General features: G+C 64.8%; 54 protein-coding genes (2 of these 54 cut by a window edge). 20 read left to right on the top strand and 34 right to left on the bottom strand.

Annotated elements, in window-relative coordinates:
* Positions 1-426 carry the beginning of a UTP--glucose-1-phosphate uridylyltransferase GalU gene (gene galU, locus XI03_RS25455; RefSeq protein WP_271593636.1) on the bottom strand. The gene continues 450 nt to the left of window position 1, outside the view, so 426 of the gene's 876 nt are visible here — the first part of the coding sequence; its start codon is at positions 424-426; the stop codon falls past the left edge of the window.
* Between the two features lie 215 nt (positions 427-641).
* On the opposite strand from galU, the gene XI03_RS25460 reads away from it, so the two are divergent.
* Positions 642-2,027 carry a lytic murein transglycosylase gene (locus tag XI03_RS25460; RefSeq protein ID WP_271593669.1) on the top strand — a complete coding sequence of 462 codons (1,386 nt, stop codon included), beginning with the start codon at positions 642-644 and terminating at the stop codon, positions 2,025-2,027.
* Between the two features lie 171 nt (positions 2,028-2,198).
* The gene (locus tag XI03_RS25465) at positions 2,199-3,911 is read left to right on the top strand and encodes an SGNH/GDSL hydrolase family protein (protein ID WP_271593637.1); all 1,713 of its coding nucleotides are present in this window, start codon (positions 2,199-2,201) and stop codon (positions 3,909-3,911) included.
* 249 nt (positions 3,912-4,160) lie between these two features.
* On the opposite strand, the gene XI03_RS25470 is transcribed toward XI03_RS25465, so the two are convergent.
* Both XI03_RS25470 and XI03_RS25475 read right to left on the bottom strand, forming a co-directional pair.
* The gene (locus XI03_RS25470; RefSeq protein WP_028142049.1) at positions 4,161-4,529 is read right to left on the bottom strand and encodes a CsbD family protein; all 369 of its coding nucleotides are present in this window, start codon (positions 4,527-4,529) and stop codon (positions 4,161-4,163) included.
* Positions 4,530-4,725: 196 nt separating this feature from the next.
* Positions 4,726-5,463, bottom strand: coding sequence for an SDR family NAD(P)-dependent oxidoreductase (locus XI03_RS25475; protein ID WP_271593638.1), 738 nt, complete (start codon positions 5,461-5,463; stop codon positions 4,726-4,728).
* Positions 5,464-5,560: 97 nt separating this feature from the next.
* On the opposite strand from XI03_RS25475, the gene XI03_RS25480 reads away from it, so the two are divergent.
* Positions 5,561-6,340, top strand: coding sequence for an SDR family NAD(P)-dependent oxidoreductase (locus XI03_RS25480; RefSeq protein ID WP_028142051.1), 780 nt, complete (start codon positions 5,561-5,563; stop codon positions 6,338-6,340).
* Between the two features lie 97 nt (positions 6,341-6,437).
* Entirely contained in the window at positions 6,438-7,325 is an 888-nt protein-coding gene (locus XI03_RS25485; RefSeq protein ID WP_038971369.1) for a TauD/TfdA dioxygenase family protein, read from the top strand.
* 247 nt (positions 7,326-7,572) lie between these two features.
* Here the strand turns inward: XI03_RS25485 and XI03_RS25490 are convergent, their stop codons facing one another.
* Positions 7,573-8,217 (bottom strand): YqgE/AlgH family protein, encoded by a 645-nt coding sequence (locus tag XI03_RS25490; protein ID WP_028142053.1) that lies wholly within the window; start codon positions 8,215-8,217, stop codon positions 7,573-7,575.
* A 142-nt stretch (positions 8,218-8,359) separates the two neighbouring features.
* Between XI03_RS25490 and XI03_RS25495 the strand changes: the two genes are divergently transcribed.
* The 3 genes from XI03_RS25495 to XI03_RS25505 all read left to right on the top strand — a co-directional run bounded on the left by XI03_RS25495 (position 8,360) and on the right by XI03_RS25505 (position 11,888).
* Entirely contained in the window at positions 8,360-9,199 is an 840-nt protein-coding gene (locus XI03_RS25495) for a protein-disulfide reductase DsbD domain-containing protein (RefSeq protein WP_271593639.1), read from the top strand.
* Positions 9,200-9,499: 300 nt separating this feature from the next.
* On the top strand, positions 9,500-10,867 hold the full coding sequence (locus XI03_RS25500) for a flippase (protein WP_442869739.1): 1,368 nt from the start codon (positions 9,500-9,502) through the stop codon (positions 10,865-10,867).
* Positions 10,868-11,063: 196 nt separating this feature from the next.
* Positions 11,064-11,888, top strand: a complete 825-nt coding sequence (locus XI03_RS25505) for a sulfite exporter TauE/SafE family protein (RefSeq protein WP_028142056.1) — start codon at positions 11,064-11,066, stop codon at positions 11,886-11,888.
* A gap of 155 nt (positions 11,889-12,043) precedes the next feature.
* Here XI03_RS25505 and XI03_RS25510 read toward each other — a convergent pair whose 3' ends face one another.
* The 12 genes from XI03_RS25510 to cysG form a co-directional block, all read right to left on the bottom strand.
* Positions 12,044-12,832 carry a 3-hydroxybutyrate dehydrogenase gene (locus XI03_RS25510; RefSeq protein WP_028142057.1) on the bottom strand — a complete coding sequence of 263 codons (789 nt, stop codon included), beginning with the start codon at positions 12,830-12,832 and terminating at the stop codon, positions 12,044-12,046.
* A 1-nt stretch (position 12,833) separates the two neighbouring features.
* Positions 12,834-14,009 (bottom strand): patatin-like phospholipase family protein, encoded by a 1,176-nt coding sequence (locus tag XI03_RS25515; RefSeq protein ID WP_271593640.1) that lies wholly within the window; start codon positions 14,007-14,009, stop codon positions 12,834-12,836.
* A 77-nt stretch (positions 14,010-14,086) separates the two neighbouring features.
* Positions 14,087-14,590, bottom strand: coding sequence for a CAP domain-containing protein (locus tag XI03_RS25520; RefSeq protein ID WP_018318739.1), 504 nt, complete (start codon positions 14,588-14,590; stop codon positions 14,087-14,089).
* Positions 14,591-14,785: 195 nt separating this feature from the next.
* A complete protein-coding gene (locus tag XI03_RS25525; protein WP_028142060.1) occupies positions 14,786-15,820 on the bottom strand; it encodes a sulfate/molybdate ABC transporter ATP-binding protein in 1,035 nt (344 codons plus the stop codon).
* A complete protein-coding gene (cysW, locus tag XI03_RS25530; RefSeq protein ID WP_038950062.1) occupies positions 15,810-16,733 on the bottom strand; it encodes a sulfate ABC transporter permease subunit CysW in 924 nt (307 codons plus the stop codon). The genes XI03_RS25525 and cysW overlap by 11 nt, the downstream gene beginning before the upstream one ends.
* Positions 16,734-16,743: 10 nt before the next feature.
* Positions 16,744-17,580 (bottom strand): sulfate ABC transporter permease subunit CysT, encoded by an 837-nt coding sequence (cysT, locus tag XI03_RS25535; RefSeq protein WP_081494297.1) that lies wholly within the window; start codon positions 17,578-17,580, stop codon positions 16,744-16,746.
* Between the two features lie 37 nt (positions 17,581-17,617).
* Positions 17,618-18,631, bottom strand: a complete 1,014-nt coding sequence (locus tag XI03_RS25540; RefSeq protein WP_085968055.1) for a sulfate ABC transporter substrate-binding protein — start codon at positions 18,629-18,631, stop codon at positions 17,618-17,620.
* A gap of 108 nt (positions 18,632-18,739) precedes the next feature.
* Positions 18,740-19,471, bottom strand: coding sequence for a phosphoadenylyl-sulfate reductase (locus XI03_RS25545; RefSeq protein WP_271593641.1), 732 nt, complete (start codon positions 19,469-19,471; stop codon positions 18,740-18,742).
* Entirely contained in the window at positions 19,468-19,983 is a 516-nt protein-coding gene (locus XI03_RS25550; protein ID WP_095424685.1) for a DUF934 domain-containing protein, read from the bottom strand. The genes XI03_RS25545 and XI03_RS25550 overlap by 4 nt, the downstream gene beginning before the upstream one ends.
* Positions 19,970-21,625, bottom strand: coding sequence for a nitrite/sulfite reductase (locus XI03_RS25555; RefSeq protein WP_271593642.1), 1,656 nt, complete (start codon positions 21,623-21,625; stop codon positions 19,970-19,972). Before XI03_RS25555 ends, XI03_RS25550 begins: the two co-directional genes overlap by 14 nt.
* 11 nt (positions 21,626-21,636) lie before the next feature.
* The gene (locus tag XI03_RS25560; RefSeq protein WP_271593643.1) at positions 21,637-21,954 is read right to left on the bottom strand and encodes a DUF2849 domain-containing protein; all 318 of its coding nucleotides are present in this window, start codon (positions 21,952-21,954) and stop codon (positions 21,637-21,639) included.
* Positions 21,951-23,375 (bottom strand): siroheme synthase CysG, encoded by a 1,425-nt coding sequence (gene cysG / locus XI03_RS25565; RefSeq protein WP_271593644.1) that lies wholly within the window; start codon positions 23,373-23,375, stop codon positions 21,951-21,953. The genes XI03_RS25560 and cysG overlap by 4 nt, the downstream gene beginning before the upstream one ends.
* A 245-nt stretch (positions 23,376-23,620) precedes the next feature.
* On the opposite strand from cysG, the gene cysD reads away from it, so the two are divergent.
* The 4 genes from cysD to XI03_RS25585 all read left to right on the top strand — a co-directional run bounded on the left by cysD (position 23,621) and on the right by XI03_RS25585 (position 29,254).
* Entirely contained in the window at positions 23,621-24,415 is a 795-nt protein-coding gene (cysD, locus tag XI03_RS25570; RefSeq protein ID WP_038950054.1) for a sulfate adenylyltransferase subunit CysD, read from the top strand.
* Between the two features lie 19 nt (positions 24,416-24,434).
* Complete coding sequence (gene cysC / locus XI03_RS25575; RefSeq protein WP_028142070.1) at positions 24,435-26,351, top strand: adenylyl-sulfate kinase; 1,917 nt, start codon at positions 24,435-24,437, stop codon at positions 26,349-26,351.
* A 394-nt stretch (positions 26,352-26,745) separates the two neighbouring features.
* Positions 26,746-28,911, top strand: a complete 2,166-nt coding sequence (locus tag XI03_RS25580) for a malate synthase G (protein ID WP_028142071.1) — start codon at positions 26,746-26,748, stop codon at positions 28,909-28,911.
* 142 nt (positions 28,912-29,053) lie between these two features.
* The gene (locus XI03_RS25585) at positions 29,054-29,254 is read left to right on the top strand and encodes a CsbD family protein (RefSeq protein ID WP_008546815.1); all 201 of its coding nucleotides are present in this window, start codon (positions 29,054-29,056) and stop codon (positions 29,252-29,254) included.
* 170 nt (positions 29,255-29,424) lie between these two features.
* Here XI03_RS25585 and XI03_RS25590 read toward each other — a convergent pair whose 3' ends face one another.
* Positions 29,425-29,580, bottom strand: coding sequence for a Thivi_2564 family membrane protein (locus tag XI03_RS25590; RefSeq protein ID WP_007599832.1), 156 nt, complete (start codon positions 29,578-29,580; stop codon positions 29,425-29,427).
* Positions 29,581-29,851: 271 nt separating this feature from the next.
* On the opposite strand from XI03_RS25590, the gene XI03_RS25595 reads away from it, so the two are divergent.
* Both XI03_RS25595 and XI03_RS25600 read left to right on the top strand, forming a co-directional pair.
* Positions 29,852-31,945 (top strand): methyl-accepting chemotaxis protein, encoded by a 2,094-nt coding sequence (locus XI03_RS25595; protein ID WP_038971357.1) that lies wholly within the window; start codon positions 29,852-29,854, stop codon positions 31,943-31,945.
* Positions 31,946-32,143: 198 nt separating this feature from the next.
* Positions 32,144-34,237, top strand: coding sequence for a methyl-accepting chemotaxis protein (locus XI03_RS25600; protein ID WP_271593645.1), 2,094 nt, complete (start codon positions 32,144-32,146; stop codon positions 34,235-34,237).
* Positions 34,238-34,454: 217 nt separating this feature from the next.
* On the opposite strand, the gene XI03_RS25605 is transcribed toward XI03_RS25600, so the two are convergent.
* Entirely contained in the window at positions 34,455-35,102 is a 648-nt protein-coding gene (locus XI03_RS25605; protein ID WP_028142074.1) for a DUF2865 domain-containing protein, read from the bottom strand.
* A 17-nt stretch (positions 35,103-35,119) separates the two neighbouring features.
* On the bottom strand, positions 35,120-35,899 hold the full coding sequence (locus tag XI03_RS25610) for a L,D-transpeptidase (protein ID WP_028142075.1): 780 nt from the start codon (positions 35,897-35,899) through the stop codon (positions 35,120-35,122).
* A gap of 209 nt (positions 35,900-36,108) precedes the next feature.
* Here XI03_RS25610 and XI03_RS25615 point away from each other — a divergent pair, with 209 nt between their 5' ends.
* From XI03_RS25615 to XI03_RS25635, 5 genes are all read left to right on the top strand, one after another.
* The gene (locus tag XI03_RS25615) at positions 36,109-37,221 is read left to right on the top strand and encodes an AI-2E family transporter (RefSeq protein ID WP_028142076.1); all 1,113 of its coding nucleotides are present in this window, start codon (positions 36,109-36,111) and stop codon (positions 37,219-37,221) included.
* Between the two features lie 78 nt (positions 37,222-37,299).
* Positions 37,300-37,671 (top strand): DUF883 family protein, encoded by a 372-nt coding sequence (locus XI03_RS25620; protein ID WP_028142077.1) that lies wholly within the window; start codon positions 37,300-37,302, stop codon positions 37,669-37,671.
* A 93-nt stretch (positions 37,672-37,764) separates the two neighbouring features.
* Positions 37,765-38,220: a hypothetical protein gene (locus XI03_RS25625; RefSeq protein WP_028142078.1), complete on the top strand. Its 456-nt coding sequence runs from the start codon at positions 37,765-37,767 to the stop codon at positions 38,218-38,220.
* Positions 38,221-38,409: 189 nt separating this feature from the next.
* On the top strand, positions 38,410-39,552 hold the full coding sequence (locus XI03_RS25630; RefSeq protein ID WP_271593646.1) for an OpgC domain-containing protein: 1,143 nt from the start codon (positions 38,410-38,412) through the stop codon (positions 39,550-39,552).
* Positions 39,553-39,636: 84 nt separating this feature from the next.
* Positions 39,637-40,245, top strand: coding sequence for a TetR/AcrR family transcriptional regulator (locus tag XI03_RS25635; protein ID WP_038971346.1), 609 nt, complete (start codon positions 39,637-39,639; stop codon positions 40,243-40,245).
* Positions 40,246-40,310: 65 nt separating this feature from the next.
* Here the strand turns inward: XI03_RS25635 and XI03_RS25640 are convergent, their stop codons facing one another.
* The 15 genes from XI03_RS25640 to urtA form a co-directional block, all read right to left on the bottom strand.
* Positions 40,311-41,969: a CHASE domain-containing protein gene (locus XI03_RS25640; protein ID WP_028142081.1), complete on the bottom strand. Its 1,659-nt coding sequence runs from the start codon at positions 41,967-41,969 to the stop codon at positions 40,311-40,313.
* A gap of 296 nt (positions 41,970-42,265) precedes the next feature.
* Entirely contained in the window at positions 42,266-42,889 is a 624-nt protein-coding gene (gene ureG / locus XI03_RS25645) for an urease accessory protein UreG (protein WP_008131868.1), read from the bottom strand.
* A 39-nt stretch (positions 42,890-42,928) separates the two neighbouring features.
* Positions 42,929-43,657, bottom strand: coding sequence for an urease accessory protein UreF (locus XI03_RS25650; RefSeq protein ID WP_271593671.1), 729 nt, complete (start codon positions 43,655-43,657; stop codon positions 42,929-42,931).
* Complete coding sequence (locus XI03_RS25655; protein ID WP_271593647.1) at positions 43,638-44,288, bottom strand: urease accessory protein UreE; 651 nt, start codon at positions 44,286-44,288, stop codon at positions 43,638-43,640. Before XI03_RS25655 ends, XI03_RS25650 begins: the two co-directional genes overlap by 20 nt.
* Positions 44,289-44,302: 14 nt before the next feature.
* Entirely contained in the window at positions 44,303-44,602 is a 300-nt protein-coding gene (locus tag XI03_RS25660; protein WP_018318764.1) for a putative quinol monooxygenase, read from the bottom strand.
* 142 nt (positions 44,603-44,744) lie between these two features.
* Positions 44,745-46,460, bottom strand: coding sequence for an urease subunit alpha (gene ureC / locus XI03_RS25665; protein WP_271593648.1), 1,716 nt, complete (start codon positions 46,458-46,460; stop codon positions 44,745-44,747).
* Between the two features lie 34 nt (positions 46,461-46,494).
* Positions 46,495-47,034: an HD domain-containing protein gene (locus XI03_RS25670; RefSeq protein ID WP_028142085.1), complete on the bottom strand. Its 540-nt coding sequence runs from the start codon at positions 47,032-47,034 to the stop codon at positions 46,495-46,497.
* Between the two features lie 57 nt (positions 47,035-47,091).
* Positions 47,092-47,397, bottom strand: coding sequence for an urease subunit beta (locus XI03_RS25675; RefSeq protein ID WP_028142086.1), 306 nt, complete (start codon positions 47,395-47,397; stop codon positions 47,092-47,094).
* Between the two features lie 112 nt (positions 47,398-47,509).
* On the bottom strand, positions 47,510-47,812 hold the full coding sequence (locus XI03_RS25680; RefSeq protein ID WP_028142087.1) for an urease subunit gamma: 303 nt from the start codon (positions 47,810-47,812) through the stop codon (positions 47,510-47,512).
* Between the two features lie 37 nt (positions 47,813-47,849).
* Entirely contained in the window at positions 47,850-48,680 is an 831-nt protein-coding gene (locus tag XI03_RS25685; protein ID WP_271593649.1) for an urease accessory protein UreD, read from the bottom strand.
* Positions 48,681-48,712: 32 nt separating this feature from the next.
* Positions 48,713-49,408 carry an urea ABC transporter ATP-binding subunit UrtE gene (gene urtE / locus XI03_RS25690; RefSeq protein WP_038971341.1) on the bottom strand — a complete coding sequence of 232 codons (696 nt, stop codon included), beginning with the start codon at positions 49,406-49,408 and terminating at the stop codon, positions 48,713-48,715.
* A gap of 3 nt (positions 49,409-49,411) precedes the next feature.
* Positions 49,412-50,173, bottom strand: coding sequence for an urea ABC transporter ATP-binding protein UrtD (gene urtD / locus XI03_RS25695; protein ID WP_018318771.1), 762 nt, complete (start codon positions 50,171-50,173; stop codon positions 49,412-49,414).
* Positions 50,174-50,179: 6 nt separating this feature from the next.
* Positions 50,180-51,349, bottom strand: a complete 1,170-nt coding sequence (gene urtC / locus XI03_RS25700) for an urea ABC transporter permease subunit UrtC (RefSeq protein ID WP_028142090.1) — start codon at positions 51,347-51,349, stop codon at positions 50,180-50,182.
* Positions 51,346-52,953, bottom strand: coding sequence for an urea ABC transporter permease subunit UrtB (gene urtB / locus XI03_RS25705; RefSeq protein ID WP_028142091.1), 1,608 nt, complete (start codon positions 52,951-52,953; stop codon positions 51,346-51,348). The genes urtC and urtB overlap by 4 nt, the downstream gene beginning before the upstream one ends.
* An 84-nt stretch (positions 52,954-53,037) precedes the next feature.
* Positions 53,038-54,360, bottom strand: coding sequence for an urea ABC transporter substrate-binding protein (urtA, locus tag XI03_RS25710; protein WP_026202068.1), 1,323 nt, complete (start codon positions 54,358-54,360; stop codon positions 53,038-53,040).
* Between the two features lie 480 nt (positions 54,361-54,840).
* On the opposite strand from urtA, the gene XI03_RS25715 reads away from it, so the two are divergent.
* Positions 54,841-56,439 carry a DEAD/DEAH box helicase gene (locus XI03_RS25715; RefSeq protein ID WP_271593650.1) on the top strand — a complete coding sequence of 533 codons (1,599 nt, stop codon included), beginning with the start codon at positions 54,841-54,843 and terminating at the stop codon, positions 56,437-56,439.
* 23 nt (positions 56,440-56,462) lie between these two features.
* Positions 56,463-56,663, top strand: the 5' portion of a protein-coding gene (gene infA, locus XI03_RS25720; protein ID WP_008131890.1) for a translation initiation factor IF-1. The gene runs 87 nt beyond the window's last position; only the first 201 of its 288 coding nucleotides appear in the window; its start codon is at positions 56,463-56,465; its stop codon lies beyond the right edge, outside the window.

Genomic DNA, 56,663 nt, shown 5'->3' on the forward strand with positions numbered 1-56,663 from the left:
GAGGCAGCCGGGCGAGTTGAGCACGAGCTCGTCGGGCAGCACGACGGCGAACGGCTCGTCGCCGACGATGTCGCGCGCGCACCAGACCGCGTGACCGAGGCCGAGCGGCGCCTGCTGGCGGGTGAAGCTGACGGCGCCGGCTTCAGGCTGGTTCTGCGCCAAAATCTCCTGCTCGGCCTTCTTGCCGCGCTGGCTGAGCGTCGCATCGAGCTCGAACATCCGGTCGAAGTGATCTTCGATGACATTCTTGTTGCGGCCGGTGACGAAGATGAAGTGCTCGATGCCGGCCTCCCTCGCCTCGTCATAGACGTACTGGATCAGCGGCTTGTCGACGATGGTCAGCATTTCCTTCGGCATCGCCTTGGTGGCGGGCAGGACACGGGTGCCGAGGCCGGCGACGGGGAATACGGCTTTGCGAATTTTCATGTGATTGATCGAATACCTGGGGGCACATGGGAACGGCGGAACGGAGCAATGGCATCTTGCTAGCCTGTTTGCAGCCGCCAACAAAGGCGGATGTGGGGCCTCACCCGCGCAGAGTTAAGAAAAAGGCCGCCACCAAAATTTCACCTTTGTTAAGCTATTGGCAACCGTAACCGGGCCTCCTGATGGCAGATTTTTGGAAGGCCGATGGGTGGGACATGATGCAATTGGTGGCAGGGCAGGCAAGACGGGCGGGATCCGTGACCGGCGCGGCGATGATCGCGGCCGCTCTGCTGCTGCCCGTCAGCGCGCACGCCCAGGCGCAGAACGGCCTGTCCAATCTGTTCGGCGGCATCTTCTCGGGCCCCAACGCTGCGCCCTCGCAACCTGCGCCCGGTCCCGGCGGCGCTCTCCCCTGGAGCGGTGAGGACGGGGCTTCCGGCCATCCGCTGATGACGGCCGCGGCGATCCGCGAGGCCGCCGACAATTTCAGCAATTGCGTTGCCGCGATGTGGCCCGATGCCGCACGGCGCAACATCACCCAGGAAAACTTCCAGCGCTTCACGGCCGGGCTCTCACCCGATCTGCGCATCATGGACCTGATGGACTCGCAGCCGGAGTTCACAAAATCGATCTGGGACTATCTCGACATCCTCGTGAACGACAACCGCCTCGCCAAGGGCCGCGAGATCCTCGCCAAGTACAAGGCGCAGTTCGACGCCACCGAAAAGGCCACTGGCGTCGACCGCTACATCATCGCCTCGATCTGGGGCATCGAGTCCAATTACTCGACGCAGATGGGCGATCGCAGCGTGCTGCAATCGACCGCGACGCTCGCCTGCATCGGCCGCCGCCAGGCCTATTTCAAGGACGAGTTCCTCTCCGCGCTGGAGATCCTCAACCGCGGCGACCTCAGGCCGGAGCAGATGCGCGGCTCCTGGGCCGGCGCGTTCGGCCCGACCCAGTTCATGCCGACCGCGTTCAAGCGCTTTGCTGTCGACGGCGATGGCGACGGGCGGCGCGACGTCGTCGACAATCCGACCGACCTGATCGCATCGACCGCCAACAACCTGAAGAAGGACGGCTGGCAGGCCAGTCAGACCTGGGGCTTTGAGGTCGTGGTGCCCCAGGGTTTCAACTACATGCTGGCCGACCGCGCCAAGGCGATGACGATCGCGCAATGGGAGAAGCTCGGGCTGAAGCGGGCGACGGGCCAGCCGTTCCCGCATCCGGCGGAGAAAGCCTATCTGCTGGCCCCCGCCGGCGCGCAGGGGCCCGGCTTCCTGATGCTGCAGAATTACCGCGTCATCATGAAATACAACCCGGCCGAGGCCTATGCGCTGGCGATCGGCCATTTCGCGGACCGCCTGCGCGGAGGGCAGCCCTTCGTGCAGCCCTGGCCGCGGCAGGAGCGCGAGCTGTCGCGCACCGAGCGGCTGGAGTTGCAGCAGCTGCTGGCCCAGCGCGGCTTCTACAAGGGCACCCCGGACGGCCAGTTCGGCGGCCAGACCCGGGAAGCCCTGCGCAATTTCCAGGCCTCGATCGGAGTGCCCGCGGACGGTTTTGCCTCCTCGGACGCACTGGAACGGCTGCGCGGACGGTAAAATCGCGCCGAAAGTAACCCTGAACGGGGATTTTGGCAGGCAGCCTTGACGTAGGCGGCTGTTCCCCGGTGTATGGGTTCAAGAATCTGCAACGGAATTTGCCCGTTTGGCGCCTGATTCCGTTATTATATTGAGCTACCTCCGATCCCCATTGCGCTGGCCCGAGATCGCATGTCGAAGCCGAAGTCCCTGTTCAAGGCGCTGACCGAGACCGGCCCGTTGATCGCGCTGGGGACGGCGCTTGCGATTCTGGTCTCGGTCGCAGGGCCTGCCTCGGCGCAGTTCTTCAACTTCCCCGGCTTCGGCGGCCCGCCGCAGCGTTCGGCTCCGCCACCACAACGGGGCGGTGGCGGAGGCGGCGGCTGGTTCGGCGGCGACTTCTTCACGCCGTTCCAGCAGCAACAGCCGCAGGCGCCACGCCAGGATTTTTCGCGCGCGCCGGCGCCAGCCAAGCGCGACACCATCCCTGAGAAGAACGTGCTGGTGATCGGCGACGCCATGGCCGACTGGCTCGCCTATGGCCTGGAAGACGCCTACACCGAGCAGCCCGACATGGGCGTGATCCGCAAGCACAAGACCACGTCAGGCCTGATCAAGTACCAGCCGCGCGGCGAGCCCGCGGATTGGACGACTGCTGCAAGGGGCATCCTCGAGACTGAAAAGCCCGACGTGATCGTCGTCATGCTGGGCCTCAATGACCGCAGCGCGATCCGCGAGCCCGCCGCCGACAAGACGGACAAGGCCGCCGCAGACAAGGACAAGAAGAACGACAAGGGCGCGCGGGCCAAACCGCCGGCGAAGCCGGGGGACGCCAAGCCCGGCAACGACACCGCCGCCAAGCCCGACGACAAGCCTGCCGATGCCGATCTGCCGCAGGACGACGCCGACAATGCCGACACGCCGGCGGCCGCGCCCGAAAAGACGGCTCGCAATCCGAACGGCCTCTACGAATTCCGCGACGACCGCTGGGTCGAGCTCTACGGCAAGAAGATCGAGGAGCTCGCCGGCGTCCTCAAGGCCAAGGGAGTGCCGGTGCTGTGGGTCGGCCTTCCCGCCATCCGCGGCCAGAAGGGCACGGCGGACATGCTGTTCCTGGATTCGCTCTATCGCGAAGGCGCGGCCAAGGCCGGCATTACCTATGTCGACGTCTGGGACGGGTTTGTCGACGAGGCCGGCCGCTTCCTCCAGAAGGGTCCGGACTTCGAAGGCCAGATCCGTCAGCTCCGCAGCTCTGACGGCGTCTTCTTCACAAAGCCCGGCGCGCGCAAGCTCGCGCATTACGTCGAGCGCGAGATCACGCGCCTGCTGGCAGGACGCTCCGGTCCGATCGCGCTGCCGAGCGAGCCGGCGACGCCCGACACCAGCGCCGAGCCTGGCAAGCCCACACCTCGGCCGCTGGCGGGGCCGATCGTGCCGCTGGTTGCGGCCTCGATCTCGACCGATCAATTGCTGGGCGGCCCGGGCTCGCGTCCCGCCGCCGTCGATGCGCTGGCTGCGAAGACGATGGTGAAGGGCGAGCCGCTGGCCGCTCCAGCCGGCCGGGCCGACGATTATGCCTGGCCGCGCCGCGAAGTCGGCCGCGAGCAGGCCAAGGGCGATACGCCGATGGCCGCGACAACGCCCGACGGCGGCGCGCCTTCCGCATCGCCGGGCGCAGCCGCGGCGATCGCGCCGCCAAGGCTCGCGCCGAAGAAGCCGCCGGTGGTGCAGCAGCCGGCACAGGCCCAGCCGTCGTTCCGCGATTTCTTCGGCTTCGGCTCTCCGCAGCCGGCGCCAGCACCGCGTCAACTGGCGCCTGCGCCGCGCAACCCAAATCCGAACTCCAATCCAGGGATTCCGCGTCCGCCCGGCAGCGTCGGGCGCTCGGCGGAGATGTTCCGGTAGTTCCCGGAGTTGCTCTTCCCGGAGTTGCTCTTCCCGGAGTTGCTCTTCCCGGAGTTGCTCGCGTGTCCCGAACGAGCAGCAGCGTGTAACGTTGCTGCAGAGCCGGGATCCAGTTTGAGCGGCACTTACAAAAGAACGCGCCCCGGCTCAGCAATGCGGCTTTGCCGGACGATGCTACGCATCGCCTAGGCCGCATTGCGTCCGGGGCACGAGAGTTCGGGCGTTAGTTACGGGACTTGGTCACAAATCCTAATAGCGCCAGCGCGTCGGCGGACGGCGTGCAGGTCGCGACATCAGAAGCGCGAGCGCGAAACCGATGCCGCCGGCGACCAGCAGCGCGCCGAGCGGATTGTCCTGCACCTTCTTCGACAATGCCTGCGTACCATCGCGGAGAGTCTCGCCGCTGTTGTCGTAGGCGTCCTTGGCGTAGTCAGCCGCAGTCTCGCCGGCCTCGCGTACGGCATCCTTGGCCTGGCCGTAGAGATTCTGCACCGTGCCCGCGGCTTCCCGCGCCTTGCCCGATGCCTGCGTCTTCGCATCGCCTGCCATGTCTCCGACCGCGCCTTCCGCGCGTCCGGCATATTCCTTGGCCGATCCAACAATCCGATCCGTGTCCATGATGATCCTCCTCGGTGGTCAGCCGAAGTAACCGATCAGGCGCGGCGCAGTTCCAAATCATGACGAAAGTGTAGAAGGCGTAGTGCGCAGCCCGGATAAGCCAACGGATCGGCGCGAAGCGCCGTCCCGATGACAGGCTCCGCGACATCCGGGACTTTGCTTACACCGTTCCCGGGTATCGCTGCGCTCACCCCATCTACAGGATCAGCCCGCCATCGACGACCAGCGTCTGTCCGACGATGTAGGACGACAGCGGCGAGGCCAGGAACAGGGCCGCGCCGGCCATGTCGGCCGGCGTTCCCAGGCGCCGCAGCGGAATGCGTGATAGTGCGCCTTCGAGCCGCTTGGGATTGTCGGTCGTCACCTTCGTCATCTTGGTGTCGACGAGTCCCGGCGCGATGCCGTTGACACGGATGCCATCCTCGGCCCAGGCCTCGCCCAACGTCCGCGTCAATCCGACCGCACCGGTCTTCGAGGCGTTATAGGCGGGATTGCCCATGGTGGAATGATAGGCCGCGGTCGAGGACACCATGATCAGCGACCCCTTCGCATCCCGCAGCATGGAATGAAATCGCGTGGCGCAGGCCATCAGGCTCATCAAATTGACCTCGACCACCTTGCGAAAGCCGCTCATCTCGAATTCGCCGCGGCGATAGAGCACGGCGCCCTGCGCCAGCACGAGCACGTCGAGCCGCTCGAAGGACGGCTTGAATGCCTCGATCGCACTGGGGTTGCTGACGTCGAGCTGCGCGTAAGACAGGCCCGTGAGGTCAGAACCTTCCTCGATCGAATAATCCTTTGGCTGCGCACGCGTGCCGCAAACCGCGACATGCGCGCCCCTCGTGCGAAACGCTTGCGCGATGCCGTTGCCGATCCCGCTGGAACCGCCGACCACCAGCACCTGCCTGCCTGAGAAATCGAGCTCGTTCGCCATCGCGGCCTCCCCTCTTGTCTTGCTTGTTTGACCTGTCTGCGGATCGATGCCAGCCTTGTCAATCATAACAAGAACAAGCAGGGCGCGAGGAAACAGCATGTCCGAGTTCAAACGGCTCAGCCGGTCCGTAAAGGGCCTGACCGTTCTCGTCACCGGCGCCGCCAGCGGCATGGGGCGCGCCACCGCCTACGTGTTCGCCGCGGAGGGCGCGAACGTTGCCGTCACCGACTATGATGAGCAAGGCGCGCTCGCCGTCGCGAAGGAGATCGCCGCGAGCGGCGGTTCGGCAAAAGCCTGGAAGCTCGACGTCGCCGATGGCACCGAGATCAAGCGCGTGGTGAATGATGTCGCGGCACATTTCGGCGGGCTCGATATCGTCGTCAACAATGCCGGCATCTCCGTGCGCGTCGCGATCGACGACGAGGCCTATGAGGACGCCTGGGCAAAGGGCATCGCCGTGATGCTGACGGCGCATCCGCGCATCATCCGCGCGGCACTGCCTTACCTGCGCAAATCGAAGAGCCCGCGCATCGTCAACATCGCCTCGACCGAGGCCCTCGGCGCCACCGCATTGCATAGCCCCTATTCGGCGGCGAAGGGCGGCGTGGCGAGCCTCACGCGCTCGCTTGCCGTCGAGCTCGGCCGCGAGGGCATCACCGTCAACTGCATCTGCCCGGGTCCGATCCGCACCGCAATCACCGACCGCATCTCGGAGGAGCACAAGACGATCTACGCCAAGCGCCGCACCGCACTCGGCCGCTACGGCGATCCCGAGGAGGTCGCGCATATGACGCTGAGCCTGTGCCTGCCGGCGGCGTCCTTCCTCACCGGCGCGGTGATCCCGGTCGACGGCGGTCTGATGGCGCGCAACGCGTGAGAGCCATGCGCGCCGAGCGTTGACAACGGCGAGTGCGAGAGTAGCTTTTTCGCCGACAGAGCGGGGCCAACCGCTCGCACATGCGGGAGAAAACGCCATGACGATCGCCATCCGGCAGCTTCAGAAGCATTTTGTCGGCGAGGTTTCCGGCCTCGATTTGCGAAAGCCTCTGACCGAGGTCGAGGCGCGCGAGGTCGAGGCCGCCATGGACAAATACGCGGTGCTGGTTTTCCACGACCAGGACATCACCGACGAGCAGCAGATGGCCTTTGCGCTGAACTTTGGTCAGCGTGAGGATGCGCGTGGCGGCAACATTACCAAGGCCAGCGAATACCGCCTCAACTCGGGCCTGAACGACGTCTCCAACCTCGGCAAGGACGGCAAGCCGCTGCCGAAGGACAGCCGCGCCAATCTGTTCAACCTCGGCAATTGCCTGTGGCACTCCGACAGCTCGTTCCGGCCCATCCCTGCAAAATTCTCGCTGCTGTCGGCGCGGGTCGTGAACCCGAAGGGCGGCAACACCGAATTCGCCGACATGCGCGCCGCCTATGACGCGCTCGACGACGACACCAAGGCGGAGATCGACGATCTCATCTGCGAGCACTCGCTGATGTATTCGCGGGGATCGCTCGGCTTCACCGAATACACCGAGGATGAGAAGGAGATGTTCAAGCCGGTGCTGCAAAGGCTGGTGCGGACGCATCCCGTGCATCGCCGCAAGTCGCTGTATCTGTCATCGCATGCCGGCAAGATCGTCGGCATGAGCGTGCCCGAGGGCCGCCTGTTGCTGCGCGATCTCAACGAGCACGCAACGCAAGGAGAGTTCGTCTACGTCCACAAATGGAAGCTGCACGACCTCGTGATGTGGGACAACCGCCAGACCATGCACCGCGTCCGCCGCTACGACCAGTCGCAACCTCGCGACATGCGCCGCGCGACGGTGGCGGGGACGGAGCCGACGGTGCAGCAGCAGGCAGCGGAGTGAGTGGCATTGGAGTAGCCACAAATTCGGCCGTCGTCCCGGACAAGCGTAGCAAAGCGAAGCGCAGATCCGGGACCCATAACCACAGGCAGTGGTTTGACGAAGACTCGGAGTTAAGATCCCACGCTATAATACCGCCCGGGGGTTATGGGTCCCGGATCTGCGCTCCGTTCTGGACAACGCTACGCGTTGCCAGAAGCTCCGCTTGTCCGGGACGACACGGGAGGTTGTTGCAACAGCTACTAGCCAGCTACGCGTGCCCGGCCTCGTTCGACAGCATGCCGGGGTCGATGCCGATCTTGCGCAGGGCGCGTCCGTATTTGTCGTCGACGTCGTCTCCGAAGATCAGATCCGCATCCGCATCGCAATGCAGCCAGCCGTTGCTCTGGATCTCGGTCTCGAGCTGGCCCGGCGCCCAGCCGGCATAGCCGAGCGCGAGAATGGCATGCTTGGGGCCGGAGCCGTTGGCGATCGCGCGCAGGATGTCGACGGTCGCGGTGAGGCAGACGCCGTCGTCGATCCGCAGCGTCGCGTTCTCGATGTAGAAGTCGCTGGAATGCAGCACGAAGCCGCGCCCGGTGTCGACCGGGCCGCCGCGCAGCACCTTCATGCTTTCGGCATTCTCCGGCAGCTTGATGTGCTCGCCCTTCTTGATGATGCCGAGCTGCTGCAAGAGTTCGGGGAAGTCGATGCTGCCAGCCGGGTGGTTCACGATGATGCCCATCGCTCCCTCCGCCGAATGGGCGCAGAGATAGATCACCGAGCGTTCGAAGCGGGAATCGCCCATCACCGGCATCGCGATCAAGAGCCGGCCGTCGAGATAACCGGCCGAATTAGGGAGCACGGGTCCCGCGCTGCGGGTGCTTTCGCCCGTCCTCTTGCCTGTGGGAGCCATCGGTTAAGCACTCCGGTTTCAATTCCTATCCTGATGTCGGGCCGGGCCGCTGTCAAATCAAGGCTTGCAGAGACTTGATTCAAGTGCATCCATCACAAGCAATTCAATGGTTTGCCTCAGGGCGACCCTGTAAAGACGTGCCATGCTCACAAGAGTTCCCCTACGTGCGGCGATTGGCGTCGCGACAACCCTGTTTGCGTCGTCGCTGGCCATCGTAGCCCGGGCCGATGACGCTTCGCCGTGGCAGCGCGACGGACATTCCGCGGTGCGGCTATTGGCGGGATCGCGCAGCGGCGCCGTCCTGCTCGGCGGTATCGCCATCCAGCTCCAGCAGGGGTGGAAGACCTATTGGCGCTCCCCCGGCGATTCCGGTGTCCCGCCGCGGTTCGATTTTTCCAAGTCGGACAATGTCGAGGCGGTGACGGTGATGTGGCCTGCGCCGCTGAAATTCAACGACGGCGCCGGCGGCCATTCGATCGGCTATCACAACCAGATCGTGCTGCCCCTGCGCATCGTCGCCAAGGCGGCCGACAAGCCCGTGACCCTGCGCGCAGAGATCAATTACGCGGTGTGCGAAAAACTCTGCATTCCGGTCGAGGCCAGCGCCGAGCTCGGCTTCAACAGCGTGGCCTCGACCGAGGATGCCAATCTACGTGCGGCCCTCGACACCGTGCCGAAGCCCGCCAATATCGGCGATCCCAATCCACTCACCATCCGCGACGTCAAGCGCGACGGCGCCACCAAGGTGACGGTCGACGTGGTCACGCCGGATGCGCGCGAGGTCAATCTGTTCGTGGAAGGTCCGACGCCCGACTGGGCGCTGCCGATTCCGGCTCCGGTCAAGGACAACCCGGCTGGCGTGAAGCGCTTTTCGTTCGAGCTCGACGGCCTGCCGCCGGGCGCCAAGCCGGACGGCGCGGCGTTGAAATTCACGCTGGTCGGGCCGGACAAGGCGTACGAGTTCAATACGAATTTGGAGTGAGTACCGGTTAGCGCGAGGAAGTTGCACGGCTCGCGCCCCACTTTCAGCTGTCGTCCCGGACAAGCGCGCCTCAGCGCGCGCCGATCCGGGACCCATGGCCACAGGCGTGGTTTGGCGAAGACTCGGAGTGACCAGCTCGCCCACAACTTCTTCTCGGGGTTATGGGTCCCGGATCTTCGCTTCGCTCGTCCGGGTCGACACCGAGTATGGAACGCCACCCAACCGAATCTTAACGAATGGTTGCTAAGCCCCAGGGCCACCGCAGCAAGCCTGCGTCATGCGGTAGCCTGGGGACTTTAATTGGCCGTGATGGATGCAGAACCTGCAACGACCGGACCGGCCGGGCTAATCGCGCGGCTGCGGGCCAGGCTGACGGGCGGCCCGAGCGAGGCATCGCTGACGCGGCGGCTGGCCGGCACCATCTTCATCATCCGGGTCATCAGCGCAGGCCTTGCCTATGTTTCGCAGGTCCTGCTCGCGCGCTGGATGGGCACGTCCGACTACGGCATCTACGTGTATGTCTGGACCTGGGTGCTGCTGCTCGGCAGCATGATGGATTTCGGCATCTCGGCCTCGGCGCAGAAAATCATTCCGGAGTATCGCGCCAGCGGCGAGCAGGCGCTGCTGCGCGGCTTTCTCTCCGGCAGCCGCTGGCTGACCTTTGCGGTGTCCACGCTGGTCTCGCTCGCCCTTGCCGGCATCGTCAGGCTGCTGTCGCCCTGGATCGACCCGGCCGAGGTACTGCCACTCTATATCGGCTGCATGACGCTGCCCGCCTTCGTCGTCGCCAACACCCAGGACGGCATCGCGCGCTCGCATGACTGGATGCAGCTCGGCCTGATGCCGCAATTCATCATCCGCCAGGGGCTGATCATCGGCATCACGGCCAGCGCCTTCCTGCTCGGCTACCATCTCGGCGCCGTCGCCGCGATGGTCGCGAGCGCCGGCGCAGTGTGGGTCGCGATGACCGGGCAGATGGTGGTGCTGAACCGCAAGCTCGCCGACCATATCGCGCCCGGCCCCAAGACCTATGACATCGGCGGCTGGCTCGCCGTCTCGCTGCCGATCCTGCTGGTCGAGAGCTTCTACCTGCTGCTGTCCTACACCGACGTGCTGGTGCTGCAGCAGTTCCGCCCCTCCGACGAGGTCGGCGTCTATTTCGCGGTGGTAAAGACGCTGGCGCTGGTCTCGTTCATCCACTACGCGATGTCGGCGACTACGGCGCACCGCTTCGCCGAATACAACGCCAGCGGCGACAAGGCACGCCTGTCGGCCTATGTCGCGCATGCGATCAACTGGACGTTCTGGCCGTCGCTGGCGGCGACCATCGTGCTGCTCGCGCTCGGCAAGCCGCTGCTCTGGCTGTTCGGGCCGCAATTCGTGGTCGGCTACGACATCATGTTCGTCGCCGCGATCGGGCTCGTGGTGCGCTCCGCGATCGGACCGGTCGAGCGGCTGCTCAACATGCTCGGCCAGCAGAAGATCTGTGCGCTCGCTTATGCATTGGCCTTCGTGATGAACCTCGTGCTCTGCATCGCACTCGTGCCGCGCTACGGCGGCCACGGCGCCGCGGCCGCGACCTCGATCTCGCTCACCTTCGAGACGGTGCTGCTGTTCTGGATCGTGCGACAGCGGTTGGGGCTGCACGTGCTGGCGTTTGGTAAATAGGTACTACGGCGCCGCCCTTGCTCACTCCCGTGGGGAACGACTGTTTCGCAGTGCGCCTGGGAACAACCGGAAACACCTCTCCATTTCCGACACGCAGCACAATTTTTCTTATTCCGCCCAAGCGGTTGCGCCCCAGGGAAAGTTTATTCTACGTCGTATTGCTCAACCGACGAGATCAACCTAAGATTCTCCAGACATGATCGATCCACTCTACGTCGCCTCCGGTTTCGGCGTCGGCCTGCTCGTCGGGATGACCGGCGTGGGCGGCGGTTCCCTGATGACGCCGCTGCTGATCCTGCTGTTCGGTGTTCATCCCTCCACCGCGGTCGGCACCGATCTGCTCTATGCCGCCGCCACCAAAACCGGCGGCAGCGTAGTGCATGGCTGGTCGCGCAGCGTGCACTGGCCGGCGGTGCTGCGGCTCGCCTGCGGCAGCATTCCCGCGAGCGCAGTGACGCTGCTGGTGCTGTGGAAGCTCGACCTCAGAAGCGATTCCGAGCGCAGCCTGGTTAATCTGGTGCTGTGCTTTGCGTTGCTGCTGACCGCGACCTCGCTGATCTTCCGCAAATCGATCATGGAGCGTTATCGCGGCCGGCTCGAACAGGTCGACGAGCGCACCACCGCGATTGCCACCGTCGTCACCGGAATCGTGCTCGGCGTGTTGGTGTCGATTTCGTCGGTGGGCGCCGGTGCGGTCGGCGTGACCGTGCTGCTGCTGCTCTACCCCCGCCTGCCCATGGCGACCATCGTCGGCTCCGACATCGCCCATGCGGTGCCGCTGACGCTGGTCGCCGGCATCGGGCACTGGGCGCTCGGCGACGTGGATTGGGCCCTGATGGGCGTGCTGCTGATGGGCTCGCTGCCCGGCATCATCATCGGCAGCTACAGCGCGACGCGGGTGCCGGAGACGGTGCTGCGGCTGACGCTTGCCAGCGTGCTGTTCGTGGTCGCAGGCAAGATCATGTTTGCGGAGCTGAACCTGTCGTCGGCGTTCGTGACGGCGCTGGCCTGGACGCATTAAGCGGCAGCGGACGCTTCGTTCTCGGTTTCGTAGGGTGGGTTAGCCGAAGGCGTAACCCACCTCTTTGGTTTCCGCTGTGACAGAAGTGGTGGGTTACGCCCTGCAGATACGCTTCGCGTATCTGCAGGGCTAACCCACCCTACGGCATCGAGCCGTTACTCCGCCGTCCAGCCGCCATCGATCGAGAGATTGGTGCCGGTGATCTGGGCGGCATCATCGCCGCACAGGAACAGCGCCAATGCGGCGACCTGCTCGGACGTCACGAACTCCTTGGTCGGCTGCGCGTCGAGCAGAACGTCGTTGATGACCTGCTCGCGCGTCAGATTGCGCGCCTTCATCGTGTCGGGGATCTGCCGCTCCACCAGCGGGGTCCAGACGTAGCCGGGACTGATGCAGTTGCAGGTGATCTTGTGCGTCGCGACCTCCAGCGCCACGGTCTTGGTCAGGCCTGCGATGCCGTGCTTGGCCGAGACGTAGGCCGACTTGAAGGGCGAGGCGACCAGCGAATGCGCCGATGCCGTGTTGATGATGCGGCCCCAGCCTTTCTTCTTCATGCCGGGCACGGCGGCACGGATGGCGTGGAAGGCCGAGGACAGGTTGATGGCGATGATCTGGTCCCACTTCTCGAGCGGAAACTCCTCGATCGGCGAGACGAACTGGATGCCGGCATTGTTGACGAGGATGTCGACCGAGCCAAAGGTCTTCTCGCCGAGCGCGATCATGCCGGCGATCTCGGCCGGCTTGGTCATGTCGGCGGGCGAATAGATCGCCTTCACCTTGAAGTCCGCCTCGATCTTCGCGCGCTCCTTCTCAATGTCCTCCGGCGTGCCGAAGCCGTTGATGACGACATTGGCGCCGGCGGCGGCGAAGGCGCGTGCGTATGCGAGCCCGATGCCGCTAGTGGACCCGGTCACGACGGCATTCTTGCCTGACAGACTACCCATTCTATTCGCTCCTTTTTGCCGGGGGCGCGGTGACGTCCCCCGTGAGATCGTAGGTCACCATGGTCTCACCGGACTGCGGCCGCTCGAGCCAGTCCTTGTGGCGCATCGACAGATGCACGTCGCGCACGCCGGCCTCCCAATGCTCGACCATGGCGACGTGCGAGAAGTCGTAATCCTTGGACGAGGATTCGTAGTTCTTGCTGCGGTAGATCAGATGCACGACGGTGACGGTGCTTTCGCGCGACACCTTCGCCAGGAATTCGACGGAAGGATCGTTCTTGAGATAATCCGGCAATTTGCCGATCAGGTCGCGCACCGCCCTGCGGGCGTTGTGGATCTGCTTGTTCTTGTCGGTGTTCATCCGCGTGCGGCTGGAATAGCGGATGTCCTTCTCGCGCTCGGCGGCCTCCAGCAGCGAGGTCGGCAGATCGCCGCGCGCGGAAAACAGGTCGACCTGGAAGATCAGCATGTCGCGATCGACCTCGGCGTCGAGCACGTAGTCGAGCGGCGTGTTGGAGGCGATGCCGCCATCCCAATAATGCTCGCCCTCGATCGTCACGGATGGAAAGCCGGGCGGCAGCGCGCCGGAGGCCATGATGTGCTCGGGGCCGATGGTCTTGCCGAGCTTCTTGAACTCGTAATTGTCGAAATATTTGAAGTTGCCGGAGGTGACGCCGACCGCGCCGACCGACAGGCGCGTCTTCAAATCGTTGATGCGGTCGAAATCGACCAGACGCTCCAGCGTCTTCTTCAGCGGTGCGGTGTCGTAATAGCTCTCGGCCTGCGGGCTGCCGGGCGGCCAGAGCGGCGCCGGCGGTATCCGCGGCGTGAAGAAGCCGGGCACGCCGAAGGTCGCGATCAGCGCGGCACTGGTCGAGTTGAACAGCTCGCGGCTGTGGTCGCTCTTGCCGATCGGTTTCCACGGCACCGGCGCGGAGACCATCTCCCAGAATTCCTTGAGCCGCTTGACGCGCGTCGGGCCCTCGTTGCCGGCGATGATGGCGGCGTTGACCGCGCCGATCGAGATGCCGGCGACCCATTCCGGCTCGAAACCGTGGCCGCACAGCGCCTGATAGGCGCCGGCCTGATAGGAGCCAAGCGCGCCGCCGCCCTGAAGGACCAGGACGCGTTGCGCATTCGCGGGGATGCTGGCGGATTCAGGGCTATGATCGGTCATGCAGGAACAATAGCAAAAGGCGAGCCACCGTGGCGACCCTCCGCCGCGGCGTCAATGCATCCCGGATCAAGTCTGGCTTATCGGGGCTCGGTCGAGGCCAGGATCATGGTCCAGAACACCTTGTATTTGGTGCCGGGAGCATAGCTCGCCGCGATGCCCAATTTTGTGACACCGCCCTTGAGCATGTTGGCGCGGTGGGGCGGCGAATCGCGCCAGCCGGAAAACGCTTCCGCCAGCGTATGATAGCCGGCCGAGACGTTCTCGACGGCAACGGTGGCGGGATAGCCGCCGGTGGCAAGGCGCTTGGCCAGCGGCGCGCGGACGTCGTGATCCATCTTGTTGGCCGCAGCCATAGCCTGGGACTGGGATTCGGCGAGCCGCATCAGATCAGGGTCGATGACGACGGTGCCGAGGGCATTGTTCTGGCGGTATTGCGAGATCATGATGGCTGCCGCCTGCGCATCGAGCTTGGAGCCCGGGACCGCCATATCGGCATACATGGACGGCTGCTGGACCGGTGCCTCGTTGCCGGCACAGCCGGCAAGCAGCAAAGTGATGAGAATTGCGGCCGCAGCGCGCATGTAAAGCCCCCGAATGAGGGGCCGTTGTTGCATACCAACCGTGGCTGAAAGGTGAATTTTGAAGAAATCGTTCCTGTCATTCCGGGGCAGCGCGTAGCGCTGAACTGTGGTGCGCAATCGCGCACCTGAGACTCTCGCGCCATAACCTCGAGATTCCGGGTTCGATGCTTCGCATCGCCACGGAATGACAGAGCGTTAGCCCGCAAATATCCGGTAACGGCGCGGCTCGAGGCCGATGGTGTCGCCGGCGCGCAGTTCCTTGTCGCGGGGGGCGTCGATCTCGATGGTCTCGCCGCCCGACAATGCGACCTCGGCGCGCTGCACGGGACCGAAATTGCGGACGTGCTGGACCGCGCCCTCGAAGGCGCCGCTGCCGGGGGGCCCGACCAGCATGTCATGTCGCCGCACGAACAGTTTTGACGCGCCAGGCGCAAGCCCGTCCGCCGCGAGGGTGAGCGGCCGGTCACCCAGCCTGATCACGCCGCCTTCGACCTGAACCGGCAGTTCGATGGACTCGCCGATAAAGCCGTGCACGAAGGCCGTCGCCGGGGTCTCGTAGACGTCGTCGGGCGAGCCGATCTGCTCGATCCTGCCCTTGTCCATGACGACGACGCGGTTGGCGACTTCGAGCGCCTCCTCCTGGTCGTGGGTGACGAAGATGGAGGTGACGTTGATCTCGTGATGCAGCGAGCGCAGCCATCGGCGCAGTTCTTTCCGCACCTTGGCATCGAGCGCGCCGAAGGGCTCGTCGAGCAAGAGGATGCGCGGCTCGATCGCGAGCGCGCGGGCGAGCGCAATGCGCTGGCGCTGGCCGCCGGAGAGCTGGCTCGGATAGCGGTCGGCGAGCCAGTCGAGCTGAACGAGGTCGAGCAGCTCCTTGACCCGCGCCCGGATCGCGGCTTCGTCCTTGCGTACCGCGCGCGGCTGCACGCGCAGGCCGAAGGCGACGTTCTCGAACACGGTCATGTGGCGGAACAGCGCGTAATGCTGGAACACGAAGCCGACATGCCGCTCGCGCGCGCCCTGCGCCAGCGCGTCCTCGCCATTGAAGGAGACCTCGCCGGAATCAGGCCAGTCGAGGCCGGCGATGATCCGCAGCAGCGTGGTCTTGCCGGAGCCTGACGGACCGAGCAGCGCCAGCAATTCACCATTGTCGACCTTGAGGTCGACGCCGTCGAGGGCGGCAAAACTGCCGAACTTCTTGACGAGATTCTTGACTTCAATGGTCACTTGCGTCGTCTCCTTCGTCGAGGTGACGTTCGAGAACCGTCTTTGCGATCAGCGTGATCAGCGCCAGCATCGCCAGCAGCGAGGCGATCGCGAAGGCGGCGACGAACTGGTATTCGTTGTAGAGGATCTCGACCAGCAGCGGCATCGTGTTGGTCTCACCGCGGATATGGCCTGAGACGACGGAGACCGCGCCGAACTCCCCCATCGCGCGCGCATTGCAGAGCAGGACGCCATAGAGCACGCCCCATTTGATGTTGGGCAGGGTGACGCGGAAGAAGGTCTGCAAGCCCGAAGCGCCGAGCGAAACCGCGGCCTCCTCCTCCTGCGTGCCCTGCTCCTGCATCAGGGGGATCAGCGCGCGCGCGACGAACGGGAAGGTCACGAAGGTGGTGGCGAGCGCAATGCCGGGCACGGCGAACAGGATCTGGATGTCGTGATCCCTGAGCCAGCCGCCGAAATAACCCTGCGCGCCGAACAGCAGCACGAAGACGAGACCGGAGATCACCGGGCTGACCGAAAACGGCAGGTCGATCAGCGTGATCAGGAAGGTCTTGCCCGGGAAATCGAATTTTGCAATCGCCCAGGCGGCGACGAGGCCGAAGACAAGGTTGAGGCCGACCGAGATCGCCGCGACGATCAACGTCAGCTTGATCGCGGCCAACGCCTCCGGCTCGGCGAGCGCGGAGAGATAGGCGAGGATTCCCTTCGAAAAGGCCTGCGCGAACACGACCACCAGCGGCAGCACGACGAAGACGGAAAGAAAGATCATCGCCAGCGCGATGATGGTGATGCGCACCGCGCGCGGTTCGGTGCGCAAATTGTCTTGCGCCGCCGCCGCATGTGCCCGTGCCTTCGCACGTGCCTTGGCGTCGGGAGCCGAGAGCGACACGGAGTCTGCGATCTGCATCGTCATCGCATCCTCCTCAGCGCGCCGGGATCCGGCTCCGCGCCCAGCGCTGGAGCCGGTTGACGGCGAAAATGATGACGAAGGAGACGACGAGCATGACCACAGCGATGGCGGTCGCGTCGGCGTAGCGGAATTCGGACAGCCGGATCACGATCAAGAGCGGCGCGATCTCGGAGACATTAGGCAGATTGCCGGCAATGAAGATCACCGAGCCATATTCACCGACCGCGCGGGCAAAGGCGAGCGCGAGCCCGGTGAGCAGCGCCGGCGCGAGCGAGGGCAGGATCACGCGGATGATGGTCTGCCAGCGGCTGGCGCCCAGGCTGCCCGCGGCCTCCTCGATCTCAGGGTCGAGATCCTGCAGCACCGGCTGCACCGTGCGCACCACGAAGGGAATGCCGATGAAGATCATGGCGACGAAGATGCCGACCGGCGTGAACGCCACCTTGATGCCGAGCGCCGCGAGCGGCGCCCCGAGCCAGCCCTTCTCGGCGAACAGCGCGGTCAGCGCGACGCCGGCGACCGCCGTCGGCAGCGCGAAGGGCACGTCGACGATGGCGTCGAACAGCCGCCGGCCGGGGAAGCGGTAGCGCACCAGCGCCCAGACGATGATGCTGCCCATGACGAGGTTGACGCAGGCCGCCGCGAACGCGAGGCCGAAGGAAACCCGCAGGGCATTCAGGGTGCGCCGGCTGGAGAGGATGTTCCAGAATTGCTCGGGGCTGAGCTCGAGCGATTTCAGGAACAGCCCGGCGAGCGGAATCAGGATGATGATCGACAGCCAGGAAAGCGTCAGTCCCATGGTGAGACCGAAGCCCGGCAATGTCCGGCGTCGTGCTGCGCGTGCGCTCACCAGGCCCCCTGCTAAAGCCCATTAAGACAGCGCCAGATCAATTCTTATAGATCTGGTCAAAGATGCCGCCGTCGGCGAAATGTTCCTTCTGCGCCTTGGTCCAACCACCGAAAACGTCGTCGATCGTGAATAGTTCGACCTTTGCGAAGGCGTTTTCGTATTTTTTGGCAATCTCGGCATCGCGCGGGCGGTAGAAGTTGCGCGCGGCGATCTCCTGCCCCTCCTTGGTGTACCAATACTGGAGGTAGGCATCGGCGGCGTTGCGGGTGCCCTTCTTGTCGGCAACCTTGTCGACGATCGCGACCGGCGGCTCGGCGAGGATGGATTGCGGCGGCGCCACGATCTCGAATTTCTCCCGGCCGAATTCCTTCAGGGCGAGAAACGCCTCGTTCTCCCAGGCGAGCAGCACGTCGCCGACGCCGCGCTCGACGAAGGTCACGGTGGCGCCGCGCGCGCCGGTATCGAGCACCGGCACCTGCTGGTAGAGCTTTCCGATGAAGTCCTTGGCCTTGTCGGCGGCGCCGTATTTCTTCTGCGCAAAGCCCCAGGCCGCCAGATAATTCCAGCGCGCGCCGCCCGATGTCTTCGGGTTCGGCGTGATCACGGCAACGCCCGGCTTGATCAGATCGTCCCAGTCCTTGATCGCCTTGGGGTTGCCCTTGCGCACCAGGAACACGATGGTTGACGTGTAGGGCGACGCATTCTGCGGTAACCGCTTCTGCCAGTCCGTCGCCGTGAGGCCCTTGCCGGCGATCGCGTCGACGTCGTAGGCGAGCGCGAGCGTCACCACATCGGCCTGCAATCCGTCGATCACCGCCCGCGCCTGCGAACCGCTGCCGCCATGCGACTGCTTGATCTCGACGCTCTTGCCGGTTTCCTTCTGGTAGGCATTCGCGAACGCCTTGTTGAATTCGGCATAGAGCTCGCGCGTCGGATCATACGACACGTTGAGCAGATTGATGTCAGCAGCGAGAGCCGCGCTTGCCAAGAAACCCGTCGCGAGAAGTCCTGCAGCGAGCGGAACGATACGGCGGATCATGTCCATCTCCATTCACTTCGACGACGTCAGTGTCAGCGAAGGCAGGCGAAACTCGCGGCGAAACGCGCTTAAGTCAACGAAACCGGATTTTCTTGTTCGCAGCGTGGCAGCGTGACTGTGCTACGAAGTCTTCATCGTGTGGATGCCGCATTCTGTCTTGGCCCGGCCGCGCCAGCGACCGGCACGTTCATCCTCACCCTCGGCCGTTCTGCTCGTGCAAGGCATACACCCAACCGACAGGAAACCGGAGGCGGCCAGTGGATGACGCGGCAATTTGGCGCGGACGAAGATGCCCTCGAGTTCCTCGCGCGAGACGTTGGCGAAGGGGTTGAACTTCAACCGCGCGCCATCGTCTTCGACCACTGGAATGTCGGCGCGCGCATTGCCCTGGAAGCGCTTGCGGCCGTTGAGCCAGGCCGAGAACGGCTTCAGTGCCCGCGCCAGCGGCTCGACTTTACGAATGCGGCAGCAGGCATCGGGATCAGAGAACCAGAGATCGCGGTCGGCGTCTTCGCGCGCCAGCGTCTCCTCCGCCGGTTTGATCGAGCGGACGTCCTTCAGGCCAAGCGTCGCGATCAGCGTGTCGCGATAGGCCAGCGTCTCCTCGAACAGCCAGCCGGTATCGAGGAACATCACGGGGATCGCGGGGTCGACGTCCGCCATGACCTTCAGCAGCGTCGCCGATTCCGTGCCGAACGACGACACCAGCGCCAGCTTTTCGCGCCCGACCGTCTTCAGCGCCGCGGCGACGATCTCCGCGGGCGAGGCATCGCGCAGCGCGCGATCGAGTTCGTCCGCCGACGGCAGCGCAGAGGCGGACGTCGGCGAAACCTGAGGCGCGATCGCGTTCACGTGCCGACGCCTTCGGAATGGCGCAGCTGCATGCGCCGGTGCAAGGCCGTGATGCGGCCGTCACCGGTCGGCTGGTAGAACACCGAATAGCGCTTGGCGGTCTGCATGAAGGCTTCCGCGTCGGCCTGCTTCTTGACGTCGAAGGAATCGAAGCCGGCGCGCAGCATGAACACGAACTGGTCGCGCAGCACCTGGCCGGTGGCGCGCAATTCGCCGCGGTAATTGTATCGCTCGCGCAGCAGCCGGGCCTGACTGTAGGCACGGCCGTCGCGGAAGGTCGGGAACACCAGCGCAACGACGGCGATCTTGCCGAGATAGGGGACCAGTTCGGCGATGTCGCGGTTGTTCGGCCAGATCACGCCGACCTTGCCGGCACGCTCGAGCAGCGCATCGGCCTCGCCGATGAAGCGCTCGGCCGGCACCAGGATGTCGCCGCCCTCGGGCAGCGGCGTGTCGACGGCCAGCTTGACGAAGCTGTCGTCGGCGATCTTTCCGCCGTTAACGAGTGGCATAAACGCGCTCCTTGAAGGGTTCGACGCCGAGGCGTTTCACTGTGTCCATGAACAGCTCGTCGGGCCGCTCGCGCAGCGCCAGATAGGCTTCCACGATGTCCTCGACGACGTCGGCGACCTCGTCGAACTTGACGCCCGGCCCGATCAGGTTCCCGAGCGCGGCGTTTTCGTCTGCACGGCCGCCGATGGTGATCTGGTAAACTTCCTCGCCGTTCTTCTCGACGCCGAGAATGCCGATATGGCCGACATGGTGATGACCGCAGGCGTTGATGCAGCCTGAGATGTTGATGTGGAGCCGGCCGATCAGGTTGGCGAGCTCGTGGTTGGCGAAGCGCCGCGTCAGTTCCTGCGCGATCGGGATCGAGCGCGCATTCGCCAGCGAGCAATAGTCGAGACCCGGGCAGGCGATGATGTCGGTGATCAGATTGACGTTCGGCGTCGCGAGGCCAAGCTTGTCGAGTGCCTTCCACAGCGCCGGCAGATCGCGCTTGGCGACATGCGGCAGTGCCAGGTTCTGTTCGTGACCAACGCGGATCTCACCGAAGGAATATTTGTCGGCGAGATCGGCCAGCGCATCCATCTGCTCCGCCGTGGCATCGCCCGGAGGCGCGCCAATCGGCTTCAGCGAGATCGTGACGATGGAGTAGCCCTGGTTCTTGTGCGGGGCCACCGAGTTCTTGCGCCACGCTTCGAAATCGGGATCGGCCGCCGCCTGCCGCAACTCGTCCGGCATGTGCGGGAGCTTTTCGTAGGCCGGATAGGTGAAGCGCGAGCGGATGTCCTCGATCACCTCGTCGTCGATCTGGAGCGAGGAGTTGCGGATGTGCTGCCACTCCTCCTCGACTTCGCGGGAGAACTTCTCGATGCCGAGCTCGTGCACCAGGATCTTGATGCGCGCCTTGTAGATGTTGTCGCGGCGACCGTACTGATTGTAGACGCGCAGGATCGCCTCGATATAGCTGAGGATATCGCGGCCGTGCACGAAGTGCTTGATGGTCTTGGCGATGAACGGCGTGCGGCCAAGACCGCCGCCGACCAGCACCTCGAAGCCGGTCTCGCCCTTTTCGTTCTTGATCAGGCGAAGGCCGATGTCGTGGATCTTGATCGCGGCACGGTCGTGGTCCGACGCCGTGATCGCGATCTTGAACTTGCGCGGCAGGAACGAGAACTCCGGATGCAGCGTGGTGTGCTGGCGGATCAGCTCCGACCAGATGCGGGGATCCTCGATCTCGCCCGGCGCGACGCCGGCCCACTGGTCCGAGGTGACGTTGCGCATGTTGTTGCCGGAGGTCTGCATCGCATGGATGCCGACCTTGGCGAGATCTTCCAGCGCGTCCGGCAATTCGGCGAGCTTGATCCAGTTGAACTGGATGTTCTGCCGCGTGGTGAAATGGCCGTAGCCGCGGTCGTATTTGCGCGCGACATGGGCGAGCGCCCGCAGCTGGTTCGTCGCCAGCGTGCCATAGGGGATCGCAACGCGGAACATGTAGGCGTGCAGTTGCAGATAGACGCCGTTCTGCAGGCGCAAGATCTTGAACTCGTCCTCGGTGAGCTCGCCGGAGAGGCGCCGCTTCACCTGGTCGCGGAACTCCGAGACGCGCTCATTGACGAGCGTGCGGTCGATTTCGTCGTAAGCATACATAAGAAAGCGCCTTAAACCTGGGCCGACTGTCCGATGGTCACACCGGTGCGGCGGATCTGTTCGCGCAGATTGCCGGGTTCGATCTTGCCGTCCGCGCCGACCTGCACCGGGGCGATATAGGGACCGATCGCGCCGACGTCATCGGCGACGGACTCCGCAAGCAACGCCTTGGCCTCGTCGGAGTTGCGCACGATCGCAGCTTCCGACAGGTCCGCGGACCAGCTCCTGGCGGCGGTGCGATAAACCACGATGCCGTCCCAGGTACGATTGGCGGTCACGATCGAGGGGCCGGCGATCTTGATCTTCTTCTGTTCAAGCGGGGAGGTCATTCGGCTGCATCCAATAGGTCAGAGATGATTTGCTTTGGGGTTTCGCGGCGAAGGGAACCGGCATGCCGGACCACCTCGCCGATGATGAGAATGGCGGGACCGCCGCTGACCCGCCGCACCAGCTCGGGAAGGTCGCGCAGCGTGCCGATCGCGCTCTGCGCGTCGGGACGCGTCACACGCGCGAACACCCCGACCGGCGTCTCCGGCGAACGGCCAGCGGCGAACAGGCCGGCGCGCACGGCCGGCGCCGCGGTCATGCCCATGTAGACCACAACGGTCATTTTGGTGTCGGTCAGCGTGGCCCAGTCCACGACTTCCGCGTCGCGCGCCTTGTGCGCGGTGAGGAAGGTGATGCGGGTCGCTTCGTGACGGTAGGTGAGCGGCACCTCGAAATCGGCGGCGCCGCCGAGCCCCGCGGTGATGCCGGGGATGATCGAATAGGCGACGCCTGCCGCGCGCAGGGCTTCGACCTCTTCGCCACCACGGCCGAACACGAAGGGATCGCCGCCCTTCAGCCGCACCACGCGCTGACCGGATTGCGCGGCCTCGATCATGCGCTTGTTGATGGCGTCCTGGCCGATGCCGGGCTTGCCGACGCGGCGGCCGACGGCAACGCGCGTGGTGTCACGGCGGATGCGGTCGAGAATTTCGCCCGAGACCAGCTCGTCATGGAAGACGATGTCGGCGTCCTGCAATGCGCGCAGCGCCTTGATGGTGAGAAGATCGGGATCGCCGGGACCGGCGCCGACCAGCGCGACCGAGCCTTCCGGCTCGTCGGCACGCGCGAATTCGGAGGGATCGGCAATCGCCTTGAGCGCGGCATCCGCCTCGCTCCTGCGGCCGCCGAGCACGGCAGCGCCGATCGGGCCGTCGATGACGCGCTCCCAGAACCGGCGGCGCAGCGGAAACTCGGTGATGCGCTCGTTGATGGACTTGCGAAAGCCGCCGATGAACTCGGCGAGCTCGCCGATACGGGCCGGCAGCAGCGCCTCGATCTTCTCGCGCACGCGCCGTGCCACGACGGGCGAAGTGCCGCCGGTGCCGACTGCGACCACGACATCGCCGCGATCGACGATCGCCGGGAAGATGAAGCTGGAATGTTCGAGATCGTCCATGACGTTGACGGGCAGACCGAGAGCCTTGGCGCGAACCGACATCGCCACGCCGACATCACCCGCACCAGCGCAGACGATGGCGATGACGCCGGCGAGATCGGCGGTCAGTGGATCGCCGGCAGCGATCTCGATCCGCACCGCGTCCTCCGAGTTGAGACCCAGATCATGATTGCCGTCGATCGCATGCACGCGAATGCGCGCACCGGCCGCAGCGAGCACGCGCAGCTTGGCACGCAAAAGCTCGCCCGCGCCGATGAGGACCACCGGACCGGCCTTGAGATCGAGAAATACCGGCAAGAACCGCATGCGATACTCGCTTCCCCCACATCCGGGGTTGACTGGAATTATTTTCTATATATGTGTCGTTTCGAGCGCGCAAAGAGAAAATTTTTTCTTCTCTTCCGCACCGCAACTATAGAATTTTCGCCTCCAAACGCAAAGTGGCAGAGATGCATCTTCTCAAGGACGATTCCGCAGCGAGCGGACTGAGCAGCCCGGCCTCGGCTGAGCGCGCACGCACGCAAGAATTTTCTGCTGACCTTGCCCCCAGCATGGACCATCTCGACCAGCTCGAGGCGCAGAGCATCTACATCTTCCGCGAGGCCTTCGCCCGGCTGAAGAAGATCGCGCTGCTGTGGTCGCTCGGGAAGGACTCCAACGTCATGATCTGGCTGGCGCGGAAGGCGTTCTTCGGCCGCGTGCCGTTCCCGGCTTTGCATGTCGACACCGGCAAGAAGTTTCCGGAGATGTACCGCTTTCGGGATCACTACGGCAAAGAATGGGATCTCGATCTGCGCGTCGAGCCCTGCCCGCCCATCGATGCCGTCGATCCGACGCTGCCGCCGGCCGCGCGCTCCGCTGCGCGCAAGACCGAAGGCCTCAAGATGGCGCTCGGCAAATTCGGCTTTGACGGCCTGATCGCCGGCATCCGCCGCGACGAGGAGGCAACGCGCGCCAAGGAGCGTGTGTTCTCGCCGCGCGGGCTCGAAGGCAATTGGGACGTGCGCGACCAGCCGCCGGAGTTCTGGGACCATTTCAACGCCTCGCCGCCGCAGGGCGCGCATCTGCGCATCCATCCGATCCTGCATTGGACCGAGGCCGACATCTGGGCCTACACCAAGCGCGAGAACATCCCGATCATCCCGCTATATCTCGCCAGGGACGGCAAGCGCTATCGCTCGCTGGGAGATCAGGACATCACCAATCCGGTCGCGTCGACCGCGTCCAACATCGACGAGATCCTGATCGAGCTCGAGCAGACCAAGGTGCCGGAGCGCGCCGGCCGCGCGCTCGACCACGAGACCGAGGACGCCTTCGAGCGCCTGCGCGTCGCCGGCTATCTCTGATCAAGAACGCGAGCGCGATATGAACATGATCGTCACCCCCGCTTCGCCGGCCACCCCGAACGGCACCACCCGTCCGCAGGTCCGCATCGTCATCGTCGGCCATGTCGATCACGGCAAATCGACGCTGGTCGGCCGCCTCTTGCACGAGACCGGCAGCCTGCCCGACGGCAAGCTCGACATGCTGAAAGCCGTCAGCGCGCGACGCGGCATGCCGTTCGAATGGTCGTTCCTGCTGGATGCGCTGCAGACCGAGCGGGACCAGGGCATCACCATCGACACCACGCAGATCCGCTTCCGCACCAATTCGCGCGACATCGTTCTGATCGACGCGCCCGGCCACGCCGAATTCCTGCGCAACATGATCACCGGCGCCTCGCAGGCCGACGGCGCGGTGCTGATCATCGACGCGCTCGAAGGCGTGCGCGACCAGACACGGCGGCACGGCTATCTCCTGCATCTGCTCGGCGTGAAGCAGGTCGCTGTTGTCGTCAACAAGATGGACCGCGTCGATTTCTCCGCCGACCGCTTCAAGGAGATCAGCGACGAGATTTCGGCGCATCTGAACGGCCTCGGCGTGAAGCCCACGGCGGTGATCCCGATCTCCGCGCGCGACGGCGACGGCGTCGCCGAGCGCACCGACCGGATCGGCTGGTACAAGGGCCCGACCGTGGTCGAGGCGCTGGACCGGCTGGAGCCGGCGCGGCCGCTCGAAGCGCTGGCGCTGCGCCTGCCGGTGCAGGCGATCTACAAGTTCGACGACCGCCGCATCGTCGCGGGCCGCATCGAATCCGGCAGCCTCATTGCCGGCGACGAGATCGTGATCATGCCGGCTGGCAAGATCGCGAAGATCAAGACCGTCGAGAGCTGGCCGGTGACGCCGGTTGCGGGACGGCAGGGCGCGGGCCGCTCGGTCGGCATTACGCTCGACCGCGAACTATTCGTCGAGCGCGGCGATATCATCGCGCACGCGAGCGCCGCCCCGCGCGAGACGCGGCGGCTGCGCGCGCGGATCTTCTGGCTGCACGACAAGCCGCTCGCCAAGGGCGACCAGCTCCTGGTCCGCTGCGGGCCGAAGGAAAGCCGCGCCACGGTCGTCGCGATCGAGAAGGCGGTCGATCCGGGCGAGCTCTCGAGCAGCGAGAACAAGGCGATCGGCCGCAACCATGTCGGCGAGATCGACATCTCGCTGTCGAATCCGATTGCCACCGATCCCTACACCGAGAATCCGCGCACCGGCCGTCTCGTGATCGAAGTCTCCGGGCGCATCGCCGGCGGAGGTCTGGTGCTGTCGGTCGATGCCGGCCAGCGCGCCTTGCCGGTGGACATCGTGCCGGTGGAATCCGCACTTCGTCCCGACGAGCGCTCCGCGCGCTATCAGCACAACGGCGCGGTGGTCTGGCTCACCGGCCTGCCGGCCTCGGGCAAGTCGACGCTCGCCAAGGCGCTGGAACGGCGGCTGTTCACCAATGGCGGCTCGCCGATCCTGCTCGACGGCGACACGCTGCGCGCCGGGCTCAACAGCGATCTCGGCTTCTCCACGGCTGACCGCAGCGAGAACATCCGCCGCCTTGCCGAAGTCGCAACGCATCTCGCACGTAACGGCCATATCGCCATCGTCGCCGCGGTCTCGCCCGCGCGCGAGGACCGCGCCACGGCGCGCCGCATCGCCGACACCGCGTTCCGCGAGATCCATGTCGCGACGCCGGCAGAGGTCTGCGAGGATCGCGACCCCAAGGGGCACTACAAGAAGGCCCGCGCCGGCGCGCTGGCGTCGTTCACCGGCATCGGTAACGACTACGAAGCGCCGCAGGCGGCCGAGCTCGTGATCGACACCTCGACGCGGACCGTCGCCGAGGCAGCCGATGAGATCGAGCAGATGCTGAAGACGACGGGCGTGCTGTTCGACGAAACCGTGGACCTCGCCGCGAATATTTGAGGCAGGCTCCATCCGCTTGCGCAGCTGCGTTCCCTCCCCCCTTGCGGGGGAGGGCTAGGGAGAGGGGTCCACACGGGGACTCTCTCAATCAATCAGAGCACTCCGCTCCCGTCGAATCCCGACACACACCTTTTCCTGAGCCACCCCTCTCCCCCGCCCTCCCCCACAAGGGGGAGGGAGCGCAGTTGTGTCCGTGGCGCGAAGTTGGGATCAAATTTGTAAAGCCAGCTGCCCGCCACACCTGCTCTTGACATTTTGACAAACCCCTGGGGGTCTTCTCACCGCCCCGATTTTGGGGCTAATAGGCCCCGAAAGCCGCTCCCTCGTGGGCGCATTTTGCTGCTGTCGGGTCAAAAGCAGCCAAAAACAGCCATTTCCAACAAGAAAGCCCATCATGAAACGCGTCGACGCCCACGGATTGAAGATCGCTCCCGTCCTGTTTGATTTCATCGCCAAGGAAGCGGCCCCGAAAACGGGGATCGCGCCGGATGCGTTCTGGGCCGGGCTTGCCGCCATCATCAAGGATCTGGGGCCGAAGAACCGCGCATTGCTGGCGGTGCGCGACACGTTGCAGGCCAAGATCGACGACTGGCACCGCGCCAGCAAAGGCAAGGCGTTCGACCTCAACGCCTATACCGCCTTCCTCAAGGAGATCGGCTATCTCGTTCCGGAGCCGGCGACCCAGAAGGTCGAGACCGCCAATGTCGACGAGGAGATCGGCAAGATCTGCGGCCCGCAGCTCGTCGTGCCCCTCACCAACGCGCGCTATGCGCTGAACGCGGCGAATGCGCGCTGGGGTTCGCTCTATGACGCCTTCTACGGCACCGATGCGATCCCGCATGATCCGTCCGAGGGCGGCAAGGGCTACAACAAGGCGCGCGGCGACAAGGTGATCGCCAAGGCCAAGGCGTTCCTCGATGCCGCTGTGCCGCTTGCCACCGGCAGCCACACCGACGTCACCGCCTACAGTGTCGTCGCGGGCCAGCTCGCAGTGAAGCTGAAGAGCGGCAATGCCACCGCGCTGAAGAACGCGGCGCAGTTCGCCGGCTTCCAGGGCGATGCGGCCGCGCCTTCGGCCGTGCTGCTCGCCAACAATGGCCTGCATGTCGAGGTGAAGATCGACCGCAGCAGCGCGATCGGCAAGGACGATCCGGCCGGCGTCGCCGACATGATCATGGAATCCGCGGTTTCCACCATCCTCGACATGGAGGACTCGGTCGCAGCCGTCGATGCCGAGGACAAGGTGCTGGTCTACCGCAACACGCTCGGCCTGATGAACGGCACGCTGTCGGCCGATTTCGAGAAGGGCGGCAAGACGCTGACGCGCTCGCTCAACGCCGACCGCAGCTACAAGACCCCGGACGGCAAGGGCGAGGTCAAGCTGCACGGCCGCAGCCTGCTCTTGATGCGCAATTGCGGTCACCACATGTTCACCGACGCGGTGCTGGACGAGAAGGGCGAGGAGATTCCGGAAGGCCTTCTGGACGCCGCCGTCTCCGGCCTGCTCGCGATCCACGACCTCAAGGGCAATTCGAAGGTCAAGAACAGCCGCACGGGATCTGCCTATATCGTCAAGCCGAAGATGCACGGCCCGGACGAGGTGTCGCTCACCTGCGAGATCTTCGACCGCGTCGAGAAGATGCTGTCGCTGCCGGAGAACACGCTCAAGGTCGGCATCATGGACGAGGAGCGGCGCACCACCGTCAACCTCAAGGCCTGCATCCAGCGCGCCTCCAAGCGCATCATGTTCATCAACACCGGCTTCCTCGACCGCACCGGCGACGAGATCCACACCTCGATGGAAGCCGGCCCAATGATCCGCAAGAACGAGATGAAGGCGCAGGCCTGGATCAAGGCCTATGAGGACTGGAACGTCGACATGGGCCTGACCTGTGGCCTGCCCGGGCACGCCCAGATCGGCAAGGGCATGTGGGCCGCCCCCGACAAGATGGCGGACATGCTGGCGCAGAAGCTTGGCCATCCGCAGGCCGGCGCCACCACCGCCTGGGTGCCCTCGCCGACTGCGGCGACGCTGCACGCGCTGCACTACCACCAGGTCAACGTGATCGCTCGCCAGGAAGAGCTCACCAAAGGCGGACCGCGCGCAAAGCTTTCGGACATCCTCACCATTCCGGTGTCGAAGTCGAACTGGGCGCCCGATGACGTCAAGCAGGAGATCGACAACAACTGCCAGGGCATCCTCGGCTATGTCGTGCGCTGGATCGACCAGGGCGTCGGCTGCTCCAAGGTGCCCGACATCCACGACGTCGGCCTGATGGAAGACCGCGCCACCTTGCGGATCTCCAGCCAGCATCTCGCCAACTGGCTGCACCAGGGCGTGATCACCGAGGCGCAGGTGATGGAATCGCTCAAGCGCATGGCGGTCGTTGTCGACAAGCAGAACGCCGGCGATGCCATCTACAAGCCGATGGCGCCCGCCTTCGACGGCGTCGCCTTCAAGGCCGCCTGCGACCTCATCTTCAAAGGCCGCGAGCAGCCGAACGGCTACACCGAATACATCCTCACCGCGCGCCGCCGCGAGGCCAAGGCGAACGGCTGATAGTCAGCCGGCTCGAAACACCGAAAGCCCCGGCTCACGCCGGGGCTTTTTTGTTGAGCGCAGCGGGCGAAACGTCGCGCCGCACAGCGGAACGGCCGCGCGGCGGTCGCGTTGTACGGCCATCAACCCATGGGAGATGGTCATGGACTGGAATCGCATCGAAGGAAACTGGAAGCAGTTCAAGGGTTCGGCCAAGGAGAAGTGGGGCAAGCTCACCGACGACGACCTCCAATTGATCGAGGGACGCCGCGAACAGCTCGAGGGCCGGCTCCAGGAACGCTACGGCAAGGCCAAGGACCAGGTTCGTCAGGACGTCGACGACTGGCTGAAATCGCTGCACTGAAGCAGCGCAAACGAAGCCCCGGCGAAGGCCGGGGCTTCTTGTTTGGCGAGTGGCCCGGATGAGCCAACGGGTCGGCGCGAAGCGCCGCCCGATGACAGGCTCCGCGACATCCGGGACCTTTGTTGCGGCACCCCGGATATCGCTGCGCTCATCCGGGCTTTGATCCCTTGCTAGAACACCGCGAGATATTTCAGCAGCGAGACGATGCCGATGATGATGACGACCACGCGCGCGATCTGCTTGGCGCGGCCGTCCATCGGCAGCATGTTGATGAGATAAAGGACGAGAATAACAACGAGAAAAGTTACGAGTACGCCCACCAGCATCGCGAAACCCCCTTCAGGCAAATTGCGACCACCGCTCTAACGCCTGTCTCCCGCGCTGGTTCCATCGCGGCAACCCACTGCAACTTCTAGTAAATACGTACTTCTACGATCGGACGGCCTGCCCAAAATTTTACCCTTTTCCATTCAGATGCGGAAATGACGCCGGTGCCGTGGGCCGCAAACGGCGTGCGATTGCCGTTCTGCCGCGCCGGGCTTGTCGATGTTGCCGGGCGCTTTCAAGAGCTTTGCAATGGGAGTTGGGGGGACTTCGATGCTGAATCGTCTGACCGTATCCACGCTGCTGAAGGCGGTGATCGCGATCACGTCGGCCTGCGTGGTGCTCGCGCTCTCGCTCACCGCCTACGAATCCTGGGATCGCCTCAAGACCGCCAACCGGATCTCGCAGACCGCCGACGCATCCGCCGATTTGTTCAAGGCGATGCACAGCCTGCGCACCGACCGATCGACCACGACGCGGCTCCTCAACTCGGCCGAACCGATGGATGCCGAGATCGAGAAATACCTGCGCGCGATCCGGGACACCGAGATGCCGGCAATGGCACGCGCGCTGGAGCTGCTGCCGGTCATGGACTTCCCGCAATCGGGCACGCTGGTGCCGGAGCTTGCGCGCCTCCACAAGTTGCTGACCGAAGAGCAGAAACAGTTCTGGGCGGATATGGCCAAGCCCAGGGATCAGCGCCGCGCCGGCCTGCCGAAGGAATATATGGAGACGACGGGCGGCCTGCTCGAAACGCTCGACAAGCTGTCGAACGTCCTGGCCGCCACCGTCAATCATCAGGACGCCGTGATCGACCAGCTGCTGTCGATCAAGCAGAACGCCTGGCTGCTCCGCAACACCGCGGGCGAAGCCTCCCTGGTCGTCTCGACCGGTCTTGCCGCCGGCAAGATCACACCGGAAGCCCGCAACAACTACACCCAGCATGTCGGCGGCACGTCGGCGATGTGGAAGGCGCTCGAATTGTCAGCCTCGGGCATGCAGTTGCCGCCCGCGCTCGTCTCCGCCATGGCCGCGGCCAAGACCGCCTATTTCGAGCCGCAATATCTGACCCTGCGGGACCGCCTCGCTGACACTTTGGTCAAGGGCGAGAAGGCCGAGATGACCGCCAACCAGTGGAGCCCGCTCACGGTCGGCCGCCTTTCCAGCGCTGTCACCGTGGCGGAAGCCGCCCTTGACGCCGCCAAGGTCCATACGCTGGAGCAGCGCGGCGCCGCGCAGCGCGCGCTGATCGTGCAGCTTGGATTGCTGGGGCTCGCCATCGGCCTTGCCGTCGGCGCGGTCATGCTCGTGAGCCGCCGCGTGATCCATCCGCTCAACACCATCCGCGACGCCATGCTGAAGGTCGCCGGCGGCGACCTTGCCGTCGACAGCGGCTATCTCGATCGTCAGGACGAGATCGGCGCACTGGCCGGCGCGCTGGAGACCTTCAAGCAGCAGGCCACCGACAAGCTCAAGATCGAAGAGCAGGAGCGCGAGCGCAATGCGGGCGCTTCCGCACGCCAGCGCGCCGTTGAAGCCTATGTCGGCGAGTTCGAGGGCGCGGTGCGCAAGACGCTGGGCGAATTGGGCGAGGCGTCCGGCGAGATGCGCAAGACCTCGGGCGACCTCTCCGCCGTGTCGCGCCAGACCAACGATCGCGTCCAGGTCGCCGGCAAGGCCTCCAACGACGCCTCCATGAGCGTCGACAGCGTCGCCGCCGCCGCCGAGGAGCTCTCGGCCTCGATCAACGACATCAGCCAGCAGGCCGCGCATGCCGCAGGCATCGCCGGTCGCGCCGTCACGCAGGCGCGCGAAACCGACGGCACCGTGCAGGGCCTGGCGAAGTCGGCGGGGCGCATCGGCGAGGTCGTCGGTCTCATCAACACCATCGCGGCGCAGACCAATCTGCTCGCGCTCAACGCCACCATCGAAGCGGCGCGCGCCGGCGAAGCCGGCCGCGGCTTTGCCGTGGTCGCCTCCGAGGTGAAGTCGCTGGCAAGCCAGACCGCGAAGGCGACCGAGGAGATCTCCGAGCAGATCGCCGACATCCAGAAAGTCGCGGGCGACGCCATCAACGCGATCCAGACCATCGGCGGCATCATCGGCGAAGTGAACGAAGTGGCGACCGCCATTGCCGCCGCCGTGCAGGAGCAGGGTGCGGCGACGCAGGAGATCACCCGCAGCACGCAATTCGCGGCGCAGGGCACCAAGAACGTCTCGGACAACATCACCGGCGTCAAAGCCGATGCGGACGCTGCCGCCGCAGCCGCCGACAATGTGAAGCAGGCCTCCGAGATGCTGGAGAGCCAGAGCCGCCAGCTCGGCCATGAGGTCAGCGACTTCCTCGGCAAGATCCGCGCGGCGTAGGCGCGGATCGGGAGAGGGCGCCGCGCCCGTAATTTTACGGCAGGAACGCTGCCTAAGTTTTTACCCTTTTCGGGCCAAATGCGCCTCACGCGCTCGCCGCTGGCGGGCGCATCTGCTGCGTGCATCCCTTGGTCTTTTCGAACTTCGTGGGGCTGCCGTTCAGGGCCACGAACTCGAAACGCGCACCCGGGGTGTCCGATGCTCAATCGCTTGACCGTATCCACGCTGTTGAAGGCGGTAATCCTATCCACCGCATTCATCGTCGTCATCGGCTTCTCGATCAGCGCATGGAGCTCATGGGGCCGGCTTCAACAGGCCAACCGGATCGTCGCGGTTTCGGCCGCCTCGGCCGAAGTGTTCAAGGCGATGGCCAACATTCGGGCCGACCGCTCGACCAGCAGCCGCCAGCTCACTTCCGATGTCGCGATGGACAAGGACATCGAGAAGTACATCCGCGAGCTGCGCGCGGCGCTGATGCCGGCGCTGGCCCTCACGCTCGAGCTCCTGCCCACGACCGACATCGTCCAGCGCGAGGCGTTCCTCGCCGATCTCGGCAAGCTGAACAAGACGCTGCTGGCCGCACAGGCCGAGTTCTGGACCGAGGTCGTCAAGCCCAAGGCCGAGCGCCGCGCAGGCCTCGCCAAGGAATATGTCGCGACCGAGGACGCGCTGATGGCGCAGCTCGAAAAACTCTCGGGCGCGCTCGCGGCGAGCGTCAACCACCAGGACGCGACCATCGACCAGCTCCTGTCCATCAAGCAGATGGCCTGGCTGCTCCGCAACACGGCCGGCGAGTCCTCGCAGATCGTCGGCAATGCACTCAACGCCGGCAAGATCGCGCCCGAGGTGCAGCTCACCTACACCAAATTGGTGGGCGGCACCGACACCGCCTGGACCGCGATCGAGCTCGCCGCATCCGGCATGCCATTGCCGCCGGCGCTGGCGGCGGCGATGACCGAGACCAAGTCGACCTATTTCGATCCGCAATACGCCGCCACGCGCGACGGCGTCATCACGACGGTCGCCAAGGGCGAGAAGCCGTCGATGACCGCCAACCAGTGGAGTCCCTATTCGGTGCCCCGCATGATGACCGCGGTGAGGCTCGCCGACGCCGCGCTGCAGGCCGCCAAGGATCACTCCGCCGCGCAGCGGGCGGCCGCAGTGCAGTTGCTGATCGTCAACACCGCCCTGCTCGTCGCCGCGATCGTCCTGACCGGTGCCGCCATGCTGGCCGTCAGCCGCCGCGTGATCACGCCGCTGCACCGGATTCGCGATGCCATGCTGAGGGTCGCCGGCGGCGACCTCACCGTCGACAGCGGCTATCTCGACCGACGCGACGAGATCGGCTCGCTCGCCGGCGCACTGGAGACCTTCAAGCAGCAGGCCATCGACAAGCAGAAGATCGAAGAGCAGGAACGCGAGCGCAACGCCGGTGCCGCCGCGCGACAGCGCGCGATGGAAGCCTATGTCGGCGAGTTCGAAGGCGTGGTGCACAAGTCGCTGGGCGAGCTGAGCGAGGCGTCCGGCGAAATGCGCAAGACCTCGGGCGACCTCTCCGCGGTGTCACGCCAGACCAATGAACGCGCCGAGATCGCAGGCAAGGCCTCGAACGACGCATCGACCAGCGTCGAGAGCGTCGCGGCAGCCGCCGAGGAGCTCAGCGCATCCATCAACGACATCAGCCAGCAGGCCGCGCATGCCGCAGGCATCGCCAGCCGCGCCGTCAACCAGGCACGCGAGACCGACAGCACCGTCCAGGGGCTCGCGCAGTCGGCGGGGCGCATCGGCGAGGTCGTCGGTCTCATCAACACCATCGCGGCACAGACCAACCTGCTGGCCCTGAACGCCACGATCGAGGCGGCACGCGCCGGGGAAGCCGGCCGCGGCTTTGCCGTCGTGGCCTCCGAGGTGAAGTCGTTGGCGAGCCAGACCGCCAAGGCGACCGAAGAGATCTCCGAGCAGATCGCCGACATCCAGAAGGTCGCGGGCGATGCCATCAATGCGATCCAGGCCATCGGCGGCATCATCGGCGAAGTCAACGAAGTCGCGACCGCGATCGCCGCCGCCGTCCAGGAGCAGGGCGCGGCCACTCAGGAGATCACCCGCAGCACGCAATATGCGGCGCAGGGCACCAAGAACGTCTCGGACAACATCACCGGCGTGAAAGCCGACGCCGACACCGCAGCCGGTGCCGCGGAGAACGTCAAACAGGCCTCCGAGATGCTGGAAACCCAGAGCCGCCAGCTCGGCCATCAGGTCAGCGACTTCCTCGGCAAGATCCGCGCGGCGTAACGTGTAAGTTAGATAGCAAACTGCCTCTACACCTTCGGTGTCATCCCCGCGAACGCGGGGATCCATAGCCACGGGGAGTAGTTCGGCGAAGACTCGTGGTTGCCGGCTCGTGCCGTAACGCCTCCCTGTGGTTATGGATCCCGGATCTGCGCTTCGCCTGTCCGGGATGACAGCGGAGATTGAGGCGGTAGCGCTAGGCCCATGTGAAGCCGCCGCCCTACTCCTTCGCCACCACAGGCACCTGGCGGAATTTGGCGCGCACCGATGCCGGGAGCGGCGAAAAATTCATCGCGACGCCGCGGCGGTCGTTGGCGTTGCGGCTGGCGACCACCAGGCCGTCAGCGCCGGCGACGATATCGCCCTTGCGCAGCGTGGGATCGTCCTCGACCTTGACCGATGCGAGCCCGGCCGGATCCTTGCCGTTGCAGGTGCAGCCCGCGACGATCTCGTTGCGGTAGCGGAACGCGTTCGGCAGGTCGGAATAGGGCTTTCCATTCTCAGCCGTGGCGTCGTCGATATTGCTGCCATAGACCAGCGACGTCTCGGAAGCCGGGCAGAAGCTCTTGCAGGATTGCGCCTTGCTCTCGGCATCATTGCCTTGCGCCGGGAAGTAGCGGCCGTCGCAGCCGCGCACGCAATAGGCCGTGCCGCCGCCATAGGCCGCGCGTTGGCGAGGGGCGTCGTAGCGTGGCATGTCATCGCCAGGGAACGGTGTCCGGATCTGTGGAGGCCGCGCTCCGAACGCACCGAACAGCGCCGAGAAGAAATCTTCCGCATGCGCCGACGGTGCGAATGCCAGACCGGCGGAGACAACGACCATGATCGCCGTACCGCCAGCCACCTTGCCAATCAGGCGTCTGCTCATATGACTCACTCTTACTCCTAGTTCACGGCCGACGTCGCGATGTTCAGCGCCTGCCGGCCCGACGGCATCGCCGTCACGGCTGGACGCTTGCGCGCGGGGTCGCCGCCTTTGGCCATCAGCGGCGCGTTCTTCGGCAGCACCACGACCTTGGCGCCGACATTAACGCGGCCGAACAGGTCGGTGACGTCCTCGTTGGTCATGCGGATGCAGCCGGAGGAGACGAACTTGCCGATCGTGGAGGGATCGTTGGTGCCGTGGATGCGGTATTCACTGGAGCCGAGATACATCGCACGCGCCCCGAGCGGGTTGCCGGGACCGCCGGCGACGAAGCGCGGCAGATAGGGCTGGCGCGCAATCATCTCGGCCGGCGGATGCCAGTCCGGCCATTCCGCCTTGCGGCTGACGCTCTGCACGCCGGACCAGGTGAAGCCTTCGCGACCGACGCCGACGCCGTAACGGATCGCACGACCATTGCCGAGCACGTAATAGAGATAGGTGTTGTTGGTATCGATGACGATGGTGCCGGCCGGCTCGCTGCGGTCGAAGCCGACGATCTGCTTGCGCAGGCGATCGGGCAACTGGGCATCCTCGTCCGCCGCCTGCCGCTGCGGCGCTTCGTTCACATAGCCCTGCGCGTAACCCTGGTCCTGCGGATACGCCTGCGGCTGCATCGGCGCATAGCCGTAGGTCTGCGCGCTCGCGCCAGCGAACGGCACCGCCAGCAGAGCGGTCGCGAAGGCGAAGGCGGTGACGACGCGCGGCGAGAAGCTGCGACGGACTGCAGAGAACTTTGTCATGTGCTGCCCCGTTGGATGCGTGCATCAGGGTGATGCGCTTGCGAACAAACGCCGCGGGGGCGATTCAGGTTCCGGCCCTGCGCGCGGCATCCTTGTCACAGTCAAGCGAGCGCGTGTTCACGAAGCCGCGATGGAACCGCCGCACCGCTCGCGCATTGTCAGGTCGCCAATGGGCGCGCGGATCGAGGCTTCCGTGCCGGAGAGAGATTGTGCGCGTCCTTCCCAGTGAACGTCTGACTCCCGGCAACAGCGAAGGCAGTCCGCTTCCCGACAGCCATATCGAGCTGCCGCCGGTGATCCGTCGCACCGAGTTCGTCGCCTTCGCGCTTGCCGGCCTCTTGCTGATCGCCATCGTCACCGTGCTCTATGTCGGCAAGGCGTTCTTCCTGCCGGTCGTGATGGCCTTCGTCACCGGCACCATGCTGTCGCCGGCCGCCAGCTTCCTCGAACGGAGCAAGGTCCCGCGCGGGCTCGGCGCCGTCCTGATCGTGGTCGCGGTGACCACGGTGGTGGCCTTCGTGGTGGCGCTGATCGCCTCCCCCGCGATGGAATGGAGCACGCGCCTGCCGGAGCTCGGCGCGCAATTGAAGGACAAGCTGCACGTGTTCGACCGACCGCTCGCGCTGTGGCGCGAGCTGCAGGCCATGGTGGGCGGCTCGGAAGGACTGCCGAACTTCCAGATGCCGAAATTCGATTGGGTGCAGCCGACGCTGGAATTCCTGTCACCGACCTTTACCGAATTCCTGCTGTTCTTCGTCACCCTGATCCTGTTCATCGCAAGCTGGCGCGACCTGCGTCGGGCGCTGATCATGACCTTCAGCGACCGCGACGCCCGGCTGCGCACGCTTCGGATCCTCAACGAGATCGAGGTCCATCTCGGCAACTACCTCTTGACCGTCACGCTCATCAATATTGGGGTCGGCGTCGCCACCGGCCTCGTCTGTGCGCTCACCGGCATGCCCAATCCGGCCGGGCTCGGCGCGCTCGCCGCAACTCTCAACTTCATCCCGATCATCGGGCCGATCGCGATGTTCGCCGTTCTGATCGTGGTGGGGCTGGTCGCCTTCCCGACCATCAGCGGCGGCCTGATGGCGGCGCTCGCCTTCGGCGGCCTCACCTTCCTGGAGGGGCACTTCGTCACGCCCATGATCATCGGGCGGCGGCTGGCGCTGAACGCGCTCGCCGTGCTGCTGGCGCTCGCGTTCTGGACCTGGCTGTGGGGACCGATGGGCGCCTTCCTGTCGTCGCCGCTCCTGATCGTCGCGCTGATCCTGAAGGAGCATCTGTTGCCGGCGGACGCGCCGCAGCTTCCGCAGGATTGACCGGTTTCCGCGAACGGAACTTCCCCGACGACGAAACGTTTTCCGGCTATCTCAGCCGTCAACAGTTTGGAGCTCCCGATGTCCACGACCAATGCCGAAGCCGGGATGAAGGACTGGACCGACAAAGCCACCCGAGAACGCCTCGAGAAGGATGTAGCAGCCGTGAAAAGCGATATCGCCGCCCTCACCGACCAGATCACCGACGCGCTCAATACCTTTGCCAATTCCACCAGCAAGCAGGCTCGCCGCGGCTATCGCCAGGCGCGCGAAAACATGGATACCGCGCTCGACGACGTGTCGGAGCGCGGCAGTGCAATGATGGGCGCGGCCCAGGAAGCCTACGGCTCGATCGAGGAGACGCTCGAAGACGCGATCACACAGCGGCCGCTTGCGACCGTCGGACTCGCGCTCGGCATCGGCTTCCTGATCGGTGCCGCCTGGCGCCGGTAAGATTTGCGGACGCGTGTTGAGGTGTCGGCGCCGGCGCGTTGCCGGTGTCGGCCCGTGACGGTTTGGCTTGCGGGGAATTGAGGAGCGAGGGCCATGTTTCAGCGCATCATCGATGGGATCAGTGCATCCACCGGCACGACGGTGCGACTGACCTCGCTTGCCGCAGCCGCGGCCTTCGCGCTGTTCGTGACGACGTGCTTCCTTTGCGCCGCTGCCTTCATCTCGGTGCTGGAGAAATATGGCCCGGTGCAGGCCTGTCTTGCCGGCGCTGGCATCTTCTTCCTGCTGACGCTGGCTGCGGCAGGTTCTTATTGGGGCTACAAGCGGGAGGTGCAGAAGCGCGCCCAGATCGCGGCCGAGCGCGCCGCGAAGTCGGCGGCGCAGAGCATGCTCGCGGATCCCATGCTGCTCGCCACCGGGCTGCAGATCGTCCGTGCCATCGGCGTCAAGCGGCTGCTGCCGATCCTAGCGATCGGCGGCGTCGCCCTCGGCATCATGGCGAGCCGCGCGGGCGTTCCCGACGAGGCGTCGGCTGAACCGGCCGAATAGCGATCCGAGCGGGTCAGAAAATTTCGTTGTAAGTCCTCCGAGCGCATCTATCAGAATTCGTCCATAAGACGCCGCGCAATTTCGCGCCATCACGGCGCGGCTGCCCCCAGCCATCACGCAAACGCTACTCGGATGGGCAGGCGGTTGCCGTTAAAAGTACCACCCTGATTCCCAAAGCTATTTTAATCAATGAAACCGTCCGTTAAGGCGAACCTCGCCGCATTCCATCACGACGCCAGGCTTTATCTGACGCTCGGTATCGCCAACTGGTCGGTTTTCGTCGACCATATCCCGAACAACGTCGTCAACCTGCTGACGCTGCGCAATTTCGGCTTCAGCGGCGCGGCTGACCTGTTCGTGTTCGTCGTCGGCTATGGCGTCGCCATCATCCACGGCCGGATGGCGCTTGAACGGGGCTACCTCGTGGCGGCGACGCGCATCTTCCGCCGCGTCTGGCGGCTCTACGCCGCCTATGTCGTGCTGTTCGTGATCTACATCGACACCATCGCCTATGTCGCCTCGCAGTCGATGGCGCCGGAGATCATCCACGAATACAATATCTCGGGCATTCTCGAGCACCCGCTGCGGATCCTGGTCCGCGGCCTCGTGCTCCAAGAGGAGCCGCTGAACCTCGACCTCCTGCAATTGATGATCCCGCTGATGGCCTTTTTTCCGTTCGCGCTGTGGGGTCTGTTGCGGTGGCCGAACCTGACCCTGGCGGCATCGGTCGCGCTGTATCTCGCCGCACGCTGGTTCGACTGGAATTTTCGGGTCTATCCGGTCCAGGAATGGACCTTCAATCCGCTCTGCTGGCAGATGCTGATGGTGCTCGGGGGCTGGTTCGCCGTGACAGGCGCGCCCGGGCGCGCGCTACGCGACATGCCCTGGCTGCGGATTCTCGCCGGCACCTATCTCGTATTCGCGATGGCCATCACCTTGCTGCGCCATTCGCCGGCAATGTCGGCTTACCTGCCGGACCTGCTCCTCGACAGCATCGCGCCGACCGACAAGGAAAACCTCGCGCCCTATCGCGTGATTCACTTCCTCGCGCTCGCCTTGCTGGCGACCCATCTCATTCCGGCCAATCATCCCGGCCTGCAATTGAAGCCGCTGCAGGCGGTCATCCGATGTGGCGAGGAATGGCTCGCCGTGTTCTGCGTCGGGGTGTTCCTGTCGTTTGCGGGCCATCTCATCCTGATCACCAGCGCCAATCTGGTGGCGATGCAGATCGTGGTGAGCCTCGCCGGCTTCGCCGCGATGACCGCGGTGGCCTACTACGTCGCCTGGTCGAGGTGGCAGGATCTCCCCACGGCCTTGCGGCAGCAGGCCTAGCCAGAGAACCGTGCGATTCTGCTAGGCCGAAAGCGGCGGCTGCGCTATGCGGAGAAGCTCTGCGTGAGGAGACCGGGCGTGGCGATGGCGAAAAGCGGGGGGGAAGAGACCGGGAGCACGCCCCGGCGCGGCCGGCCTCGGTCGATCGAGACCAGCAACGCCATTCTCGAAAGCGCCTATGCGCTGATGGCTTCCACCGGCCTTGCCGCCACCACCATCGACGCGGTCGCCCGCCACTCCAGCGTCTCCAAGATGACGATCTACAAATGGTGGCCGTCCCGCGAGGCGCTCTTGATCGACGCCTTTCTTCAACATGCCGCGCAGATGCTGCCGCTGCCTCCGGAGGGCTCCGGCAACCCCGCGGCGCGCGCCCGCCGCCATGCCGCGGCCTACGCCGAGGCGCTCCAGGGCGAGTTCGGCAAGGTCCAGCTCGCGGTGATCTCCGAATGCATTTCCAAAACCGGCTCGGCCGAGCTGTTCTATGCCCGCTATCTGCAATTCCGTCGCGACGCGCTGGTCGAGATGATTGCCGCGGGCCAGAACGACGGCAGCATCCTGGCCGAAGGGCCGGCTGAGGATCTTTACGACGCGATCTATGGCGGCCTGTTCTATCGCTACGTCTTCGGCATCGCGCCAATCACGCCGGCCTATGCCCGCAATCTGGTCGACCTGGTGTTGAGGCCCAAGGGCTAAGCCCAAGGAGTTAAGCCCAAGGGGTTAAGCCCAAGGGGTTAGTCCGAGGCTTAAGCCGGCGGCTTCTATCGCGCAGACCTCACCGGTGCGGAGATCTTGTCCGTGCGGTCGCGCTCGGTCATGTCGACCACCGTCTCCATCGGCGCGGTCAGCTCATAGACATAGGAGGCGTCGGTGAAATAGCGCTTGGCGGTGCCGCCGAGAGCCTCGGGGGCGACACGGTCGAGCAGGATCAGGCCGAAATCGGAATCGGGGCGGCGGGTCGCCTCGCTGGTGTTGAGCTCCTCCCAGCGGAAATGGAAGACCTCGCCCGCCCCCTCGCCCGTCACGGTCCAGCTAGCGGTGATGTGCGGATGCTTTCCGACCAGCGACAGGCCCTCGTCGGAATGCGAGGCAAGTTCGAAGAACAGCAGCGAGAGGCTCTGCGCCGCGCGCGCGCTGACCGCGATATCAGGACCCGTGACGGCAATGCGGTCGGCATGCGGGATGGCGCGCGCCTCGAACAGGCCCTTCAGCTTGACGCCCTGCCACTGGCTCTCGCTGAGCAGCGAGACCACGTTGGACATGGCGTGGATGCGCCCGATCAGGAGCTCGCGGGCGACGTCGATGTCCGAGCCGTGACGCAAGGTGCGCGTCACGATCGACTGGATCACCGCGAGGATATTCTTGACCCGGTGGTTGAGCTCGTCGATTACCGCGGTCAGCCGGCGCTCGAAGCCGATTCTGACCTGGATTTCCCGGCTGAGCCTTAAGTTGTTGTAGGCGACATAGCCAAACAGGCCGCACACCATCGCAGTGATCGCAAAGCCGATCGCCGCCACGATGATCGCGGTCTGCTCGGCGCGACGCGCCGAGTTGGTCTTCGCGTAATAACCCAGCTGCCAGTCACGGCCGCCGAAGCTCACCGTGCGCGTCGCCGATGGCGTCGGCCCGTCCGTCGTCGTCATGCGGGTGGAGACGATTCCCTGATCGTTGGCGACGAGCTCGCCACCTTCCTTGCGCGGGTCCCTGAGCGCGACCGAGAACAACGACATGTCGTCATTGGTCAGCATCAGCGAGGCGAGTTCGTAGGAAAACGTGACGAACCCGGCCGGCTCGGTCGCACCCTCGGGGATGACGGGAGCTGCCACGATGATCCCGACCGGCCCGTTGCCGCGCAACAGCGGAATCGGGTCCGAGGCCACCGACCGCTTCTCGAGCCGGGCCCGTGTCAACATGGCGCTGCGAACCTGATCCTGGTCGTAACTACGGCCAGGCAGAGCCTTGGTCTCGTCGCTGCGCGGCTCGAGATCCAACAGCACGTCGATCGGCTGGGTGATCTCGGCCGGATTGATCGGCTTGTCGTCAAAGGTGCGGATCTTCGGATTGGGGAAGCCGGCGCCTCCAATGGCAGCCTGCGCCGCCGTAAGCTCGTTCGGCTTCAGCCGGGCGATCCAGCCAGCCACCACGAAATCGGTCTTGAAAGCATAAATGGCCGAGCGCAGCGGCTCCAGCATGTTCGGCTTGATCACTGACGGTGTGCGGAACAGGCCCGAGGCGACACGTGCGAGCAGCTCGCGCTCAGTGAGCCGGTCCTGCACCAGGCTGGCATGAACGTCGATCGCGCGCGCCAGCGCGATACGATCCAGCGCCAGCTCCTGGTCGTGGACGCGATAGGCCGCAAGCCCGGAGAGCAAGGCTCCGAGCAGAGCGATGAAACCGATGATGAAACCCAGCCGGACCACGCGACTACTCAGGCGAAAGCAGGAGGTCGGCAATAAACAAGGAGCATATGAACGCCGCTCGAACGGCCATGTGCCGAAACAGGGTGAACCCCGGTGGCAGAGATAATGAAGGAGGAGGCATCGGTACGCAACTTGGGTCGCCTGGAAAGCTTAATCCGCCCGGCCGATGGTCTGGCCGGGATGAATTGCCCGGGCACCGGAGGTAGTTAATCGCCGTGTCCGAAATTTGTTCCGTGGTTGCGGCCCGGCCCCAGGGTTAACGGCGAAAAAAGCATGCGCCAAGTCGTCGCGCGCTGTCAGCCCGCCCGTTTCAGGCCGCCTTTGGCCTCGATGAAGCCGACAATGCGGTCAAGGCCCTCGCTCTTCTTCAGATTGGTCATGACGAAGGGGCGCTCGCCGCGCATGCGCCTGGCGTCCGTGTCCATCTTCTCCAGGGAGGCGCCGACATGGGGGGCGAGGTCGATCTTGTTGATGACCAGCAGGTCGGACCGGGTGATGCCGGGGCCGCCCTTGGACGGGATCTTGTCGCCGGCGGCCACGTCGATGACGTAGATGGTCAGGTCGGCCAGCTCCGGGGAAAAAGTGGCAGCGAGATTGTCACCGCCGGACTCGATCAGAACGAGATCGAGCCCGGGAAACTTGGCGCGCATGTCCGCCACCGCGGCGAGATTCATCGAGGCATCCTCGCGGATCGCGGTGTGCGGGCAGCCGCCGGTCTCGACGCCGGCAATGCGGTCCGGCGTCAGCGAGCCCGAACGCACCAGGAACTCGGCATCCCATTTGGTGTAGATGTCGTTGGTGATCGCGGCAATGTCATAGCGCTCGCGCATGGTCTTGCAGAGCAGGTCCATCAGCGCGGTCTTGCCCGATCCGACGGGACCGCCGACGCCGACACGCAAGGGGCCGTGAGATTTCGACATGTCATTCGCTCTTTCTCGATGGGTCAAAGGCCGCACCGCTCACGACCGGAACAGCCGGGTATATTGCGTCTCGTGCCGCAGGCTGGCGAGATCGGCGCGGAAGGTCGCGCTGCCAAGATCGTCCAATGCTGCGTTCAACGCACGATTGGCGGTGGCGGCAACGGCGGCTTCCAGCCTTACCAGCACGCGCTGGCAGTCGGTCTGGCCGAGCGGAATGAGCCTACTGGCGGCCGAAATCCAGTTGGACACCAGCGCATGCAGGAACGCGTGCAACGTCGGCGCCAGCGCCACGCCGTGCTTAGCTGCAACCACGCCGACCGCGACGGGATAGACCAGTGGCGTGCGGCATGCCGCAACCATGGCATCAAGGCCGTCTGCATCCCAGGCAGCGCGAGCGATGTCGATGAAGGCGCGGCCCTGCGAGATCGTCTCCAGCTGCCGCTCGCGCGACGGCACCATGGCCGCGGCGAGCTCGGCGATGTCGCTCAAGGTCGCATCCTCGCCCATCTCTGCAGCACGATAGGCATACACGAGAAGCGTCGCGTCGCAAAAGCCGGAGCCGTCGCCGAGCATCGCGTCGAGCCAGTCGGCCAGCGTGGCCGTATCGACGATGTCGCCCGCCTCGACCGCCCATTCGATGCCGCTGGAATAGGAGAAGCCGCCGACCGGGAATGCCGGCGACAGCCAGGTCATCAGCCGGTACAGCGCCGCCGCCTCGCCCTCGGCGAGGTCGCCGGCGCCGACCGACTCACTTGTGGTCATGAGCATGCTTGTGGCCGTGGTGATGGTCGGGATGGTCGCAATGCTCGTCGTGGTGATGGTGATGATCGTGCCCATGATCATGCGCGGCATGATCATGGGGGTGGTGGTCGTGCGCGTGATGATCATGGCCATGGTGATCGTGACCATGGTCATGATGATGCCCGTGATCATGATGCGCATGATCGTCGTGGCCATGCGCGTGGCCGGCATCGGCATAGGCGCCGCCTTCGGGATCGAACGGCGCCTCGATCTCGATCACGCGCGCGCCGAGAACCTTCACCATGGCTTCGATGACGTGATCGCGGCGGATGCGCAAGGCCTTGGCCATGATCTGCGTCGGCAGATGGCGGTTGCCGAGGTGCCAGCCGACGCGAATGAGGTGATGCGGATCGCGGCCGCGGATTTCCAGCAGCGGCTCGGGCGCCGCGACCACTTCGACGAGCCGGCCGTCCTCCAGCACCAGCGCATCGCCGCCGCGCAGCGCGACGGCCTGCTCCACGTCGAGCAGGAATTCGAGCCCCCGCGTTCCCGTCATCGCCATGCGGCGGCGGTGCCGATCGTCGAAATCGAGCACCACCGTATCCGCCGGCGCTTCCGTGAAGCGGTGCTGTCCCCTGACCTGCGTCGCCCGGATCATGCGCTTTTACCCCGTTACCTTGTCTCGACCTTCTCGGGCGTGATCACTTCGATCTTCGGCGGTGCCGTGAAGCACTTGACCGCCACGCGCCCGAACGTCTTCATGTGCTCCATGCCACGATGCGGCACCAGCGCCTCGGCGTTCTCCCACTGCTCGACGAACACCATCTTGGCAGGATCGGTGACGCTTTCATGCAGATCATAGGCGATATTGCCGGGCTCCTTCCGCGTCTCCTTGATGCAGGCGGTGGCGGCTGCAATGAATTCGGCGCGCGTCTCTGGCTTGATGGTCAAGGTGGCAACGACGTAGATCACGAGAAATCCTCCCGGCTTTTCTTCTAAGGTTGGATACCGGGCGGGACATTAGACCAGGCAGGATCGAACGCAAAACCGTAAAAGCCATCCCGGGACATGCCCTCTGGACATAATCCCAGGGACATGCGTTGAGGCGCTATTTTCAGTACATGAAATATCGCTGCGCCATGGGCAGCACCTCGGCGGGTGCGCAAGTGAGCAATTCGCCGTCGGCGCGGACCTCATAGGTCTCCGGATCGACCTCGATATTGGGCGTGGCGTCGTTGTGGATCATGCTCTTCTTCGAGATCTTGCCGCGGGTGTTCTGCACGGCATAGAGCTTCTTCTCGATGCCGAGCTTTCGCGCGAGGCCGCCGGTGATCGCTGCCTTCGAGGTGAATACCACGGACGACGCGGTGCGCGCCTTGCCGAAGGCGCCGAACATCGGCTGGTAATGCACCGGCTGCGGCGTCGGGATCGAGGCGTTGGGATCGCCCATGGGCGCTGCGACGATGGTGCCGCCCTTGACGATGCAATCCGGCTTGACGCCGAAGAAGGCCGGCGACCACAGCACGAGATCGGCGAGCTTGCCCTTCTCGACCGAGCCGATCAGTTTCGACACGCCGTGCGCGATCGCGGGATTGATGGTGTATTTGGCGATGTAGCGCTTGACGCGAAAATTGTCGTTGTCCTTGCCCTTGTCCTGCGGCAGTGACCCGCGCTGCTTCTTCATCTTGTCCGCGGTCTGCCAGGTCCGGATGATGACCTCGCCGAGGCGGCCCATGGCCTGCGAGTCCGACGACATCATCGAGAGCGCGCCGAGATCGTGCAGGATGTCTTCGGCCGCGATGGTCTCCTTGCGGATACGACTCTCGGCGAATGCCAGATCCTCCGCGATCGAGGGATCGAGGTGGTGGCACACCATCAGCATGTCCAGATGCTCGTCGATGGTGTTGCGCGTGAAGGGCCGCGTCGGGTTGGTCGAGGACGGCAGCACGTTCTTGAGCCCTGCGACCTTGATGATATCCGGGGCGTGACCGCCGCCGGCGCCCTCGGTGTGGAAGGCATGGATGGTGCGGCCCTTGAACGCCTTGATCGTGTCTTCGACGAAGCCGGATTCGTTCAGCGTATCGGTATGGATCATCACCTGGATGTCGTGAGCATCGGCGACCGACAGGCAATTGTCGATCGCCGCCGGCGTCGTGCCCCAGTCTTCGTGCAGCTTCAGCGCGCAGGCGCCGGCCTTGATCATCTCGACCAGGGCAGCGGGCCGCGATGCGTTGCCCTTGCCGGAGATGCCGAGATTGACCGGGAAGGCGTCGAACGACTGAATCATCCGCCCCATATGCCACGGGCCCGGCGTGCAGGTCGTTGCGAAGGTACCGTGCGATGGGCCGGTGCCGCCGCCCAGCATCGAGGTGACGCCAGACATCAGCGCGTGCTCGATCTGCTGCGGGCAGATGAAATGGATGTGACTGTCGAAGCCGCCGGCAGTGAGGATTTTTCCTTCGCCGGCGATCACGTCGGTGCCGGGACCGACGATGATGGTGACGCCAGGCTGGATGTCGGGATTGCCGGCCTTGCCGATGCCGGCGATCATGCCGTCCTTGATCGCGACGTCGGCCTTGACGATGCCCCAGTGGTCGACGATCAGCGCATTGGTGATGACGGTGTCGGCCGCGCCCTGCTTGTTCGTCACCTGCGACTGCCCCATGCCGTCGCGGATCACCTTGCCGCCGCCGAACTTCACCTCCTCGCCGTAGGTGGTGAAATCCTTCTCGACCTCGATGATGAGGTCGGTGTCGGCCAGCCGCACCCTGTCACCGGTGGTCGGGCCGAACATGTCGGCATAGACGGAACGTTTTATCTTGACGGACATCACAAGCCCCGTTTGCGTTTGAATGTTTGGTGCCTCACAGCAAGGCCCTCGCTGCTTTCACGGCGTCGTCGAATTTCTCATCGAGCCAGGGATTGCCGCCGCGGCAGCCCGCAACGACCTTCGTGGCCCAGCCGGCGTAGTCGGCAAGATCGTCGCGCTCCTCTGCACTCGGATCGGTCTGAATGCGCGCGCCGATGTTGCTGATCTTGTCGGCGATCTTGATCAGCTTCGCGCCAGCAGATTTCTTCGGCGCATCGACAATCTGCAGACGCCGCCGCTCTGCCTTGGGAAGGCTCATGTCGTCGGTGCATTCGACGACGAGGGAGGCAGCACGCTCCGAGAATTTCTGCGCCAGCTCCTCGCGCGTGGTGGCGGTGTCCTCGATGGTGTCATGCAGCCAGCCGGCCGCGACCAGTTCGGCATCGGCGCCGTCGGTCGCGGTCGCCAGCAGGTTCGCGACCTCGGCGAGATGATTGATGTAGGGCTCGTTGCCGCGCCCCTTGCGCGCCATGCCATTGTGACGGTGCGCAGCGAGTTCGGCGGCTTCTGAGACGAGGCGGACGGGTGACAGCATGGCAAAGACCTCCGTTTCCGCCTCAACCGTGCCGCACCGCGCTCGTTCCTGTGGGGTTCACAGCTTCCCCATCACGTCGCCACGAAAACCGTAAATCGTCTTCTTGCCCGCCATGGCCACAAGCTGGACGTCGCGGGTCTGGCCGGGCTCGAAGCGGACGGCGGTGCCGGCGGCGATGTCGAGGCGCATGCCGCGGGACTTCTTGCGGTCGAATTTCAGCGCCGGGTTGGTCTCGAAGAAATGGTAGTGCGAGCCGACCTGGATCGGCCGATCACCGGTATTGGACACCGTCAGCGTCACGGTCTTGCGGCCGGCATTGAGCTCGATCTCGCCGTCCTGGATGAAGAGTTCGCCGGGGATCATTCTATCCTCCTCGTCATTCCGGGGCTCGCGCAGCGAGAAGGCCGGAATCTCGAAACCAAAACCTCTGGATTCCGGGTTCGCCCTGCGGGCGCCCCGGAATGACGAATTCGAATTACCTGATCGGCTCGTGGACGGTGACGAGCTTGGTCCCGTCCGGAAATGTCGCCTCGACCTGGATGTCGTGGATCATCTCGGGAATGCCCGGCATCACCTGGTCGCGGGTGAGGACCTCAGCGCCGGATTGCATCAGCTCGGCGACCGTGCGGCCGTCGCGCGCGCCTTCGAGGATGAAATCGGAAATGATCGCGATCGCCTCGGGATGGTTGAGCTTGACGCCGCGATCCAGCCTTCGGCGGGCCACGATGGCCGCCATCGAGATCAGAAGCTTGTCCTTTTCGCGGGGAGACAGGTTCATGCAGAATCTCTTCCGTTCAACACGTCAATTCGGCCAATCAGTTCAGCCAGAGTCGCGGCAGGGCCGTTCCAGTGCGCGCCAGCACCGTCATCATGTCGACCCGCAACCGCGCCGCATCTTGGGCACAGAACCGGGCCATTGCAAAGCCATTCCACGCCGAGATTCCAACCTCGCCGGAGAATGAGTCCGACGCCTCGCGGATGCGCTCGACCAGGGCCTCGTCGCCGGGCACGATCAGCGCCGTGCCGATCGCGGCACCGCCTTTGGCGACGGCGGATCGCCCAAGTTTTGCGCCGATATTGCCGTCGAGCCTGATGGTCTCGGCGAACACCAGCCTGCCACCACGCCGTAGCCGCCAGCGGTCGACAAACTCACCCTGCTCCATCCGCTCGCCCATGGCAGTGCGGCCGAACACCACGATCTCGCAGAGCAGGAGCGAGGCGGCATCATCAAGCTCGATATCGAAACGGCGGTGGACCCGGGCGCGGTCAAACAGGATGGTCTCTTGCGGCAACCAGGACAGATGCCCACCTGCATCGACCTTCAAGGCAATGCTGAGCTGCGCCGCGGCCCCGGGCGCCCGATAGACCTTTTCAGCGGCGGCGGTCGTCAGCGTCAGGCGCGAGCCTTGGCCCGCCGTGATGTTGATATCGAAACTGTCGCCACCGGCAACGCCGCCTGCCGTGTTGACGAACACGCCGGAGAGCCCCTCGCCTTCCGGCGAGGGAAAGCGCACGCGCAGCGAGCCGGATTCATGCAAGACGCCGCGCCGCGTCACGCCGTCACGCGCATGGACGTTGAAACGCACCGCGCCGCGGGCACGGTTTGCCTCGAAAACCCCTGACGTGACCGAAACGTCGCTGCGCATCCGCCTCCCCCAGCCGGTCGCGACAGAACTTCTTACAGCGCCATCTGGCGGCTGATCTCGCTCGCGTCCAAATTGGCGCGATCGCAGGTGAATTTCACCGCGCCGCGATCCATCACGGCAAAACTGTCGCCGAGTTCGCAGGCAAAGTCGAGATATTGTTCGACCAGCACGATGGCGATGTTGCCGAGGTTGCGCAAATAGGAGATGGCGCGGCCGATGTCCTTGATGATCGAAGGCTGGATGCCCTCGGTCGGCTCGTCGAGGAGCAGCAATTTCGGCCGCATCACCAGCGCGCGACCGATCGCGAGCTGCTGCTGCTGGCCGCCGGAGAGATCGCCACCGCGCCGGCCGAGCATGGATTGCAGCACCGGAAACAGCGAGAACACGTCGTCCGGAATATGCTTGTCCTCGCGCTTGAGCGGACCGAAGCCGGTCTTGAGGTTCTCCTCGACCGTGAGCAGCGGAAAGATCTCGCGGCCCTGCGGCACGAAGGCGATGCCCTTGCGTGCCCGCTCATAGGGCTTCAGGCCGGTGATGTCGCTGCCGTCGAGCACGATCGCGCCCGACGAAATCGGATATTGCCCGACCATGGCGCGCAGGAGCGAGGTCTTGCCGACGCCGTTGCGCCCGAGCACGCAGGTCACCTTTCCCGGCTCGGCCGAGATCGAGACGCCGCGCAGCGCCTGCGCCGCGCCGTAGAACAGATTGATGTCTTTGACTTCAAGCATCGCTCAGCGTCCCAGATAGACTTCAATGACCCGCTCGTTGGACGAGACCTGGTCGATGGTTCCTTCGGCCAGCACGGTGCCTTCGTGCAGACAGGTGACCTTGACGCCGAGCTCGCGCACGAAGGTCATGTCGTGCTCGACCACCATCACGGTGTGGGTCTTGTTGATCTCTTTCAGCAGCTCGGCGGTCAGATGCGTCTCGACGTCGGTCATCCCCGCGACGGGCTCGTCGACGAGGAGCAGTTTTGGGTCCTGCGCCAGTAGCATGCCGATCTCGAGCCACTGCTTCTGGCCGTGGCTGAGGCTGCCGGCAAGGCGGTTGCGGGCCTCGGTGAGACGGATCGTCTCCAGCACCTTGTCGATGCGCTCGGACTCGGCCTTGCTGCCGCGCCAGAACAGCGTGCCCTTGACGCTGTGGTCGACATTGAGCGCGAGCAGGAGGTTGTCCTGCACGGTCTGGCTCTCGAACACGGTCGGTTTCTGGAACTTGCGGCCGATGCCGAGCTCGGCGATGCGGGTCTCGTCCAGCCGCGTCAGATCGGTGACGCCGTCGAACAGCACCGTACCCTCGTCGGGCTTGGTCTTGCCGGTGATGATGTCCATCATCGTGGTCTTGCCGGCGCCGTTCGGGCCGATGATGGCGCGCATCTCGCCGGGCTCGAGCGTCAGCGACAGATTGTTGATGGCGTGGAAACCGTCGAACGAGACGTGCACGCCGTCGAGATAGAGCATCGCGGAGGTTGCGCGGTTGTCCATGACGTTCATTTGCGCCTACTCCGCCATCTTGGGTTCGGTGACGCCGTCCTCGGCCGCAGCGCTCACGGTGGTCGCGGCGTTGCGTTTTTCTTTCGACTGGTCCCACCAGGCGTTGAAGGTGCCGACAATGCCCTTCGGCAGCAGCAGCGTCACCAGGATGAACAATGCGCCCAGCATGAACAGCCAGTACGGCGCGAGCACGCCCGAGGTGAAAAACGTCTTGGCGTAGTTGACGACGACGGCCCCGAGCGCGGCGCCGACCAGCGTGCCGCGGCCGCCGACCGCGACCCAGATCACCGCCTCGATCGAATTGCCGGGCGCGAATTCGCTAGGATTGATGATGCCGACCTGCGGCACGTAGAGCGCGCCGGCGACGCCGGCCATGCAGGCCGACACCGTGAACACGAACAGCTTGTAGGATTCGACGCGGTAGCCGAGGAAGCGCGTGCGCGACTCCGCGTCACGCACCGCGATCAGCACCTTGCCGAGCTTGGAGGAGACGATCGCGCGGCAGATCAGGAAGCCTGCGATCAGTGCCAGACAGCTCAGCGCAAACAGCGCGGCGCGGGTGCCCTCCGCCTGCACGTTGAAGCCCAGGATGTCCTTGAAGTCGGTCAGGCCGTTGTTGCCGCCGAAGCCGAAGTCGTTGCGGAAGAAGGCAAGCAGCAGCGCATAGGTCATCGCCTGGGTGATGATCGACAGATACACGCCGGTGACGCGGGAGCGGAACGCGAGCCACCCGAAGCAGAAGGCGAGCAGGCCGGGCACGAGCAGCACCATCAGCGCCGCGAACCAGAACATGTCGAAGCCGTACCAGGTCCAGGGCAGCTTCGAATAGTTCAGGAACACCATGAAGTCGGGCAGGATCGGATTGCCGTAGACGCCGCGGGTGCCGATTTGCCGCATCAGATACATCCCCATGGCGTAGCCGCCGAGCGCGAAGAAGGCGCCGTGGCCGAGCGAGAGAATGCCGCAATAGCCCCAGATCAAATCGATCGAAAGCGCGAGGATCGCGTAGCAGACATATTTGCCCCAGAGCGCGACCAGATAGGTCGGCACCTGCAGGAACGAGCCCGCGGGCAGCAGCAAATTGGAGAGCGGGATGAGGATGCCGCAGGCCGCGACGACGGCAAGGAAGATCGTCGCGCTGCGGTCCAGCGATCGCGTCAGCATGTGAGGGGTCATGCTTCCACCGCACGGCCCTTGAGCGCGAACAGGCCGCGCGGGCGCTTTTGAATGAACAGGATGATGAGAACCAGGATGGCGATCTTGCCGAGCACGGCGCCGGCGACCGGCTCCAGGAACTTGTTGGCGATGCCGAGCGTGAAGGCGCCGACCAGCGTGCCCCAGAGATTGCCGACGCCGCCGAACACAACGACCATGAAGCTGTCGATGATGTAGCTCTGGCCGAGATTGGGGCTGACATTGTCGATCTGCGACAGCGCCACGCCGGCGATGCCGGCAATGCCGGAGCCGAGCCCGAAGGTCAGCGCGTCGACGCGCGAGGTGGCGATGCCCATCGAGGCCGCCATGCGGCGGTTCTGCGTCACCGCGCGCATCTCGAGGCCGAGCGCCGTGTAGCGCAGCATCGCGAGCAGGATCGCGAACACGGCGAGCGTGAACACGAGGATCCAGAGCCGGTTATAGGTGATGGTGATCTGGCCGAGCTCGAAGGCGCCGCTCATCCAGGAGGGATTGCCGACCTCGCGGTTGGTCGGGCCGAACATGGTGCGCACGGCCTGCTGCAGCACCAGCGACAGGCCCCAGGTCGCGAGCAGCGTCTCCAGCGGACGACCGTAGAGGAAACGGATGATGCTGCGCTCGATCAGCACGCCGATCGCGCCGGCGACGACAAAGGCCAGCGGCACCGCGATCAGCAGCGAATAGTCGAACAGGCCGGGATAGCGGGTGCGGATCACCTCCTGCACCGCGAAGGTGGTGTAGGCCCCGATCATCACCATCTCGCCATGCGCCATGTTGATCACGCCCATCACACCGAAGGTGATGGCGAGCCCGATCGCGGCGAGCAGCAGCACCGAGCCGAGCGAGAGGCCGTACCAGGCGTTCTGCACCATGGACCAGACCGCGAGCGAGTTCTGGATCGAGCCGATCGCGCTCGCGGCAGCCTTGGTCACCGACGCCGGCTGGTCGCCCATGCCTGTGAGCAGGGCCAGTGCCTCCTGGTCGCCGCGCCCCTTGAGGGTGGCCACCGCCTCCAGCTTCTCGACCTCGGTGGCATCAGGCTTGAACAGCAGGATGGCCGCGCGGGCGTCGCCGAGCGCAGCCTTGACGGATCTGTTGGTTTCCTTGGCGAGCGCGGCATCGACCGGCTCGAGCGCGGTCTCCTCATGCGACTTGAAGACGGATTGCGCGGCCTGCAGCCGTGTTCCGACGTCCGGCGACTGGAGCGTCAGGCTGCCGAGAGCTGCGTCGACGCTGCGGCGCAGGCGGTTGTTGAGGCGAACTGCGCTCGCGCTGTCGGGAACGCTGGCCACCGCCTGGCCGGTCGCGGCGTCGATCGACTTGCCGTCGGTACCGGTGACGTAAACCTTCTTGCTGTCAGGGTCGGCCATCAGGCGGCCGTCCTGAAGCGCACTGATGATGGGGAAAGCCAGCGGATTGCCGCTGCTTGCGACCACGCCGATCGCCTCGTCCGTATCGGAATAATCATCGTTGGCGAATTTGGCGACCGCATCCTCGAACGGACCGGCGAGGGCCGGCAGCGCGAACGCGATCAGGAACAACGAGAGCGCAAGCGAGCAGAGGCGCGCGGACAAATGGGCTGGCACTGTGAATGACCCCGGCAGAAATGAGTGGAGAAGGCGGCGGGATCGCCGCCTTCTCCGGGCGTGCTATGGCGTGTCAGATCCGGATCAGGAGCCCGAACCGAGGCACTTGTTGGTCTTGGTGTTGAAGTTGCCGCACTTCTTGCCGACCCAGTCGCCGACCAGGTCCTTGGAGCCGTCGAGCTCCTTCGACCAGGCATCGCCCGCGACGAGACCCGGGGTCTTCCAGACCACGTCGAACTGGCCGTTGCCCTTGATCTCGCCGATGAACACCGGCTTGGTGATGTGGTGGTTCGGCAGCATCTTCGACACGCCGCCGGTCAGGTTCTTGGCTTCGATGCCCGGGAGAGCGTCGATCACCTTGTCCGGATCAGTCGACTTCACCTTCTCGACCGCCTTGACCCACATGTCGAAGCCGATCACGTGCGCTTCCATCGGATCGTTGGTCACGCGCTTCGGGTTCTTGGTGTAGGCCTGCCATGCCTTGATGAACTTCTCGTTCTCCGGCGACTTGATCGACTGGAAGTAGTTCCAGGCGGCAAGATGGCCGACCAGCGGCTTGGTGTCGATGCCGGCGAGCTCTTCTTCACCCACCGAGAACGCGACGACCGGGATGTCCTTCGCCTTGATGCCCTGGTTGCCGAGCTCCTTGTAGAAGGGAACGTTGGCGTCGCCGTTGATGGTCGAGACCACCGCGGTCTTCTTGCCGGCCGAGCCGAACTTCTTGATGTCGGCCACGATCGTCTGCCAGTCGGAGTGACCGAACGGCGTGTAGTTGATCATGATGTCTTCCTGGGCGACACCCTTCGACTTCAGATAGGCTTCCAGGATCTTGTTGGTGGTGCGCGGATAGACGTAGTCGGTGCCCGCGAGCACCCAGCGCTTCACCTTCTCGTCCTTCATCAGGTAATCGACGGCGGGGATCGCCTGCTGGTTCGGTGCCGCCCCCGTGTAGAACACGTTGCGCTCGCTCTCCTCACCCTCGTACTGCACGGGGTAGAACAGGATGTTGTTCAGCTCCTTGAAGACGGGCAGCACCGACTTGCGCGACACCGAGGTCCAGCAGCCGAACACGACCGAGACCTTGTCCTTGGTGATCAGCTCGCGCGCCTTTTCGGCGAACAGCGGCCAGTTCGACGCGGGGTCGACGACGACGGCCTCGAGCTTCTTGCCGAGAACGCCGCCCTTCTTGTTCTGCTCGTCGATCAGGAAAAGGATGGTGTCCTTCAGCGTGGTTTCGCTGATGGCCATGGTGCCGGAAAGGGAGTGCAGCACGCCGACCTTGATGGTGTCATCCGCGGCCTTCGCGCCAGTCAATGAAGCCAGACCGAGCACCAGTCCGGCGGTCGCGGCGAGCACGCCGCGGCGGCTAAATGACGCCGCTATATCGTGAGTGGATTTGCTAAACATGAGTGTCTCATCTCCCTGACGCAGACGTGAAAAACGCTGCGAAACGGCCCCACGGCCGCCTGCGATTAACGGATTCGCAAGAACCATGCCATGGACCGGGCACCTTCCAACCAATTGGTTTTGCTAACAAAACTGGCCGAAATCAAAGTATCCCGACCTCGAGACAGCCTAAAAATTGAGCCATCCAAATGTATGCCAAAGCGGCAGGCTGGTCATTTTCTGAGCAAAATGGCCGTTCTGGCTAAATTTCCGGCATAACTATTTCTGCACCGCAATCGCCATTTTGAGCGAGCTTGCCTTGAAAGCGCCCCCTCGATGTTCCATATAAGCGGCCGAGACCTCTTGCGAATCAAGGGGTCGTTGCGAGCCGCGTGTTCTTAAGCCCTTACGGGCCTCTGGCTTGCCCCATATCTCCCAAGCCATCCGACACCCCAAACACGCAGGTGTCTTCTCGACACCCTTTTGCGTGCGCCGCGCTGAATGCGCCGGGCGCCCGCTTTTGACATGGAAAGAACCCCTCTTTTGACTTCGTTTCAGGACTTCGGCCTCGCCGAACCCATCGCGCGCGCTCTTCAAGAAGAGAATTACGTCACCCCCACCCCCATCCAGGCCCAGACCATTCCCACGGCGCTGACCGGCCGCGACGTCGTCGGTATCGCCCAGACCGGTACCGGCAAGACCGCGTCCTTCGCACTGCCGATCCTGCACCGCCTGCTCGAGCACCGTATCAAGCCGCAGCCCAAGACGACCCGCGTCCTGGTGTTGTCGCCGACCCGCGAGTTGTCCGGCCAGATCCTCGACAGCTTTAACGCCTATGGCCGTCACATCCGCCTGTCCTCGACGCTCGCCATCGGCGGCGTTCCGATGGGCCGTCAGGTCCGCTCGCTGATGCAGGGCGTCGAAGTGCTGGTCGCCACCCCCGGCCGCCTGCTCGACCTCGTGCAGAGCAACGGGCTGAAACTGTCGAGCGTCGAGTTCCTCGTGCTCGACGAGGCCGACCGCATGCTCGACATGGGCTTCATCAACGACATCCGCAAAATCGTCGCCAAGCTGCCGATCAAGCGGCAGACGCTGTTCTTCTCGGCCACCATGCCGAAGGACATCGCCGAGCTGGCGAACGCGATGCTGCGGGACCCCGCCCGCGTCGCGGTGACCCCGGTCTCCTCGACCGCCGAGCGCATCAATCAACGCATCGTCCAGGTCGATTTCTCCGCCAAGCCCGCCTTCCTGACCAAGCTTCTGAAGGACGAGCCGGTCAACCGCGCCCTGGTCTTCACCCGCACCAAGCACGGCGCGGACAAGGTGGTGAAGTCGCTCGAGAAGGCCGGCATCCCCGCCAGCGCCATCCACGGTAACAAGTCGCAGAACCATCGCGAACGGACGCTGGCCCAGTTCCGCTCGGGCGAGATCCGCACCCTGGTCGCCACCGACATCGCCGCCCGCGGCATCGACGTCGACGGCATCAGCCACGTCATCAATTTCGACCTGCCCAACGTGCCGGAAACCTACGTCCACCGCATCGGCCGCACCGCGCGCGCCGGCGCCGACGGCACCGCGATCTCGCTGGTCGCGGGCGGCGAGGAACTCAGCTATCTCCGTGACATCGAACGGCTGATCAAGGTGGCATTGCCGCGCGAAGATCTCCGCACCGACGCCGGCCGCCGCGATGCGGGTCCTCCCGCGCCGCAGCAACGACAGGGCCGCGGAGGCCGCCCGGGCCAACGTCCGCAAGGCGCAAGGCATGGCGAGGGACGCCACGGTGACGGGCGTCGCAGCGACGAACGACATTCCGACGGACGCCACCATAGCGCCGGCAAGCACGGCGATGGACGCCCCGGTGAAGGCCGACATGGCGGCGAAGCGCGACATGCTGACGGGCGGCCCGGCAATGGCCCGAAGGGCCCAAAGGGGTCTCGCCGTCCACGCTCTGGCGGGAAGACGCATTCTTCTGCAGGCAGTCGTCCAGAACAGCGTTCCGCGCATAGCGCCGGGGCAGCTGATGGGATACAAGGCGTTGCCTTTTTGCGCCGTGAGAGTCGGCCGAACGGCCAACCGAACCGCAAACCCTATTCGCACTAGCCGTCCACGACCTGGAGAAATTCATGGCTAAGGAAGAGCTGATCCAGTTCGAAGGACTGGTCACCGAAATCCTCCCCGACGCACGCTATCGCGTGCAGCTCGACGCCGGACACGAGATCGTCGCCTATACCGCCGGCAAGATGAAGAAGAACCGCATCAAGACGCTGGCCGGCGACCGCGTGACGGTGGAGATGTCGCCCTATGACCTCGAGAAGGGCCGGCTG

The organism is Bradyrhizobium sp. CCBAU 65884 (assembly GCF_028128835.1).
Taxonomy (GTDB): Bacteria; Pseudomonadota; Alphaproteobacteria; order Rhizobiales; family Xanthobacteraceae; genus Bradyrhizobium; species Bradyrhizobium ottawaense.

Bases quoted from the DNA above. Each gene is read 5' to 3' on its own strand.
- XI03_RS25460 (WP_271593669.1), top strand. From the start codon at position 642: ATGATGCAATTGGTGGCAGGGCAGGCAAGACGGGCGGGATCCGTGACC.
- XI03_RS25465 (WP_271593637.1), top strand. From the start codon at position 2,199: ATGTCGAAGCCGAAGTCCCTGTTCAAGGCGCTGACCGAGACCGGCCCG.
- XI03_RS25470 (WP_028142049.1), bottom strand. From the start codon at position 4,529: ATGGACACGGATCGGATTGTTGGATCGGCCAAGGAATATGCCGGACGC.
- XI03_RS25475 (WP_271593638.1), bottom strand. From the start codon at position 5,463: ATGGCGAACGAGCTCGATTTCTCAGGCAGGCAGGTGCTGGTGGTCGGC.
- XI03_RS25480 (WP_028142051.1), top strand. From the start codon at position 5,561: ATGTCCGAGTTCAAACGGCTCAGCCGGTCCGTAAAGGGCCTGACCGTT.
- XI03_RS25485 (WP_038971369.1), top strand. From the start codon at position 6,438: ATGACGATCGCCATCCGGCAGCTTCAGAAGCATTTTGTCGGCGAGGTT.
- XI03_RS25490 (WP_028142053.1), bottom strand. From the start codon at position 8,217: ATGGCTCCCACAGGCAAGAGGACGGGCGAAAGCACCCGCAGCGCGGGA.
- XI03_RS25495 (WP_271593639.1), top strand. From the start codon at position 8,360: ATGCTCACAAGAGTTCCCCTACGTGCGGCGATTGGCGTCGCGACAACC.
- XI03_RS25505 (WP_028142056.1), top strand. From the start codon at position 11,064: ATGATCGATCCACTCTACGTCGCCTCCGGTTTCGGCGTCGGCCTGCTC.
- XI03_RS25510 (WP_028142057.1), bottom strand. From the start codon at position 12,832: ATGGGTAGTCTGTCAGGCAAGAATGCCGTCGTGACCGGGTCCACTAGC.
- XI03_RS25515 (WP_271593640.1), bottom strand. From the start codon at position 14,009: ATGACCGATCATAGCCCTGAATCCGCCAGCATCCCCGCGAATGCGCAA.
- XI03_RS25520 (WP_018318739.1), bottom strand. From the start codon at position 14,590: ATGCGCGCTGCGGCCGCAATTCTCATCACTTTGCTGCTTGCCGGCTGT.
- cysW (WP_038950062.1), bottom strand. From the start codon at position 16,733: ATGACGATGCAGATCGCAGACTCCGTGTCGCTCTCGGCTCCCGACGCC.
- XI03_RS25540 (WP_085968055.1), bottom strand. From the start codon at position 18,631: ATGGAGATGGACATGATCCGCCGTATCGTTCCGCTCGCTGCAGGACTT.
- XI03_RS25550 (WP_095424685.1), bottom strand. From the start codon at position 19,983: ATGCCACTCGTTAACGGCGGAAAGATCGCCGACGACAGCTTCGTCAAG.
- XI03_RS25555 (WP_271593642.1), bottom strand. From the start codon at position 21,625: ATGTATGCTTACGACGAAATCGACCGCACGCTCGTCAATGAGCGCGTC.
- XI03_RS25560 (WP_271593643.1), bottom strand. From the start codon at position 21,954: ATGACCTCCCCGCTTGAACAGAAGAAGATCAAGATCGCCGGCCCCTCG.
- cysG (WP_271593644.1), bottom strand. From the start codon at position 23,375: ATGCGGTTCTTGCCGGTATTTCTCGATCTCAAGGCCGGTCCGGTGGTC.
- cysD (WP_038950054.1), top strand. From the start codon at position 23,621: ATGGACCATCTCGACCAGCTCGAGGCGCAGAGCATCTACATCTTCCGC.
- cysC (WP_028142070.1), top strand. From the start codon at position 24,435: ATGAACATGATCGTCACCCCCGCTTCGCCGGCCACCCCGAACGGCACC.
- XI03_RS25580 (WP_028142071.1), top strand. From the start codon at position 26,746: ATGAAACGCGTCGACGCCCACGGATTGAAGATCGCTCCCGTCCTGTTT.
- XI03_RS25585 (WP_008546815.1), top strand. From the start codon at position 29,054: ATGGACTGGAATCGCATCGAAGGAAACTGGAAGCAGTTCAAGGGTTCG.
- XI03_RS25590 (WP_007599832.1), bottom strand. From the start codon at position 29,580: ATGCTGGTGGGCGTACTCGTAACTTTTCTCGTTGTTATTCTCGTCCTT.
- XI03_RS25595 (WP_038971357.1), top strand. From the start codon at position 29,852: ATGCTGAATCGTCTGACCGTATCCACGCTGCTGAAGGCGGTGATCGCG.
- XI03_RS25600 (WP_271593645.1), top strand. From the start codon at position 32,144: ATGCTCAATCGCTTGACCGTATCCACGCTGTTGAAGGCGGTAATCCTA.
- XI03_RS25605 (WP_028142074.1), bottom strand. From the start codon at position 35,102: ATGAGCAGACGCCTGATTGGCAAGGTGGCTGGCGGTACGGCGATCATG.
- XI03_RS25610 (WP_028142075.1), bottom strand. From the start codon at position 35,899: ATGACAAAGTTCTCTGCAGTCCGTCGCAGCTTCTCGCCGCGCGTCGTC.
- XI03_RS25620 (WP_028142077.1), top strand. From the start codon at position 37,300: ATGTCCACGACCAATGCCGAAGCCGGGATGAAGGACTGGACCGACAAA.
- XI03_RS25625 (WP_028142078.1), top strand. From the start codon at position 37,765: ATGTTTCAGCGCATCATCGATGGGATCAGTGCATCCACCGGCACGACG.
- XI03_RS25630 (WP_271593646.1), top strand. From the start codon at position 38,410: ATGAAACCGTCCGTTAAGGCGAACCTCGCCGCATTCCATCACGACGCC.
- XI03_RS25635 (WP_038971346.1), top strand. From the start codon at position 39,637: ATGGCGAAAAGCGGGGGGGAAGAGACCGGGAGCACGCCCCGGCGCGGC.
- ureG (WP_008131868.1), bottom strand. From the start codon at position 42,889: ATGTCGAAATCTCACGGCCCCTTGCGTGTCGGCGTCGGCGGTCCCGTC.
- XI03_RS25650 (WP_271593671.1), bottom strand. From the start codon at position 43,657: ATGCTCATGACCACAAGTGAGTCGGTCGGCGCCGGCGACCTCGCCGAG.
- XI03_RS25655 (WP_271593647.1), bottom strand. From the start codon at position 44,288: ATGATCCGGGCGACGCAGGTCAGGGGACAGCACCGCTTCACGGAAGCG.
- ureC (WP_271593648.1), bottom strand. From the start codon at position 46,460: ATGTCCGTCAAGATAAAACGTTCCGTCTATGCCGACATGTTCGGCCCG.
- XI03_RS25670 (WP_028142085.1), bottom strand. From the start codon at position 47,034: ATGCTGTCACCCGTCCGCCTCGTCTCAGAAGCCGCCGAACTCGCTGCG.
- XI03_RS25675 (WP_028142086.1), bottom strand. From the start codon at position 47,397: ATGATCCCCGGCGAACTCTTCATCCAGGACGGCGAGATCGAGCTCAAT.
- XI03_RS25680 (WP_028142087.1), bottom strand. From the start codon at position 47,812: ATGAACCTGTCTCCCCGCGAAAAGGACAAGCTTCTGATCTCGATGGCG.
- XI03_RS25685 (WP_271593649.1), bottom strand. From the start codon at position 48,680: ATGCGCAGCGACGTTTCGGTCACGTCAGGGGTTTTCGAGGCAAACCGT.
- urtE (WP_038971341.1), bottom strand. From the start codon at position 49,408: ATGCTTGAAGTCAAAGACATCAATCTGTTCTACGGCGCGGCGCAGGCG.
- urtD (WP_018318771.1), bottom strand. From the start codon at position 50,173: ATGAACGTCATGGACAACCGCGCAACCTCCGCGATGCTCTATCTCGAC.
- urtC (WP_028142090.1), bottom strand. From the start codon at position 51,349: ATGACCCCTCACATGCTGACGCGATCGCTGGACCGCAGCGCGACGATC.
- urtA (WP_026202068.1), bottom strand. From the start codon at position 54,360: ATGTTTAGCAAATCCACTCACGATATAGCGGCGTCATTTAGCCGCCGC.
- XI03_RS25715 (WP_271593650.1), top strand. From the start codon at position 54,841: ATGCGCCGGGCGCCCGCTTTTGACATGGAAAGAACCCCTCTTTTGACT.